Annotated in this window: 48 protein-coding genes, 5 tRNA genes and 1 pseudogene (2 of these 54 cut by a window edge); 16 read left to right on the plus strand and 38 right to left on the minus strand. The window is 60.3% G+C overall.

Annotated elements, in window-relative coordinates; all coding sequences use genetic code 11:
* From purF to leuC, 14 genes are all read right to left on the minus strand, one after another.
* Positions 1 to 1370 carry the 5' portion of an amidophosphoribosyltransferase gene (gene purF / locus ACS4NR_RS11645; protein ID WP_003226416.1) on the minus strand. 136 nt of this gene lie to the left of the window's left edge, so only the first 1370 of its 1506 coding nucleotides appear in the window; it begins with the start codon at positions 1368 to 1370; its stop codon lies beyond the left edge, outside the window.
* Positions 1371 to 1411: 41 nt separating this feature from the next.
* Entirely contained in the window at positions 1412 to 1972 is a 561-nt protein-coding gene (locus ACS4NR_RS11650; RefSeq protein WP_045122548.1) for a CvpA family protein, read from the minus strand.
* Positions 1973 to 2070: 98 nt separating this feature from the next.
* Complete coding sequence (locus tag ACS4NR_RS11655) at positions 2071 to 2724, minus strand: SPOR domain-containing protein (RefSeq protein ID WP_456020166.1); 654 nt, start codon at positions 2722 to 2724, stop codon at positions 2071 to 2073.
* Positions 2708 to 4015, minus strand: a complete 1308-nt coding sequence (folC, locus tag ACS4NR_RS11660) for a bifunctional tetrahydrofolate synthase/dihydrofolate synthase (protein ID WP_456020167.1) — start codon at positions 4013 to 4015, stop codon at positions 2708 to 2710. Before folC ends, ACS4NR_RS11655 begins: the two co-directional genes overlap by 17 nt.
* Complete coding sequence (gene accD / locus ACS4NR_RS11665; protein WP_027611535.1) at positions 4012 to 4932, minus strand: acetyl-CoA carboxylase, carboxyltransferase subunit beta; 921 nt, start codon at positions 4930 to 4932, stop codon at positions 4012 to 4014. The genes folC and accD overlap by 4 nt, the downstream gene beginning before the upstream one ends.
* A 200-nt stretch (positions 4933 to 5132) precedes the next feature.
* Positions 5133 to 5777, minus strand: a complete 645-nt coding sequence (locus ACS4NR_RS11670) for a phosphoribosylanthranilate isomerase (protein ID WP_456020168.1) — start codon at positions 5775 to 5777, stop codon at positions 5133 to 5135.
* A 64-nt stretch (positions 5778 to 5841) separates the two neighbouring features.
* Complete coding sequence (truA, locus tag ACS4NR_RS11675) at positions 5842 to 6666, minus strand: tRNA pseudouridine(38-40) synthase TruA (protein WP_177439981.1); 825 nt, start codon at positions 6664 to 6666, stop codon at positions 5842 to 5844.
* 264 nt (positions 6667 to 6930) lie between these two features.
* Positions 6931 to 9573, minus strand: a complete 2643-nt coding sequence (locus tag ACS4NR_RS11680) for a FimV/HubP family polar landmark protein (protein ID WP_456020169.1) — start codon at positions 9571 to 9573, stop codon at positions 6931 to 6933.
* Positions 9574 to 9782: 209 nt separating this feature from the next.
* Positions 9783 to 10793, minus strand: a complete 1011-nt coding sequence (locus tag ACS4NR_RS11685; RefSeq protein WP_115986976.1) for an aspartate-semialdehyde dehydrogenase — start codon at positions 10791 to 10793, stop codon at positions 9783 to 9785.
* A gap of 247 nt (positions 10794 to 11040) precedes the next feature.
* A complete protein-coding gene (gene asd / locus ACS4NR_RS11690) occupies positions 11041 to 12153 on the minus strand; it encodes an aspartate-semialdehyde dehydrogenase (protein WP_003226428.1) in 1113 nt (370 codons plus the stop codon).
* A 66-nt stretch (positions 12154 to 12219) separates the two neighbouring features.
* A complete protein-coding gene (gene leuB, locus ACS4NR_RS11695) occupies positions 12220 to 13302 on the minus strand; it encodes a 3-isopropylmalate dehydrogenase (protein WP_003226430.1) in 1083 nt (360 codons plus the stop codon).
* A gap of 54 nt (positions 13303 to 13356) precedes the next feature.
* Complete coding sequence (locus ACS4NR_RS11700; protein WP_456020170.1) at positions 13357 to 14124, minus strand: class I SAM-dependent methyltransferase; 768 nt, start codon at positions 14122 to 14124, stop codon at positions 13357 to 13359.
* Between the two features lie 139 nt (positions 14125 to 14263).
* Positions 14264 to 14908 (minus strand): 3-isopropylmalate dehydratase small subunit, encoded by a 645-nt coding sequence (gene leuD / locus ACS4NR_RS11705; RefSeq protein ID WP_127650408.1) that lies wholly within the window; start codon positions 14906 to 14908, stop codon positions 14264 to 14266.
* Positions 14909 to 14919: 11 nt separating this feature from the next.
* Positions 14920 to 16338, minus strand: a complete 1419-nt coding sequence (leuC, locus tag ACS4NR_RS11710) for a 3-isopropylmalate dehydratase large subunit (protein ID WP_095136733.1) — start codon at positions 16336 to 16338, stop codon at positions 14920 to 14922.
* Between the two features lie 141 nt (positions 16339 to 16479).
* On the opposite strand from leuC, the gene ACS4NR_RS11715 reads away from it, so the two are divergent.
* From ACS4NR_RS11715 to ACS4NR_RS11725, 3 genes are all read left to right on the plus strand, one after another.
* The gene (locus ACS4NR_RS11715) at positions 16480 to 17370 is read left to right on the plus strand and encodes a LysR family transcriptional regulator (protein WP_007969232.1); all 891 of its coding nucleotides are present in this window, start codon (positions 16480 to 16482) and stop codon (positions 17368 to 17370) included.
* Between the two features lie 68 nt (positions 17371 to 17438).
* Positions 17439 to 20717 (plus strand): sensor domain-containing protein, encoded by a 3279-nt coding sequence (locus tag ACS4NR_RS11720; protein ID WP_456020171.1) that lies wholly within the window; start codon positions 17439 to 17441, stop codon positions 20715 to 20717.
* An 86-nt stretch (positions 20718 to 20803) separates the two neighbouring features.
* On the plus strand, positions 20804 to 22495 hold the full coding sequence (locus tag ACS4NR_RS11725; protein ID WP_456020172.1) for an Hsp70 family protein: 1692 nt from the start codon (positions 20804 to 20806) through the stop codon (positions 22493 to 22495).
* On the opposite strand, the gene ACS4NR_RS11730 is transcribed toward ACS4NR_RS11725, so the two are convergent.
* From ACS4NR_RS11730 to gltX, 12 genes are all read right to left on the minus strand, one after another.
* Positions 22492 to 25188 (minus strand): DUF805 domain-containing protein, encoded by a 2697-nt coding sequence (locus tag ACS4NR_RS11730; protein ID WP_456020173.1) that lies wholly within the window; start codon positions 25186 to 25188, stop codon positions 22492 to 22494. The two genes, ACS4NR_RS11725 and ACS4NR_RS11730, sit on opposite strands and share 4 nt — an antisense overlap.
* Complete coding sequence (locus ACS4NR_RS11735; RefSeq protein WP_456020174.1) at positions 25185 to 25880, minus strand: DUF1266 domain-containing protein; 696 nt, start codon at positions 25878 to 25880, stop codon at positions 25185 to 25187. Before ACS4NR_RS11735 ends, ACS4NR_RS11730 begins: the two co-directional genes overlap by 4 nt.
* Positions 25881 to 26065: 185 nt before the next feature.
* The gene (locus ACS4NR_RS11740) at positions 26066 to 26512 is read right to left on the minus strand and encodes an Hsp20 family protein (protein ID WP_108183245.1); all 447 of its coding nucleotides are present in this window, start codon (positions 26510 to 26512) and stop codon (positions 26066 to 26068) included.
* A gap of 121 nt (positions 26513 to 26633) precedes the next feature.
* Positions 26634 to 27593, minus strand: coding sequence for a tRNA dihydrouridine synthase (locus ACS4NR_RS11745; protein ID WP_456020175.1), 960 nt, complete (start codon positions 27591 to 27593; stop codon positions 26634 to 26636).
* Positions 27594 to 27822: 229 nt separating this feature from the next.
* A complete protein-coding gene (locus ACS4NR_RS11750) occupies positions 27823 to 28272 on the minus strand; it encodes an acyl-CoA thioesterase (protein WP_103484401.1) in 450 nt (149 codons plus the stop codon).
* 46 nt (positions 28273 to 28318) lie between these two features.
* Positions 28319 to 29152: an alpha/beta fold hydrolase gene (locus tag ACS4NR_RS11755; protein WP_456020176.1), complete on the minus strand. Its 834-nt coding sequence runs from the start codon at positions 29150 to 29152 to the stop codon at positions 28319 to 28321.
* A 30-nt stretch (positions 29153 to 29182) separates the two neighbouring features.
* Entirely contained in the window at positions 29183 to 29722 is a 540-nt protein-coding gene (locus ACS4NR_RS11760) for a TetR/AcrR family transcriptional regulator (RefSeq protein ID WP_007969225.1), read from the minus strand.
* A 181-nt stretch (positions 29723 to 29903) separates the two neighbouring features.
* A tRNA-Glu gene (locus ACS4NR_RS11765) sits at positions 29904 to 29979 on the minus strand.
* A gap of 81 nt (positions 29980 to 30060) precedes the next feature.
* Positions 30061 to 30136: transfer RNA gene (locus ACS4NR_RS11770), tRNA-Ala, on the minus strand.
* A gap of 53 nt (positions 30137 to 30189) precedes the next feature.
* A tRNA-Glu gene (locus ACS4NR_RS11775) sits at positions 30190 to 30265 on the minus strand.
* 79 nt (positions 30266 to 30344) lie between these two features.
* Positions 30345 to 30420, minus strand: a tRNA-Ala gene (locus tag ACS4NR_RS11780).
* 258 nt (positions 30421 to 30678) lie between these two features.
* Positions 30679 to 32160 carry a glutamate--tRNA ligase gene (gene gltX, locus ACS4NR_RS11785; protein ID WP_003226448.1) on the minus strand — a complete coding sequence of 494 codons (1482 nt, stop codon included), beginning with the start codon at positions 32158 to 32160 and terminating at the stop codon, positions 30679 to 30681.
* 228 nt (positions 32161 to 32388) lie between these two features.
* Between gltX and ACS4NR_RS11790 the strand changes: the two genes are divergently transcribed.
* Together ACS4NR_RS11790 and ACS4NR_RS11795 are read left to right on the plus strand one after the other, a co-directional pair.
* Entirely contained in the window at positions 32389 to 33438 is a 1050-nt protein-coding gene (locus ACS4NR_RS11790; RefSeq protein ID WP_456020177.1) for an HlyD family secretion protein, read from the plus strand.
* Complete coding sequence (locus ACS4NR_RS11795) at positions 33428 to 34978, plus strand: MDR family MFS transporter (protein ID WP_456020178.1); 1551 nt, start codon at positions 33428 to 33430, stop codon at positions 34976 to 34978. The genes ACS4NR_RS11790 and ACS4NR_RS11795 overlap by 11 nt, the downstream gene beginning before the upstream one ends.
* A 123-nt stretch (positions 34979 to 35101) precedes the next feature.
* Here ACS4NR_RS11795 and uvrB read toward each other — a convergent pair whose 3' ends face one another.
* The gene (gene uvrB / locus ACS4NR_RS11800; protein ID WP_007969222.1) at positions 35102 to 37117 is read right to left on the minus strand and encodes an excinuclease ABC subunit UvrB; all 2016 of its coding nucleotides are present in this window, start codon (positions 37115 to 37117) and stop codon (positions 35102 to 35104) included.
* Between the two features lie 337 nt (positions 37118 to 37454).
* Between uvrB and ACS4NR_RS11805 the strand changes: the two genes are divergently transcribed.
* Positions 37455 to 38651, plus strand: a complete 1197-nt coding sequence (locus tag ACS4NR_RS11805; protein ID WP_456020179.1) for an amino acid aminotransferase — start codon at positions 37455 to 37457, stop codon at positions 38649 to 38651.
* A 225-nt stretch (positions 38652 to 38876) separates the two neighbouring features.
* Positions 38877 to 39077 (plus strand): hypothetical protein, encoded by a 201-nt coding sequence (locus ACS4NR_RS11810; RefSeq protein WP_247269305.1) that lies wholly within the window; start codon positions 38877 to 38879, stop codon positions 39075 to 39077.
* On the opposite strand, the gene ACS4NR_RS11815 is transcribed toward ACS4NR_RS11810, so the two are convergent.
* Positions 39074 to 39304, minus strand: a complete 231-nt coding sequence (locus ACS4NR_RS11815; protein WP_456020180.1) for a hypothetical protein — start codon at positions 39302 to 39304, stop codon at positions 39074 to 39076. The two genes, ACS4NR_RS11810 and ACS4NR_RS11815, sit on opposite strands and share 4 nt — an antisense overlap.
* A gap of 228 nt (positions 39305 to 39532) precedes the next feature.
* Between ACS4NR_RS11815 and ACS4NR_RS11820 the strand changes: the two genes are divergently transcribed.
* A tRNA-Asn gene (locus ACS4NR_RS11820) sits at positions 39533 to 39608 on the plus strand.
* 131 nt (positions 39609 to 39739) lie between these two features.
* The gene (locus ACS4NR_RS11825) at positions 39740 to 40099 is read left to right on the plus strand and encodes a DUF6124 family protein (protein ID WP_456020181.1); all 360 of its coding nucleotides are present in this window, start codon (positions 39740 to 39742) and stop codon (positions 40097 to 40099) included.
* 194 nt (positions 40100 to 40293) lie between these two features.
* Here ACS4NR_RS11825 and ACS4NR_RS11830 read toward each other — a convergent pair whose 3' ends face one another.
* The 3 genes from ACS4NR_RS11830 to ACS4NR_RS11840 form a co-directional block, all read right to left on the minus strand.
* Entirely contained in the window at positions 40294 to 43425 is a 3132-nt protein-coding gene (locus tag ACS4NR_RS11830) for a hypothetical protein (RefSeq protein ID WP_456020182.1), read from the minus strand.
* A 353-nt stretch (positions 43426 to 43778) separates the two neighbouring features.
* Complete coding sequence (locus tag ACS4NR_RS11835) at positions 43779 to 44297, minus strand: hypothetical protein (RefSeq protein ID WP_456020183.1); 519 nt, start codon at positions 44295 to 44297, stop codon at positions 43779 to 43781.
* Positions 44298 to 44590: 293 nt separating this feature from the next.
* Entirely contained in the window at positions 44591 to 46114 is a 1524-nt protein-coding gene (locus tag ACS4NR_RS11840; RefSeq protein WP_456020184.1) for a nucleobase:cation symporter-2 family protein, read from the minus strand.
* Positions 46115 to 46367: 253 nt separating this feature from the next.
* On the opposite strand from ACS4NR_RS11840, the pseudogene ACS4NR_RS11845 reads away from it, so the two are divergent.
* Positions 46368 to 46651 (plus strand): annotated as a pseudogene (locus tag ACS4NR_RS11845) (BrnT family toxin).
* A gap of 3 nt (positions 46652 to 46654) precedes the next feature.
* A complete protein-coding gene (locus ACS4NR_RS11850) occupies positions 46655 to 46987 on the plus strand; it encodes a BrnA antitoxin family protein (RefSeq protein ID WP_253149710.1) in 333 nt (110 codons plus the stop codon).
* Positions 46988 to 46989: 2 nt separating this feature from the next.
* Here ACS4NR_RS11850 and ACS4NR_RS11855 read toward each other — a convergent pair whose 3' ends face one another.
* Together ACS4NR_RS11855 and xth are read right to left on the minus strand one after the other, a co-directional pair.
* Positions 46990 to 47817, minus strand: a complete 828-nt coding sequence (locus ACS4NR_RS11855; protein WP_456020185.1) for an arylamine N-acetyltransferase family protein — start codon at positions 47815 to 47817, stop codon at positions 46990 to 46992.
* Between the two features lie 100 nt (positions 47818 to 47917).
* Positions 47918 to 48712 carry an exodeoxyribonuclease III gene (xth, locus tag ACS4NR_RS11860; protein WP_456020186.1) on the minus strand — a complete coding sequence of 265 codons (795 nt, stop codon included), beginning with the start codon at positions 48710 to 48712 and terminating at the stop codon, positions 47918 to 47920.
* Between the two features lie 127 nt (positions 48713 to 48839).
* On the opposite strand from xth, the gene ACS4NR_RS11865 reads away from it, so the two are divergent.
* Both ACS4NR_RS11865 and ACS4NR_RS11870 read left to right on the plus strand, forming a co-directional pair.
* Positions 48840 to 49424: a GNAT family N-acetyltransferase gene (locus tag ACS4NR_RS11865; protein WP_166497876.1), complete on the plus strand. Its 585-nt coding sequence runs from the start codon at positions 48840 to 48842 to the stop codon at positions 49422 to 49424.
* Positions 49425 to 49513: 89 nt separating this feature from the next.
* Positions 49514 to 49813, plus strand: coding sequence for a hypothetical protein (locus ACS4NR_RS11870; protein WP_103369568.1), 300 nt, complete (start codon positions 49514 to 49516; stop codon positions 49811 to 49813).
* A 93-nt stretch (positions 49814 to 49906) separates the two neighbouring features.
* On the opposite strand, the gene ACS4NR_RS11875 is transcribed toward ACS4NR_RS11870, so the two are convergent.
* The 5 genes from ACS4NR_RS11875 to ACS4NR_RS11895 form a co-directional block, all read right to left on the minus strand.
* Entirely contained in the window at positions 49907 to 51475 is a 1569-nt protein-coding gene (locus ACS4NR_RS11875; RefSeq protein ID WP_456020187.1) for a sensor domain-containing diguanylate cyclase, read from the minus strand.
* A gap of 236 nt (positions 51476 to 51711) precedes the next feature.
* Positions 51712 to 52236: a hypothetical protein gene (locus tag ACS4NR_RS11880; RefSeq protein ID WP_095139954.1), complete on the minus strand. Its 525-nt coding sequence runs from the start codon at positions 52234 to 52236 to the stop codon at positions 51712 to 51714.
* Positions 52233 to 52961 (minus strand): alpha/beta hydrolase, encoded by a 729-nt coding sequence (locus ACS4NR_RS11885; protein ID WP_095139953.1) that lies wholly within the window; start codon positions 52959 to 52961, stop codon positions 52233 to 52235. Before ACS4NR_RS11885 ends, ACS4NR_RS11880 begins: the two co-directional genes overlap by 4 nt.
* A gap of 3 nt (positions 52962 to 52964) precedes the next feature.
* Positions 52965 to 53462 (minus strand): PAAR domain-containing protein, encoded by a 498-nt coding sequence (locus ACS4NR_RS11890; protein ID WP_456020188.1) that lies wholly within the window; start codon positions 53460 to 53462, stop codon positions 52965 to 52967.
* A gap of 136 nt (positions 53463 to 53598) precedes the next feature.
* The gene (locus ACS4NR_RS11895) at positions 53599 to 54264 is read right to left on the minus strand and encodes a ribonuclease T2 (RefSeq protein ID WP_456020189.1); all 666 of its coding nucleotides are present in this window, start codon (positions 54262 to 54264) and stop codon (positions 53599 to 53601) included.
* A 165-nt stretch (positions 54265 to 54429) separates the two neighbouring features.
* Here ACS4NR_RS11895 and ACS4NR_RS11900 point away from each other — a divergent pair, with 165 nt between their 5' ends.
* From ACS4NR_RS11900 to ACS4NR_RS11910, 3 genes are all read left to right on the plus strand, one after another.
* A complete protein-coding gene (locus tag ACS4NR_RS11900; protein ID WP_456020190.1) occupies positions 54430 to 54900 on the plus strand; it encodes a hypothetical protein in 471 nt (156 codons plus the stop codon).
* A 102-nt stretch (positions 54901 to 55002) separates the two neighbouring features.
* On the plus strand, positions 55003 to 56709 hold the full coding sequence (locus tag ACS4NR_RS11905; protein WP_456020191.1) for a copper resistance system multicopper oxidase: 1707 nt from the start codon (positions 55003 to 55005) through the stop codon (positions 56707 to 56709).
* 11 nt (positions 56710 to 56720) lie between these two features.
* Positions 56721 to 57488 carry the 5' portion of a copper resistance protein B gene (locus tag ACS4NR_RS11910; protein ID WP_456020192.1) on the plus strand. The gene runs 99 nt beyond the window's last position, so 768 of the gene's 867 nt are visible here — the first part of the coding sequence; its start codon is at positions 56721 to 56723; its stop codon lies beyond the right edge, outside the window.

Consider the following 57488-nt stretch of genomic DNA (forward strand, 5'->3'; position numbering starts at 1 on the left):
CAATCGAAGTTTTCGATCTTGATCTTGCCGCCACCGACCGCTTCGATCAAGTCAGGCAGGTCCTGATAGATCAGCCAGTCTGCGCCGATCAGATCCGCCACGTCCTGAGTCGAACGATTGTGTGCGATCAGTTCGTGAGCGCTCGGCATGTCGATGCCGTAAACGTTCGGGAAGCGTACGGCCGGGGCCGCCGAGCAGAAGTAGACGTTTTTCGCGCCGGCCTCACGGGCCATCTGGATGATCTGCTTGCAGGTGGTGCCGCGTACGATCGAGTCGTCGACCAGCATCACGTTCTTGCCGCGGAATTCCAGCTCGATGGCGTTGAGCTTCTGGCGAACCGACTTCTTGCGCGCCGCCTGGCCCGGCATGATGAAGGTCCGGCCGATGTAACGGTTCTTGACGAAGCCTTCGCGGAATTTCACACCCAGGTGGTTCGCCAGCTCCAGCGCGGCGGTGCGGCTGGTGTCCGGAATCGGGATGACCACGTCGATGTCGTGTTCCGGACGCTCGCGCAAGATCTTCTCGGCGAGTTTCTCGCCCATGCGCAGACGCGCCTTGTACACCGACACGCCGTCGATGATCGAATCCGGACGCGCCAGGTAAACGTGTTCGAAGATGCACGGGGTCAGGGACGGGTTGGTCGCGCACTGACGGGTGTGCAGCTTGCCGTCTTCAGTGATGTAGACCGCTTCGCCCGGGGCCAGGTCGCGGATCAGGGTGAAACCGAGCACGTCCAGCGAAACGCTTTCGGAAGCAATCATGTACTCGACGCCTTCGTCGGTGTGACGCTGGCCGAACACGATCGGACGGATGCCGTGCGGGTCACGGAAACCGACGATGCCGTAACCGGTGATCATCGCCACCACCGCGTAACCGCCGACGCAACGGTTGTGCACGTCGGTCACGGCGGCAAACACGTCTTCTTCGGTCGGCTGCAGCTTGCCGCGCTGGGCCAGCTCGTGGGCGAACACGTTAAGCAGCACTTCCGAGTCGGAACTGGTGTTGACGTGACGCAGGTCGGATTCGTAGATTTCCTTGGCCAACTGTTCAACGTTGGTCAGGTTGCCGTTGTGCGCCAGGGTGATGCCGTAAGGCGAGTTGACGTAAAACGGCTGCGCTTCGGCCGAGGTCGAGCTGCCGGCAGTCGGGTAACGGACGTGGCCGATACCCATGTGGCCGACCAGGCGCTGCATGTGACGCTGCTGAAACACGTCACGCACCAGACCATTGTCCTTGCGCAAGAACAACCGGCCATCATGGCTGGTCACGATACCGGCAGCGTCCTGGCCGCGGTGCTGGAGCACGGTTAGCGCGTCATACAGCGCCTGATTGACGTTCGACTTACCGACGATACCGACGATGCCACACATGCGACGCAACCCCTACTTAATGGATCTGAACTGAACAACACTCACTGAGGCGTTTTGGCCGACGGCAAGAGTTGCTCCTTGAACGGAATATCAGCGGGTACGCTGATTCCGCTGGCAAGCCACTGACTGCTCCACCCGAGAATCAGGTTTTTGGACCAGTCGGCGACCAATAGAAACTTTGGCACGAGCTGTGATTCTTTCCACCACCCGTCCTGCTGTACCGGCCCCAGGCTCAACAGCCCGACTGCCACGACCACCAGCAACACTCCACGCGCCGCGCCGAAGGCCATGCCCAGGAATCGGTCGGTGCCGGACAACCCGGTCACGCGCACCAACTCGCCGATAAGATAATTGATCATTGCGCCCACGATCAGTGTGGCGACGAACATGATGGCACAGCCCGCGATCACGCGAGCCGATGGGGTTTCGATGTATCCGGCGAGGTACTCGGACAGTGAGCCACCGAACATCCAGGCAACCGCTCCTGCGATGATCCAGGTCACCAGCGATAATGCTTCCTTGACGAAGCCGCGGCTCAAACTGATCAAAGCGGAGATGGCGATGATTGCAACGATCGCCCAGTCAACCATGGTAAATGGCACAGTGCAGCCTACAGACGGATAAGGCGGCGCATTTTAGCAGAGCGCACCGCTGTCGGTAAGCTGCGATTTTCAGTGCATTTCAATCGAATCGATAGATCCTAGCCGCGCTCGGGCTGGAAGCGCACGACAAAACCCTTGAGGTTCTGCTGGCGGCTCAATAGATCACGCAGACGATCGGCCTCGGCACGCTCGATCAGCGGCCCCACGAACACCCGGTTCTTGCCGTCGGCGGAACGGATATAAGCGTTATAGCCTTGGCTGCGCAGGGTTTTCTGCAGGCTTTCGGCGCTGGCGCGACTCGACAGGCTGGCCAGTTGCACTGACCAGCTGACCGACAGGCCATTGGCATCGACGCGACTTTGCGTGGTGTCAGGCTTCGACGCAGCAGCAATAGGCTGAGCAGGCGCCGGAATCGGCTTGGCCACCGCAGGCGGCGCAGTCGGCTTGGCGATTGCTATGGGTGTCGTTGGGGCCGGGGCCGCCGCGACTGGAGCAGCAGGCGCAGTGTCTTCTACGACTTCTTCATCCGCTGGCACCGGTTCTTGCGGCAAAGCCTGCGGCTCAGGCACGGCCACCGATTCCATTTGCACCTGCGGCATAGAAGAGGCTTGCGGCGCGGCGGGCGCCTCGACCGTCACTTGACGTTGCTCGTCCTGGCGGGAAAACAGCATCGGCAGGAAAATCACCGCCAGTGCCACCAGCACCAGGGCGCCAACCATGCGCTGCTTGTACGCTTTATCCAGCAAAGCCATTTGCCGCTTCCTCCGTGGAGCGCCGGGCCAGCCATTCAAGGGCCTCGGCGACACAATAAAATGATCCGAACAACAGAATCTCGTCGTCGCTGGTGGCCACTGCGCACTGCCCTTCCAGCGCCGCCGCGACACTGTCATAGGACGTGACGGACGCGCCAAGGTTCTGCAACCCGGCGTGCAATTCACTGGCCGGACGCGAACGCGGCGAATCCAGCGGCGCGACCGCCCAATGCTGGACACTAGCATTCAATTCACCGACAACACCATCCAGATCCTTGTCGGCAAGCAAGCCGAACACCGCCAGACGCTTGCCCACCGGTGGCCGGCCGGCCAGCCGCCGCGCCAGATACTCCGCCGCGTGCGGATTGTGCCCCACATCCAACAGCAGGTTCAGGCGTTTGCCATCGAATTCGAACGAGCGACGATCCAGCCGCCCGACCACGCGAGTGGCCTGCAAGGCCGCCACAATTTGCGACGGGTTCCACGGCAAGCCGAGCAGCAGATACGCCTGCAAGGCCAGCGCGGCGTTTTCCATCGGCAGATCGAGCAGCGGCAAGTCGCGCAGCTCGACCGGCTGGCCTTGCGCATCGGTGCCGCGCCACTGCCAGTGCTGGTCTGTGATGCCGAGGTCGAAATCACGCCCGCGCAGGAAAAACGGACACGCCAGTTCGCGCGCCTTGTCGAGCAGCGGTTGCGGAGGATTCAGATCGCCGCACAGGGCAGGTTTGCCCTGACGGAAAATCCCGGCCTTCTCGAAAGCCACGGATTCGCGGGTATTGCCCAGGTATTCAGCATGATCGACGCCAATGCTGGTGACCAGCGCGATATCGGCATCCACCACGTTGACCGTATCCAGACGCCCGCCCAAACCGACTTCCAGCACCACAGCGTCAAGTTTTGCCTGTTGAAACAGCCAGAACGCCGCCAGGGTGCCCATTTCGAAGTACGTCAGGGAAGTGTCGCCACGCCCGGCCTCGACCGCAGCGAAGGCTTCGCACAGCTGCGCGTCAGTAGCTTCGACGCCATTGAGCTGCACCCGCTCGTTGTAACGCAGCAAGTGCGGAGAATTGTAGACACCAACACTCAGGCCCTGCGCCCGTAGCAAGGAAGCCACGAATGCGCAGGTCGAACCCTTGCCGTTGGTGCCGGTGACCGTAATCACCCGAGGCGCCGGCTGACCCAGTCCCATGCGGGACGCTACCTGTTGCGAACGCTCCAGCCCCATGTCGATGGCCGATGGATGCAACTGCTCAAGGTAGGCGAGCCACTCGCCAAGGGTACGCTCGGTCATACGTTGGCAGGCACCGGTGGAACGACGATTGGCTCGACAGGAGCGGCGACGTAAGTCGGTGTCGGCTGGCCGGTCAGTTGCGCCAGCAGGTTGCCCAGGCGTGGACGCAGTTCACGGCGATCAATGATCAGGTCAATCGCGCCATGCTCCAGCAGGAACTCGCTGCGCTGGAAGCCTTCCGGCAGTTTTTCACGCACGGTCTGCTCGATCACGCGCGGGCCGGCGAAGCCGATCAGGGCTTTCGGTTCTCCGACGATCACGTCGCCGAGCATTGCCAGACTGGCGGAAACACCGCCGTAGACCGGGTCGGTCAGCACCGAGATGAACGGAATGCCTTCTTCACGCAAACGCGCCAGTACGGCCGACGTCTTGGCCATCTGCATCAGCGAGATCAGCGCTTCCTGCATGCGCGCACCACCGGAGGCGGCGAAGCAGATCATCGGGCAACGGTTTTCCAGGGCGTAGTTGGCGGCGCGCACGAAGCGCTCACCGACGATGGCGCCCATGGAACCGCCCATGAAGCTGAATTCGAACGCCGAAACCACCACCGGCATACCCAGCAGGGTGCCGCTGACGGAGATCAGCGCGTCTTTTTCGCCGGTCTGCTTCTGTGCAGCGACCAGACGGTCCTTGTACTTCTTGCCGTCGCGGAATTTCAGACGGTCAACCGGCTCCAGGTCTGCACCCAGCTCGTTGCGGCCTTCGGCATCGAGGAAGATGTCGATACGCGCCCGTGCGCCGATGCGCATGTGATGGTTGCACTTGGGGCAAACGTCCAGGGTCTTTTCCAGCTCAGGGCGATACAGCACAGCCTCGCAGGACGGGCATTTGTGCCACAGACCTTCAGGCACCGAGCTCTTCTTGACCTCCGAACGCATGATCGAAGGGATCAGTTTGTCTACCAACCAGTTGCTCATGCTTTCTTTCTCCAGTACCGGCGGCCCGAACGCTCTGGTTCGCAGCCCCGCGTATGCCCTTCAGCTAAATTCATGTGTGTGGCGATGATTGATGGAACGCCGCGGTCAGCGCGAAACATGACCTGCGTGCAACTCCAGAAACCCTCAGCCTCGCCTGCTTTGTGCAAGTGCATTGATGGACGGCGGCAGTTCGCCAGCCGTCACATCGAAGTAGACGCTCCCTGCGAGCGGCTACGTACGGCATTGATGAACGCGCGGATCTTCGCATGATCCTTGATGCCCTTGCTCGCCTCTACCCCACCGCTGACATCGACCGCGTACGGTTTGACTCGCGCCACGGCGTCGGCGACGTTTTCCGGGGTGAGACCACCGGCCAGGATCAGTGGCTTGCTCAACGCTTGCGGAATCAATGACCAGTCGAACGCCTCGCCGGTTCCGCCCGGCACGCCTTCGACGTAAGTGTCGAGCAGCACGCCGCTGGCGCTCGGATAAGCATCGACAGCAGCCGCGATGTCGTCACCAGCCTTGACCCGCAGCGCCTTGATGTATGGACGATGCCAGCCTTCGCACTCTTCAGCGGTCTCGTCGCCATGAAACTGCAACAGATCCAGCGGCACGGCATCGAGGATTTCCCCCAACTCGCAGCGGCTGGCGTTGACGAACAGGCCCACCGTCGTCACGAACGGCGGCAAAGCCTGGATGATCGCCCTCGCCTGCTGCACGCTCACTGCACGCGGGCTCTTGGCGTAAAACACGAAACCGATCGCATCCGCCCCGGCCTCGACGGCGGCCAACGCATCTTCCATGCGGGTAATCCCGCAGATCTTGCTGCGAACGGCTGACATATCGAGAAAAACTCCGCGTCAAATTCGGGAAAGTCCCGGATGGTAACAAAAGCGTTCGAGGGCGTCAGCCGTCAAGTTCCGAGAAACCCGTAAGGAAATGTGGCCCGATAAAACGCTCGGGCAACGGGAATTCGTCGTGGTACTCGACCTGCACCAGATACAGCCCGTACGGATGCGCTGTTACGCCACCGGAACGGCGCTCGCGGCTTTCCAGCACTTCCTTCATCCACTCGACCGGACGCTCGCCGGCACCGATGGTCATCAGCACGCCGGCAATGTTGCGCACCATGTGGTGCAAAAAGGCGTTGGCGCGGATATCGAGCACGATCATCTTGCCGTGACGGGTCACGCGCAGATGATGCATCTTTTTGATCGGTGACTTGGCCTGGCACTGGCCCGCGCGGAATGCACTGAAATCGTGGGTGCCGATCAAGTATTGCGCCGCTTCAGCCATACGCTCGACGTCGAGTGGGCGGTGGTTCCAGGTGATCTCTTCGTTGAGATGCGCCGGACGAATCTGATCGTTGTAGATCACATAGCGATAACGCCGGGCGATGGCTTTGAACCGCGCATGGAAATGCGCCGGCATCACCCGCGCCCAGCTGACACTGATATCGTGGGGCAGATTGATATTGGCGCCCATCACCCAGGCTTTCAGCGAACGATCGACTGGCGTGTCGAAATGAACCACTTGTCCGCAAGCATGCACCCCGGCATCGGTACGCCCGGCGCACTGCAGCGAAATCGGCGAATTGGCGACTTTCGACAAGGCTTTTTCGAGCTCTTCCTGCACCGTGGCCACGCCGGTCAACTGGCGCTGCCAGCCGCTGTAGCGCGAGCCTTTGTACTCGACGCCCAGTGCCACACGGTAAAAGCCTTCGGGTGCCATTTCGGCGACCGGGTTATCTATGTTTGCCAAGGTGGGACAGCCTGCTGATGTACAAAGGCGGGCATTATAAGGCTGTGAGTCGGGGATGCCAGAATTCTCTATGGGTAGTTCCGGCCCAATCGCGAGCAGGCTCACTCCTACAGGAGAACGCATTCCAACTGTAGGAGTGAGCCTGCTCGCGATGGCGATAGCACAGCCACCACCAAACCCAGCCCAAACAAAAACGGCAGCCTCAATGGGCTGCCGTTTTTATTTACCGCTGACTCACGCCAGGTGCGAAAGCATTTCCTTGGCTTCGCCACGCTGCTTTTCGTCACCCTCGGTCAGCACTTCGTTGAGGATGTCGCGCGCGCCGTCGTTGTCGCCCATGTCAATGTAGGCCTGGGCCAGATCGAGTTTGGTGGCCGCTTCGTCGGTGCCGGCGAGGAAGTCGAAATCGTCTTCGCCCAGATCATCGCCCATGGCCGCATCAGCTTCGGTGAAGGTCGGCTCGGCGATGCTCTGCGACAGGCGATCCAGCTCGGCGTTGACGTCATTCAGTTCCGCTGCGAATGCGTCAGGCTCGGCCGCCGGGTTGCTGTCCATTTCGTCAGCCAGCGACAGATCGAAATCCGCCGGCAGCTCCAGATCGTCCTGCGGCACTTCGTTGGCGACCACAGGCTCGGCTGGCGACAGATCTTTCACGCCTTCGTCCAGATCCAGCAGGAAGTCATCGTCCGCCAGATCCGCCGCCGGGGCTGGCGCAGGCTCGGCACCCAGATCCAGATCGAGGTCGAAATCCGACAGGTCGTCGAGGTTCTCTTTGATCTCGGTCTGCTGTTGCAGCACCGATTCAAAGCTCAGATCGTCGTCTGCCGGGAATTCGTCCAGCTCCACCGCAGCTTCAGGCTCAACAACAGGTGCAGGTTCAACCGGGGTGATGTTGTCGAGATCGTCCAGGCTCAGGTCGAACGCGCTGTCCAGGTCGTCTGCCGCAGGAGCAGGCTCAGGTGCAGGCGCCTCAGGCTCGTCAAGCAGCAGCTCCTTGACGTATTGCGCATCGAGTTCGGCGGCGGCCGCCGCTGCAGCCAGACCGGCGACAGCGACCACCGCCATGGCCGGGAAGCGTTTTTTCAGCTCTTCGACCTTGGCGAAGTTGTCACCGTTGGCCACCAGCTGACGCTCCTGAGCAACGAACGCATCGCGGTCGCCTTGCTGACCGTAGACTTCCATCAGCTTCAGACGCAGATCACTGCGTTGCGGCTCGAGGCTGACACCCTCTTCCAGCAGCGCCGCAGCCTGATTCAAGCGGCCGGCATTGATGTGCGACTGGGCCTTGTCCAGCACGTCATCGGAACGCTCGGCGGACGGCGCAACCAATGGCGCGGCAATCGGCTCAGCCATCACCACCGGAGCCACGACCGCAGCAGGCGCTGGCGCAGGTGCCGGGGTGTTGAGCTTGACGCTGGCAGCAGGTGTTTCCAGACCTTCGAAGCTGCTTTCAGGCAGGTCCTGCTCGGCGGAGAACTCCTGCTCTTCGGCCAGAGCGCGGGCCATACGCAGGTGTTTCTCGGCTTCCTGCTGGGCTTTGCGGCGACGCGCCAGCAGCAACAGCAGGAGCAGCAGCACCACCGCACCGCCGCCGAGCAGACCCAGCAGGATCGGATTGGTCAGCAGTTCGTTGAAGGTTTTGTCTTCATCGACTACCGGTTTTGGTGCAACCACTGGCGTCTCGGCAGGCGTGTCGACCGGTGGCGCAATCGCCGATTCCGGGGTGGGTGCAGCTTCTGCCGGGGTCGCTGGCGGAGTGGCGGCCAGCTCAGCAGTGATCGCCGGCACGGCGGCGCTGGCCGCCGGCGCAGCGCCGGTACCGTCAGCCTGCATCTTCGCCAGTTGATTGTTCTTCAGCTCGATCAGGCGTTGCAGCTTGTCCAGCTGACTCTGCAGATCGGCCATGCGGCTTTTCAGTTCCTCGTTGTCACGACGGGTCGTGTCGAGGCTTTCCTGAGTCACCGCCAGTTTGTTGCTCAGGGCCTTGGCATCGCCGGCCGGGCCTTTGCCGCGAGCCTTGGCGCTTTCTGCGGAGACCAGACTCAGGTTGTCCTTGGCATTCTGGCCGGCACCGACATTGCTGCTGCCACGCTTGGTGGCATCGAGTTGCTGCTGACCGGTACCCGGCTTGGCCACATAACGACGGCCCTGACGCCAGGCTTCGTTCTGCGCGGCGACTTCAGCAATCGCTTTGGACTGTGGCAGCGCGGTGCTTTCCACCGAGTCCGGCAGACGCAGCACCTGACCGGTTTTCAGCCGGTTGATGTTGCCGTCGATGAACGCGTCCGGGTTCAACGCCTGAATCGCCAGCATGGTCTGCTGCACCGAACCGCCGGTGCGCGCCTTCGCGGCGATTTCCCACAGGGTGTCGCGCGGCGTGGTGGTGTATTGCGACGGGTGCGTGGCACCAGTGGTCGGCGCGGTGATGGTCTGCGCCGGCGCCGGTTGTGCGGCGGCATCAGCGGTCTGCGGCGAGAACTTCGACGGATCCAGCAGCACACTGTAATCGCGCAGCAGACGGCCGTTGGGCCACATCACCTGCACGAGGAATTTCACCATCGGTTCCGACAGCGGCTTGCTCGAAGTCACGCGCAGCACGCTTTTACCGCTGGCGTTGAGCACCGGGGTGAACGTCAGGTCGTTGAGGAAGGCCTGGCGATCGACGCCGGCCTTCGCGAAATCTTCGGGTGAAGCCAGGCTTGGCACCACTTCGGCAGCGGTGAGATCCTTGACGTCGAGCAACTCGATCTCGGCCACCAGCGGCTGGTTCAGGGTCGACTTCAGGGTCAGCTCCCCGAGCCCGAGGGCATGCGCCATACCGGAGGACAGCGCCGAGGCGGCCGCTATTGCTAACACCAGTTTGCGAACTTGAACCATAGCCTCATCCTTTGTTTGAACGTTCCTCGGCCAGCGAGAAGATGTTGATTGCCGCTGCCGTAAGGCATTGCGCGCGACGACGACAGACTGCCGCGCGCGATCATTTCTTTGATGCCCCGGAAAGTCCCGGAGGGTGACACGTTATCAAGTGCTCCGGGCAAGCATAGCGCTCACCTAGAATCAGTCGACAAATTGTTGCCAAGTATCTTTTACAGCAGGTCTTTTATCAACAATTCAGCGACCTGCACAGCATTCAGGGCGGCGCCTTTGCGTACGTTATCTGACGTCAGCCACAGATTAAGTTCCGCCGGGTCGTCGACACCGCTGCGTACACGGCCAACATAGACAACGTCCTGCCCTACCGCGTCACCCACCGCGGTCGGATAATCGCCGGCCTCAACAAGCTCGATGCCAGGCGCGTCCTCAAGCGCAGCGTTGACCTTTGCCAGGTCAACCGCATTCGCTGACTGCAAGGTCACGCTATAGCTATCGCCAAAAAACACCGGGGCTTGAACGCAAGTGGCGGAAATCTTTAATAAAGGCTGCTTCAGCACCTGACGCAACTCGCGCACCAGACGTTTTTCCAGCAGCGTGTGGCCTTGAGCGTCGGGCGTGCCGACCTGGGCCAGCAGGTTGAAGGCCATCTGCCGATCGAAGAAGGTCGGCTCCAGCGGACGCATGTTCAGCAACTCGGCGGTCTGCCGGGCCAGCTCGGTCACGGCTTCGCGACCTTGGGCGGACACGGCCAGATTGGCAGTCACGTTGACGTATTGCAGCTCGAGCAAATCGAGCAGCGGCGCCAGCACCACGGCCAGCGTCGTCGCCGAAGGGCTTGGGCTGCTGACCTGGAACGGCGCTTTCAGACCGGCAATCACCTCAGCGTTGGCCTCCGGCACCACTTGCGGCGCCTGCTCGGCCGGCAATGCGCCGGACAGGTCGATCAGCGAGCAACCGGCCGCGTGGGCACGCGCGGCGTAGCTCAGGGAAACGGCAGCGCCAGCGGCGAAGAACACCAGTTTGACCTTGCTGAAATCGAACTCGTCGACTTCACGCACGCGCACGTTCTTGTTGCGGAACAGCACCGAACTGCCAGCGGATTCGCTGCTGGCCAGCAGGTGCAGGTTGCCGACCGGGAAGTCGCGCTCTTCGAGAATCTGTACGAGGGTTTCGCCGACAGTACCGGTGGCGCCGACGACGGCAATATCAAGGGTCTGGGTCATGGTCCTACCTCTGGCGAAACGGGGGGAGCGGCACTTTACCGGGTGACTGCCATGCAGGCAATTTCTGCGGGACTTGCAGTGTCTGTTCTGACCTCTTCGCGAGCAAGCCCGCTCCCACAGGGGAAACGCATTTCAAGGGTGGGAGCGGGCTTGCTCGCGAAGGCGTCAGACCAGACAACGCGAAACCTCAGGCATAAAAAAACCCGCACCTCTCACAAGGCACGGGTTCTTTCATTGCATCAAGCGATCAACGCTCCAGCAAAATCCGCAGCATGCGGCGCAGCGGTTCGGCCGCACCCCACAGCAGTTGGTCGCCGACGGTGAACGCACCGACGAATTGCGAACCCATGTTCAGCTTGCGCAGACGACCCACCGGCACGTTCAGGGTGCCGGTGACCTTGGTCGGGCTCAGCTCCTGCATGCTGATGTCGCGGTTGTTCGGCACCAGTTTGACCCAAGGGTTGTGCTGGCTGATCAGCCCTTCGATATCAGCGATCGGCACGTCTTTGTTCAGCTTGATGGTCAGCGCCTGGCTGTGGCAACGCATGGCGCCGATGCGCACGCAAATGCCGTCGACCGGGATCGGGCTCTTGAAGCGGCCGAGGATCTTGTTGGTCTCGGCCTGGGCCTTCCACTCTTCACGGCTCTGGCCGTTCGGCAGTTCCTTGTCGATCCACGGGATCAGGCTGCCGGCCAGTGGTACACCGAAGTTCTCGGTCGGGTACGCGTCGCTGCGCATGGCTTCGGCCACGCGACGGTCGATGTCGAGGATCGCGCTGGCAGGGTCTGCCAGTTGATCGGCCACCGCAGCGTGGGTCGCGCCCATCTGCTTGATCAGTTCACGCATGTTCTGCGCGCCGGCACCGGAGGCCGCCTGATACGTCATGGCGCTCATCCACTCGACCAGACCAGCCTCGAACAGACCGCCCAGGCCCATCAGCATCAGGCTGACGGTGCAGTTGCCGCCGATGTAGTTCTTGGTGCCCGCGTCCAGTTGCTGGTCGATGACCTTGCGGTTGACCGGGTCGAGAATGATGACCGCGTCATCGTTCATGCGCAGGCTGGAAGCCGCGTCGATCCAGTAACCCTGCCAGCCGGCCTCGCGCAGCTTCGGGAACACTTCGCTGGTGTAGTCGCCGCCCTGGCAGGTCAGGATCACGTCGAGGGTTTTCAGCTCTTCAATGCTGTAAGCGTCCTTGAGCGGAGCAATATCCTTGCCCACGGACGGGCCTTGGCCACCGACATTGGAAGTGGTGAAAAACACCGGCTCGATAAGATCGAAATCCTGCTCTTCCAGCATCCGCTGCATGAGCACGGAACCGACCATGCCGCGCCAACCGATCAGACCTACACGTTTCATCGCAACTACACCTTCTTGAAAAGTGGGCCGCTGCTTTGTATTGAATTTCGCAGCGGGCCCGAGAGATTACAGATTCCGCAGCGCGGCGACTACTGCGTCACCCATTTCCTGCGTTCCGACTTTAGTGCAACCGGCCGAATAGATGTCACCGGTACGCAAGCCTTGATCCAGCACCACGCTGACGGCTTTCTCGATGGCATCGGCCGCATCGTGCAGATTGAAGCTGTAACGCAGCATCATCGACACCGACAAGATGGTCGCCAACGGGTTGGCAATGCCTTTGCCGGCGATGTCCGGCGCCGAACCGTGGCACGGCTCGTACATGCCCTTGTTGTTCGAATCCAGCGAAGCCGACGGCAGCATGCCGATCGAACCGGTGAGCATCGAGGCTTCGTCGGACAGGATGTCGCCGAACATGTTGTCGGTGACGATCACGTCGAACTGCTTCGGTGCGCGCACCAACTGCATGGCGGCGTTGTCGACGTACATGTGGCTCAGCTCGACTTCAGGGTAATCCTTGGCGACCTGCTCGACCACTTCACGCCACAGTTGGCTGGACGCCAGCACGTTGGCCTTGTCCACCGAGCACAGTTTCTTGCCGCGAACCATGGCCATGTCGAAACCGACGCGGGCGATGCGGCGGATTTCGCTTTCGCTGTACGGCAGGGTGTCGTAGGACTGACGCTCGCCGTTTTCCAGGGTGCGGGTGCCGCGTGGCGCGCCGAAGTAGATGCCGCCGGTCAGCTCACGGACGATCAGGATGTCCAGACCGGCAACGATTTCCGGCTTCAGGCTCGAAGCGTCGGCCAGTTGCGGGTAGAGGATCGCCGGACGCAGGTTGCCGAACAGGCCCAGTTGTGCACGGATTTTCAGCAGACCACGCTCAGGGCGGATGTCACGCTCGATGGTGTCCCATTTCGGGCCGCCCACGGCGCCCAGCAGGACGGCGTCGGCAGCACGGGCACGATCAAGGGTTTCGTCGGCCAGCGGCACGCCATGCTTGTCGATGGCGGCACCACCGATCACGTCATGGCTCAGCTCGAAGCCCAGGCTGTACTTGTCGTTGGCCAGTTCCAGCACCTTGACCGCCTCGGCCATGATTTCCGGACCAATACCGTCACCTGGGAGAATCAGAATCTGCTTGCTCATGCTTTCCTCGTGTCTTCAATCGGTGCGCCACTCAGGGCGCGCCCGGAAAAATTCTTATCGCTCAGCCATCAATACGATTACATCAGTACTGAACGAGCCGTCGGCATCAATCTCAAAATATTCGCGCACTTCGTTGCCCATCGACTGCTGCAACTGGCGGATCGCGGCGCGCATCACTTCGGGCGTGCGCATGCGCTCGACCCAACTGCTGTACTCCAGACGCAGGCGCTGACGGGTGGTGCTGCGGGTATGCAGCCCGGCCTCGCTGACCTGACGCAACCACTCAGCGGCGGAATAATTGCGCACGTGACTGGTGTCGCGCAGCACTTCGACGCTTTGCAGGTAAGTGTCGAACAACGGACTGCCCGGTGACAACACGTCGACGAACGCCGCCACGCCACCCGGTTTCAGCACCCGGCGCACTTCGCGCAGGGCCACCCCGAGGTCGCTCCAATGGTGCGCCGAATAACGGCTGAACACGAAATCGAATTCGCCATCGGCAAACGGCAGGCGCTCGGCGGCGCCGTTGACCGTGGCAATGTTGTTCATGCCGCGATCAACCGCCGCAGCGGCCACCACATCGAGCATCTGCTGCGACAGGTCGTAGGCCACCACTTCCTTGACCAGTGGCGCCACATGAAAACTCACATGACCGGCGCCGCACCCCAGGTCCAGCACCCGGGCTTCGCCCTGCCCGGCCAGTTCAGCCTGTAGCAGCGCGAATTCGGTGCCTTGAGCGTGAACGGCGCTGCTCAGGTAGGCGGCGGCCTGTTCACCGAATTGCTTTTGTACAACCTGACTGTGCTGGGCGGTGCTGGTCATAGTCACTTCCTGGTATTTGTGTTGTTTGGGCCGGCCTCTTCGCGAGCAAGCCCGCTCCCACAGGGGAATGCATTTCAAATGTGGGAGCGGGCTTGCTCGCGAAGAGGACAGCCCTGACGACATCAATCTCAAATCTGGCTTATGCGTCGCGGAACAACCACGGCTGGCTCACACGATGCTTGGCCTCGAACGCCGCAATCGCATCACCGTCCTGCAAGGTCAGGCCGATATCGTCCAGACCATTGAGCAGGCAATGCTTGCGGAACGCGTCGATCTCGAAGCTGTACACCTTGCCATCCGGGCGAGTCACGGTCTGCGCCTGCAGATCGATCTGCAATTGATAGCCCGGCTCGGCCTCGACCTGCTTGAACAATTCATCGACTTCAGCGTCGCTCAGGATGATCGGCAGCAAGCCGTTCTTGAAGCTGTTGTTGAAGAAGATGTCGGCGTAGCTCGGCGCGATGATGCTGCGGAAACCGTATTCTTCCAGTGCCCACGGGGCGTGTTCACGGCTGGAGCCGCAACCGAAGTTTTCACGGGCCAGCAACACACTGGCGCCCTGATAACGCTCGGCGTTGAGCACGAACTCCTTGTTCAACGGACGCTTGGAGTTGTCCTGATACGGCTGGCCGACATCCAGGTAACGCCACTCGTCGAACAGGTTCGGGCCGAAACCGGTGCGTTTGATCGACTTCAAGAACTGCTTGGGAATGATCTGGTCGGTGTCGACGTTGGCACGATCCAGAGGCGCGACAAGACCAGTGTGCTGGGTAAAAGCTTTCATGCTGCGCTCCTTTAGATCAATTCACGAACGTCAATGAAACGACCATTCACCGCCGCCGCAGCGGCCATGGCCGGGCTCACGAGGTGGGTACGACCACCGGCGCCCTGACGGCCTTCGAAGTTACGGTTGGAGGTCGAGGCGCAATGCTCGCCGGACTCCAAACGGTCCGGGTTCATCGCCAGGCACATCGAGCAACCCGGCTCACGCCATTCGAAACCGGCTTCGAGGAAGATCTTGTCGAGACCTTCGGCTTCCGCCTGCGCCTTCACCAGACCCGAACCCGGCACCACGATTGCCTGCTTGATCGTCGAAGCGACTTTGCGGCCCTTGGCGATCACGGCCGCAGCGCGCAAGTCTTCGATACGCGAGTTGGTGCAGGAGCCGATGAACACGCGATCCAGCTGAATGTCGGTAATCGCCTGATTGGCGGTCAAACCCATGTATTTCAGGGCGCGGACGATCGAATCGCGCTTGACCAGATCCATCTCTTTGGCCGGATCCGGCACGTTCTGATCAACGGCCAGGACCATTTCAGGCGAAGTGCCCCAACTGACTTGCGGCTTGATCTGCGCAGCATCGAGTTCAACTACGGTGTCGAACTTGGCATCCGCGTCGGAGACCAGGTCTTTCCAGGCTTCAACCGCCTGATCCCACTGCGCGCCTTTCGGCGCAAACGGACGGCCCTTGACGTACTCGACGGTCTTCTCGTCGGCAGCCACCAGGCCCACGCGGGCGCCGGCTTCGATGGACATGTTGCAGATGGTCATGCGGCCTTCGACGGACAAATCGCGGATCGCGCTGCCGGCGAATTCGATGGCGTGGCCGTTACCGCCGGCAGTGCCGATCTTGCCGATCACCGCAAGGACGATGTCCTTGGCGGTCACGCCGAACGGCAACTGGCCTTCGACGCGTACCAGCATGTTCTTCATTTTCTTCGCCACCAGGCACTGGGTGGCGAGCACGTGCTCGACCTCGGAAGTGCCGATCCCGTGTGCCAAGGCACCGAAAGCGCCGTGGGTCGAGGTGTGCGAGTCGCCGCAGACCACGGTCATGCCCGGCAAGGTTGCGCCCTGCTCCGGGCTGATCACGTGGACGATGCCCTGACGGATGTCGTTCATCTTGAACTCGACAATCCCGTACTCATCACAGTTGTCATCGAGGGTCTGAACCTGCAAACGCGAAACCTGATCGGCAATGGCTTCGATGCCGCCCTTGCGCTCCGGTGTGGTCGGTACGTTGTGGTCCGGGGTCGCGATGTTGGCATCGATGCGCCAAGGCTTGCGCCCGGCCAGACGCAGGCCTTCGAAGGCTTGCGGCGAGGTCACTTCGTGGATGATGTGACGATCGATATAGATCAGCGCCGAGCCATCGTCGCGCTGTTTGACCAAATGCGAATCCCAGAGCTTGTCGTAGAGCGTTTTGCCGGCCATCAGACGGTTCCTCATCAGCTTGTTTCTATGCCCTGGGCTTATCAATAACCCTTTGGCTTGTGAGGCCGATCCTATGGGGTTACATTAAATAACTCAAATTCATATTTTTTATGCTTTGGATAACCAACTGGAATACAAACCATGGATCTGGCCAACCTCAATGCTTTTATCGCCATCGCCGAGACCGGCAGCTTCTCCGGCGCCGGGGAACGCCTGCATCTGACGCAACCGGCGATCAGCAAACGCATCGCCGGGCTAGAGCAACAATTGAAGGTGCGGCTGTTCGACCGACTCGGTCGTGAAGTCGGCCTGACCGAGGCCGGCCGCGCCCTGCTGCCCCGGGCTTATCAGATTCTCAACGTGCTGGACGACACCCGCCGTGCCCTGACCAACCTGACCGGCGAAGTCAGCGGCCGGCTGACCCTGGCCACCAGTCACCACATCGGCCTGCACCGTTTGCCGCCCCTGTTAAGAGAGTTCACCCGCCGCTACCCACAGGTGGCGCTGGATATTCAGTTCCTCGATTCGGAAGTGGCCTACGAAGAAATTCTCCATGGCCGTGCAGAACTGGCCGTGATCACCCTGGCGCCGGAGCCGCACACGCTGGTCAAAGCCACGCCGGTGTGGGACGACCCGCTGGATTTCGTGGTGGCGCCGGAACATTCGCTGATCAGCAATGGCGCGGTGAGTCTGGCGGACATTGCCGGTCATCCGGCGGTTTTTCCCGGGGGCAACACCTTTACTCATCACATTGTCCAACGCTTGTTCGAAGCCCAAGGGCTGACGCCGAACATCGCCATGAGCACCAACTACCTGGAAACCATCAAGATGATGGTCTCCATTGGTCTGGCCTGGAGTGTTCTGCCACGCACCATGCTTGATGAACAGGTGGCGCGCATACCTTTGCCGGGCATACAGCTCAGTCGCCAGCTAGGCTATATCGTGCACACCGAACGGACGCTGTCGAATGCGGCAAGGGCTTTCATGGCCTTGCTGGATGCGCAAATCGATCTGCCAGGGACTCCAGGCTAACTTGTGCTACTCCTATAGAGCCGCTGTCCCTGTGCCTAACGCCACCATCAGCTCAAGGCCCGTTAACAATGCCGAAATCTGTTGACCGAATTCCGCCGATGCCGCGTATTCAGGCCATTGATCCGCGACGTTCCGAGCAGAGCTGGGAGAGTGCGCCGCAATTGCTCGCCGCGCTCAACGGTGCCCGGCTCGGCGCGTGGTATTGGGACATCGAGCGCGGGCAGATCAGTTGGTCACGGGGCACTCAGGCGCTGTTCGGCTTCGATCCACGGCAACCGCTGCCGCGGGATCTGGAATATCTGGACCTGCTGCCGCCTGAAGACCGGGCGAAAACCGTGCGCGCCTTCGACGCGGTGATTGCCGGCGCCCCGCTGGAGCAGGCGATGCACCACCGCATCCGCTGGCCCGACGGCAGCCTGCACTGGCTGGAGATCAGCGGCAGCCTGCTGCCGGATAAAAACGGCCGTCCCCGAATGATCGGGGTGATTCGCGAAATCACCCACCAACGGCAACGCGAACAGGCCCTCAGCAGCTCGGAGAAACGTTTCGCCACACTCTTTCACCTGTGCCCGAACATGGTGCTGCTGACGCGCCAGGAAGACGGCCTGATCACCGAAGCCAACCAGTATTTCGAAAGCCTGTTCGGCTGGCCGGTCCAGGACGCCATCGGTCGCACCACGCTGGAACTGGGCCTGTGGGTGCACCCGGAGCAACGCGCCGAACTGGTTAAAAAGACCAAGGCCAAAGGCGAATTGATCAGCATGGAAGTGCAGTTCCGCGCCAGCAACGGGCAGATTCATGACGGCATTCTCAGCGCGCAGAAGGTCGAACTCGAAGGCCAACCGTATCTGCTCAGCACTTTTCTCGACACCACCGAACGCAAGGCCGCCGAACACGCCTTGAAAGACAGCCAGGAACGTCTAGATCTGGCGCTGGACTCGGCGCAGCTCGGCACCTGGGATTGGCACATTCCCAGCGGCATGCTCTACGGCTCGGCGCGGGCCGCGCAATTGCACGGGCTGGAGCCGATCCCGTTTCACGAATCGTTCGAGGAGTTCTTCGAAGGCGTGCCCGGCGAGGAGCGCGACAGCATGCGCGACGCCTACCGCAGCCTGCGCGAAGGCCCGGCCGGCAATTATCAACTGACCTATCGCGTGCAACTGCCCGACGGCAGCTCGCGCTATCTGGAAAGCCGCGCCCGCCTGTATCGCGACGAAAACGGCGCGCCGCTGCGCATGGCCGGGACGCTGCTGGACATCACCGATCAGGTCGAGCGCGAGCAACGTCTGGTCGCTTCGGAAGAGAAATTCGCCACGCTGTTCCAGGTCAGCCCCGACCCGATCTGCGTCACCCGCCAGGACAGCGGCGAGTTCATCGAGATCAACAACAGCTTTACCCAGACCTTCGGCTGGAGCGCCGCCGACGTGATCGGGCGCACCGCCGAAGACATCGGCCTGTGGGACGCCTCGGCGAAAAGCCTGCAACGCATCGAGCGGGTGATCCGCGAACAGGGTCTGAGCAATGTCGCGATCATCGTCCAGCACAAGGACGGCCAGTCGCTGACGTGCGTGATTTCCAGCCGGCAGATCAGCGTCGGCAATCAGCCGTGCATCGTCACCACCCTGCGCGACATCACTCAACAGCAGCGCTCCGAGGCCGCACTCAAGGCCAGTGAAGAGAAATTCGCCAAGGCGTTCCACTCCAGCCCCGACGCAATCACCATCACCGAACGTGACACCGGGCGCTATCTGGAGGTCAACGACGGTTTCTGCCGCCTCACCGGTTATCGTGCCGACGAGGTGGTGGGCAAAACCGTGTACCAGATCGGCATCTGGGCCGAAGAGAAACAACGCTCGGCGCTGCTCGCCGAACTGCAGATCAAGGGCCGCGTACACCATCAGGAAATGCTCGGGCGCAACAAACGCGGTGAGTTGCTGACCGTTGAAGTGTCGATCGAACCGATCACCCTCAACGAAACGGCGTGCCTGCTGCTGACCGCCCGGGACGTCAGCCTGTTGAAAAACGCCGAAGCGCAGATCCGCCATCTGGCCTATCACGACCCGCTGACCAATCTGCCCAACCGCGCCCTGCTGATGGATCGCCTGAGCCAGCAGATCGCCCTGCTCAAGCGCCACAACCTACGCGGTGCGCTGCTGTTCCTCGACCTTGACCACTTCAAGCACATCAACGACTCGCTGGGTCATCCGGTCGGCGATACGGTGCTGAAAATCATCACCGCGCGACTCGAAGCCAGCGTGCGCATGGAGGACACGGTGGCGCGTCTCGGCGGCGATGAGTTCGTGGTGCTGCTCAGCGGCCTCGAAGGCACGCGCAACGAGGTCAGTGCACAAGTGCGGGAACTGGCCGACACCATTCGCGAGCTGCTGTCGGAGCCGATGTTCCTCGACGGCCAGCGCCTGCAAGTGACACCGAGCATCGGCGTGGCGCTGATTCCCGATCACGGCTCGACCCCGACCGACCTGCTCAAGCGCGCCGACATCGCCCTGTACCGGGCCAAGGACTCCGGGCGTAACACCACGCAGATGTACCACAACACCATGCAGAAGGCGGCCAGCGAACGGCTGCGCATGGAGACCGATCTGCGCCTGGCACTGTCGCGCGGCGAGTTCAACGTGCACTACCAGCCGCAGGTCGATGCGCAGGACAACCGCATCATCGGCGCCGAAGCGCTGGTGCGCTGGAACCACCCGGAACTCGGCGCGCAATCGCCCACCGAATTCATCAAGGTGCTGGAGGACAGCGGCCTGATTCTGGAAGTCGGCACCTGGATCCTCGACGAGGCGTGCGGGGCGTTCAAACAACTGATCGCGCTGAAACTGGTCGATCCACTCAACTTCAGCCTGTGCGTGAACATCAGCCCACGGCAGTTCCGCCAGAACGACTTCGTCGAACGCATCGAACACAGCATGAGCAGCCACGGCCTGCCCTGCTCGCTGCTGAAACTGGAGATCACCGAAGGCATCGTCATCCAGAATCTGGATGACACCATCATCAAGATGCGCCGCCTTAAAAAACTCGGCGTGAGCTTCGCCATGGACGATTTCGGCACCGGCTATTCATCGCTGACCTACCTCAAGCGCCTGCCGGTGGACACCCTGAAAATCGACCAGTCGTTCATCCGCGACGCAACCACCGACCCAAACGACGCCGAGATCATCCGCGCCATCGTCGCCATGGCCCGCAGCCTGGAACTGGAGGTGATTGCCGAAGGCGTGGAGACGCCGGAGCAACTGGCGTTCCTGCAAGGTCTCGGCTGCCATTTATATCAGGGCTATCTGCACAGTCGGCCAGTGGCGTTGGAGGCGTTGAAAAAGATGCTGTCGTGAGGCGGGCAGCTTGCAACAGATCAATAATTGTCAGGATTTGCGACAACCTGTAGGGTCGCGTTTTTTGCGCTGTTTCGAGATCGATCATGCAGGATGCAACCCTTCCCCGCCCAGCCCTGCTGGGCATTGACCTTGGCACCACCAACAGCCTGATCGCCGTCTGGCAGGACGGTCAGGCCCGATTGATCCCCAACGCCCTCGGCGAGGTACTCACCCCGTCAGTGGTCAGTCTCGATGAAGATGACACGATTCTGGTCGGCAAAGCCGCCCGCGCTCGCCTGACCACGCATCCCGATCGCACAGCCGCTGCCTTCAAGCGCTTCATGGGCAGCGACAAGCGGATCGAACTCGGGAATCGCCACTTCAGCCCGGAAGAATTGTCGGCGCTGGTGCTCGGCTCGCTCAAACAGGACGCCGAAGCATTTCTCGGCTACCCGGTCTCTGAAGCGGTGATTTCGGTGCCAGCGTATTTCAGTGACGAGCAACGCAAGCGCACCCTGTTCGCCGCCGAACTGGCCGGCCTGTCGGTCACACGCCTGATCAATGAACCGACCGCTGCCGCGATGGCCTATGGGCTGCACGAGCAAAAGTTCGAGCGCACATTGATCTTCGATCTGGGTGGCGGCACCTTCGACGTCACGGTGCTGGAATACGCACTGCCGCTGATCGAAGTGCACGCCTCTACCGGCGACAACTTCCTCGGTGGCGAAGACTTCACCGATGCGCTGTTGCAAGCCTGCCTGAAAAACTGGCAACTGACCCCGTCAACGATCGATGCTCAAGGCATGGCCAGCCTTGGCGACGCGTTGGAGCAGCTCAAGTGCAAACTCGGCGAAGGCACCCAGTCATTGCGCTGGCACCATGCCGACCGGTCATTTGAATGGTCGCTGGACGAAGCCGCCGCCGTGAAGATCTGGGAGCCATTGCTCGCACGATTGCGCGCACCGATCGAACAGGCTCTGCGCGATGCACGCCTGAAGCCTAGGGATCTCGACAGCCTAGTGCTGGTCGGTGGCGCCACGCGAATGCCAGCGGTGCAGCAAATGGTCGCCACGCTATTTGGACGCTTGCCGTATCGGCATCTCGACCCGGACACCATCGTTGCACTCGGCGCGGCCACGCAAGCTGCGTGCAAGGCGCGTGATGGTGCGGTGGAAGAATTGATCCTGACCGATGTCTGCCCTTACACGCTGGGAATTGCGACCATGCGCGGCAACGGCATCGACGGTGCCTTTTCGCCGATCATCGAACGTAACACCATCATCCCGACGTCACGGGTGGAGCGCTATCACACCACCCATCCCCGTCAGGCACAGATCCGCATTGCGGTCTATCAGGGCGAACGGCCGTGGGTACGCGACAACATCCTGATTGACGCTTTCGATGTCGACTTGACGCCCTGCGATCACATTCAGGAACTGGATGTGCGCTTCAGTTACGACATCAATGGATTGCTCGAAGTCGACGTCACGCTGCTCGAAACCGGTGATCGCCACAGCCACAGTATTGACCGCAGCCCCACGGGGCTAGATGAACAGGCGCGAAGGGAAAGCCACAACCGCCTGTCCACACTCAAGGTCCATCCACGTGATGCATTACCCAACCGCACATTGCTGGCCCGCCTGGAGCGCGCTTGGATGCAGAGCCTCGGCACGCAACGCGAAAGCATTGCCGAATGGCTGCACAGGTTCACTACGGTACTCGGCGGCCAGCAACCGTCAGAGATTGCCAGCCACCGCTCGGAGCTCAACAAGGCGCTGGATCAGCTGCGCCTTTAGCCGTTGAGCCGGCGTAATGCGGCCTGCAGGCCGCCGGACAGCATGTCGCTACCACCGCTGTCCGGCGGCACGCCGTAGCGGTTGGGTAATTTATCTCCCGGAAAACCGAACAGCACCAATGGCAAAAATGGCAGGACCGGTGACAGCGCCATGCATATCAGCAACGTGGGTATGCCCCGGCCCATGTCGTGCAACCGGCGCAGAATGGCGCCGAGCAACAGCAGGACACCGAGTAACAGGATCAGAATGCCAGAGGCCGTGGTGCCACTGATCAGACCTGCCACCGGTGTAATCACCACAACCCCCAGAACCTGAGCGATAAAAGCCTTGCGCCCCAGCCGAGTCCCCAGGCGCCAGATCGCACCCGCCGGTACCGGCTGAATATCACTGTTAGCCAGCAGTAACCGTTCCGACCAGGACAGCAAGGCACACAATGCCAGCCGCAACCCGATACTGTTCTGCACGTCATCTTTGCCCCGCTGCAGCTGGCGCAGCACTCGGGTCTTCGGCACACCCGCAGCGCCATAACGAATCAACCCCTTGAGTGCATCCAGTGCCTCATACGCCAGCAGTTTGTCGACACCAAAATCCGACAACACCTTGCGTGGCGGCCACACCGGCTCGCCCTTGATCAAGCCGTCGCGAAAACCTTCGAACCAGTCGTCCTCACAACTGACCGCCGCGATCGACTGCAACAAGGCACGATGCTGTTCGGCGCCCAGGCTCGGGTCGTGATAGAGCACGCCCCAGAACATCAACAAACCCAGCAGATCGCCACCGCAGGCTTCCCGGTCGCTTTCGACGCAGGTGTAAAGCAAGGTATTGGCAGGCAGTCTGGCGCTGTCGAGAGCCTGTTGCACGCTGAACAATTGCTGCACCAACAAACCATGAACCGGATCATCGCCTTGCAGCCAGCCCAGTAAACCGTCGCAACTGCCTTGCTCACGCCGCAAGCGCTGCAACAGTGGCTGCAACCGAGCCAAAGGATGAGCAGGATTGAATGACAGGCGCTCCAGGCACTGTGCATCAATCAACTGCAGCCAACGCTCGGGCTGCTCCAGCAACGCCAGTAAAAACAGGGTCTGGGCACTCCATTCCCATGTGGCCTGCCCCAAGCCAACCGGCGGCAATTCAATACCGCGACGGCTCAACTGCAGCAGCAGATCGAGTTCGGACAAGTCGCAGTCGTCTTTGACGACGCTCAGGCTGAACGCTTCGGCCATTCGCTCCAGCGCGGCGGCGCTGTAGGGCCGCAAGCGTCGCAGCCACAAACGACAGACCTTGTGCGTTTCGCCTTTTGTCAGCACCTCGGGCAAGTTCCGCGAAATCGCGTCCGCCTCGCAGAACGCGTCCATCGCCTGCGCAATCGGGGCACTGCTCAACCAGCGCAGATGCTGCCCGGCCTGATATTTGAAACCGCTCAGCACCAGGCTTTCGAGCGCATCGACCGGCAGCGGCGCATCCAGAATCTGCTGCAGCAACGCCGAATCCCCTCGATGCAGCGCCCAGGCATGCCGGTACAGCTGCAGCAATCGGCTGTCGGCATTTTCGCCCAACAGCTGTGCTAACAATGGGAGTTCATCGCCCGTCACGCGGCAGTCGACAAAGCTCTGCGCCAGACTATCAAGCTGCAACTGCTCGACATCCAGCCAACGATTCAGCGTCTCCGGGCGTTGTGACGGACTGCCATATACTTGGCGTTCATCCCCGAGATCCTCTGGCCAGTCAGCGCAGTCCTGCAGACGATCGAATGCCTGAATCAGCAGCGGTAGAAAGGTCGGCTGTCGCTTGGCACACAGTTCCAGCAGACGGCTTTCGGCCATCGGATGACGATGTTCGTTCCACAGCCGGATCCAGCAAGGCAATGCCTGATCGTCCCGGCCCAACAAGCTGTTCTGACACGCCAACAAATACAGCCAGTCCACATCATCCGGCGCTGCAAGTTGCTGTTCGACACAGCACTGCAAAAATGTCGACGTACCAATTCCCGCTTGAGTGAACTGCACCAGCAAGCGCTTGATGAACACAGCATCATCCGGCAACGGCAGGCAAGTGTGCTGACTGGCGAAGTCGGTGAACTCATGGAGGGGGCGCTGAGAGAAGATGAAGTCGAGGCTACGGGCGTACCACAGCGATTCAGTCTGCGCCGCCTCTGACCAGGCGCTCATCAGATCCGTGTCGAATGGGTCGGGCGTTTCGATTCGCTGCAGAAAGGCTTCCACCCGATGTGCATCATCGAACTCCAGATCCAGCAACAGTTGATCCCAGGCCATACGCTTGGCTAACAAGTTAGCGCAACGGTAGGACAACGGTCCGGCACCCGCCATCCGGTGGTAGAGCCCCCATCTGAGTTCATCGAGCTCATCCAGTGACAATTCATCCAGTGCCTGGACAAATGCCTGCCACGCCGCGAACTTGAACCGCCGCGCGGGATCGTCAAGCAGTTCGCAGAAATCCACGAACGCCTGCGGGACCTCGAGGACATTCTGCTCTGAGTCTTCGACCTCGGGTTCGAGTTGTTCCACCTCGTCTTCCCGGGCCAGTCGCAGGGCGTTTTCGTAAGCCATGCGCAACGCCTGAAAGCCCTCCGGATCGGTCTCTGGATGATGCGCCGGCAGGCGTGCGCGGTAGGCATTGCGAATCAGGTTTTCGTCAGTAGTAGGCTCGATGCCCAGTCGGATCCAGCAACTCATGACCAGTCGAACTCCTTGAGCGATGCCGGCCGTGGCGGCAGATCGATTTCCATGTGCCAAGGCAAATCGGCCAGAAAGTGCGGAATGTTCTGCGCAAGGCCACGGGTAATCCGCAGGTTGTGGGCGCTGTTGCCCTGTCGGTCCAGCTCGCAAGCCAACTCGTCATCGCTGGTGCTCAGGCAGCTCCAAAAGGTCCGACCCACCACAAAACCATTGAAATAAGCCATCCAGCTGCCGTAGTGAAATTGTGCCCTGATGGCCAAGCGACTGTGCAGCCAATTGCTCTCGACAAGATCGATCCACTGATTGCGTACCGCACAACGCAGGAGAAACCCCATCCGCCCGTAATCCCAGGACAAAATCCCCCCGGGACCGCAGCTGCCGAACGTGCGGCTGGCGAATTCATGCAGGACACGCTCGCGGGGCTTCATTTCTTCGAGCAACGTCTGCCATTGACTCGGCAGACAACGCTGCCAAGCCAGATAGGCCCCACTGAGATGCTTGGCATGGCCGTCATCGGTCATCCATTCGAGCATGTCGAACAATTGCCGCCGATCATCGATCCCCCAGCTGTCTTTCAGATCGATGTATTGGTCATCGCAGAACGCGGGGTCGTCGTACCCAGCCCCGGTATTGAGCGCAGCCATTGGCGCAGAAAGGGCGCACAGCCAGCGCTGTTGAATCTCGTCCATGAAAAAGGCTCCAGGCCGACCGCCAAGGAGTGGGGCCGGCAAAACTGTGGCGGATTGTAGAGAAACCGCTGTCAGGGGCAAAGTCGAACAGCCCTTTTCTTGCGCCCACAAAAAAGGCCCCGACGGATCGGGGCCTTCATTCAGCGGCTCAGCGCCTGTTCAGGCATTTTGTGTCTGCACGTGAATCAGTGCTGCAGAACCGGCTTTTGCGCCCCGTTGATCGGGATGCGCTTGGCTTTCGCTTCTTCCGGGATCACCCGCAACAGGTCGATGCTCAGCAGACCGTTGCTCAGATCGGCGGCCTTGATCTCGATGTGATCGGCCAGGCGGAAGGACAGCTTGAAAGCACGCTGGGCAATGCCTTGATGCAGGAAGGTCACGCCTTCGTTGGCATCACGCTTGCCGCCACTGATGGTCAGCACACCCTTCTCGACTTGCAGTTCCAGGTCTTCTTCCTGGAAACCGGCGGCCGCTACGACGATGCGGTATTGATCGTCACCGTGTTTTTCCACGTTGTAGGGTGGGTAGGTGCTGCCTGGCTCGTTGCGCAGCGCGGTTTCGAACAGATCGTTGAAACGGTCGAAGCCCACCGAGGAACGGAACAGTGGTGCCAGGGAAAATGCAGTACTCATGGTTCAAATCTCCTGAAAACAATCAGCAAGTTTTTGTGTCTCCGCAACCCGAATTCGGCATCGCGTAACCCTTAGATAGGGACCGCCAAAATGATTTCAAGAGAGTATTTGCAGATTTTTTTCAGGCTGCGGCGGCGACCGGCAAACCGAGCAAACGCGAGACCTGGTCCGGCTCCGTCTCGCGACGCAGCACGGTAAACAGCTCGGTCGCCTCGGGATAATTGCGCGTCAGCATCGCCAGCCATTGCTTCAAGCGACCCGGCGATTGGCGTGCGGTCATCTGCGCCTTGGCTTGCAGCCAGAAGTCCTGGATCAGCGGCAGCAGCTCGGCCCAACTCATCTCGACCACTTCTTCACCGGCGCGCGCGGCAGCGATCTGTTTGGCCAGATCGGGGCGCGATACCAGACCGCGGCCGAGCATGATGTCTTCGACGCCGCTGATCTCGCGGCAGCGGCGCCAGTCCTCGACGCTCCAGATATCGCCATTGGCGAACACCGGCACCTTGACCACCTCCTGCACCCGCGGAATCCACTCCCAATGCGCTGGCGGCTTGTAGCCATCGACCTTGGTCCGGGCGTGCACCACGATGTGTTCGGCGCCGCCCTCGGCCAGCGCAGTGGCGCAGACCAGCGAACCGTCCGGGCTGTCGAAACCGAGGCGCATTTTCGCGGTGACCGGAATGTGTGCCGGCACGGCACGACGCACGTGCTCGACGATGGAGTTGAGCAGTTCCGGTTCCTTGAGCAGCACCGCTCCGCCCCGCGATTTGTTGACTGTCTTGGCCGGGCAGCCGAAGTTCAGGTCGATCACTTCCGAGCCGAGCTCGCAGGCCAGCGCCGCGTTTTCCGCCAGGCACACCGGGTCGGAACCCAGCAATTGCACGCGCAGCGGCACACCGGAACGGGTGCGGGCGCCGTTGAGCAGCTCCGGGCCGAACTTGTGGAAGTAGGCCGGGGTGAGCAACTGATCGTTGATCCGAATGAACTCGGTCACGCACCAGTCGATGCCGCCAACGCGGGTCAGCACGTCGCGCAGGATGTCGTCGACCAACCCCTCCATGGGCGCCAGGGCAATTTGCATGGGGAAAACACTACTCAGGAAGAAAAAACGTGCGGCAGTTTACTGGATATCGCAAGAAACCGCAGATCCCTTGTAGGAGTGAGCCTGCTCCCACAGGTATTGGGGTCTGCAGCAGGTTTTGTGGTTTATCGCGGGATCATTGTGGGAGCGGGCTTGCTCGCGAAGGCGGCGGACCAGTCAAATGAATGCTGACTGACACGACGCCTTCGCGAGCAAGCCCGCTCCCACATTAGAGCTGTACTGTCTCAAGTTTCTGGATCGCCGGGCCGTAACCCTCGATGAACTCCGCCGGCATGCGCTTGGGTTTGCCGCTGGACAGCTCGATGCAGACGAAAGTGGTCTGGGCACGCAGCAGGGTGGCGTTGTCGCTCGGGCGGATCAGCTGGAAGTGCCGGGTCATTTTCAGGCGCTGATCCCAATCGACGATCCAGGTCGCCAGTTGCAGTTCGTCGCCTTCGTAGGCGGCTGCCAGATAATCGATTTCGTGACGCACCACGGCCATCGCCCGATCCAGGCGCCGGTACTCGACCAGGTCCAGCCCCAGACGCTGCGAGTGACGCCAGGCGCAGCGTTCGAGCCAGGTCACATACACCGCGTTGTTCGCGTGGCCCAGCCCGTCGATGTCCTCGGCGCCTACTTGCAGATCAATGGTGAACGGCGTTGCCCGATCCCAGCCCATGCCCCACTCCCGGTCAGATTATTCAACCGGGACAGTGTAACGGATGTCAGGCCGATTGCCGCGCTTGAAGGCTGCGCCCCGCCAACAGTGATAACACGCCATCAACCACCCTAGGGTCGGCCAGCACCCGCTGGTGGCCGCCGCTTTCCAGGCGCAGCAGGCGACTGTCGAACCATGACTCGTGGATCAATTGCGATTCCTTGACCGAGACGAAGGTGTCGTCCTCGGCATGCACGATCAGGCCCGGCATATCCAGTTGATAGTGCGCGACATCGAGGGTAGCGGCGCGCATGCCGACCTCCTGCTCGACCTGGCGGATGAACGCCGAGCGTGCTCTGGGCGGCATGCCGACATAGCGAGCAAAACCGCGCAGCACGCCGAGGATTCGTGCGGGAGCTGCGATGCTGACCAGGGTTTCGGTGCGCAAGCCCAGTTGCACGGCAAGCATGGCACTGGCGCCGCCCATGGAGTGGCCGATGACGGCTTGAAGAGGAGGCAATTCGGCGGCCGCTTCGAGCATGGCGCGGGCGAACAGTACAACGTTGGCTGCACGCCCCGGCGAACGACCATGGGCCGGACCATCGAGGGCAACGACCGTGTAACCGGCCTCGACCAGCGCTGTAATCAACGCCGCAAACTGCGTGGGCCGCCCTTCCCAACCGTGCATCAACAGCACCGCCGGTCCCTGCCCCCAGCGCAGCGCCGACAGGCCGAAGCGCAGCGTGATGCGTTCGGAGCTCGCCAGCAGCGGCAATTCCCAATCGCGCAGTGGCAACGTGCGCGGCGTCATGAACGCCTGACGCATTTTGCTTGCTACTCGTTGCGGTGCAATCCAGCCCAAGGTGCCATTAACGCCACGAACCCACTTCAACGTGTTCATCGCTTTCTCCTCAGGCGTGCTGCCTTCAGGTCAACGCACCGCCGACTTGGCAGCGCGCAGCAATCGATCGGATAAATCGCCCGGGCCCAGCGCGCGTGCCAGCGCCAGACCACCCACCATCAACGCCACATCGGCCAATGCTTTGTCGGTGTCCTCGGGGCTGGACGCCAACTGCGCAATCATCAGTTCCAGGTGTTCGTTCAGCGCGATGCGGAACGACTCCGGCAGACGTCCCAGCTCACCGATGGAAGCCGGAATCGGACACGCGGCGTCGCTGGAATCCCGATGCTTGCGTGACAGGTAGAACGCTGCGACCAGGGCGCGACGCTCTTCGCCGGTCAGCTCGGAATCCATGTCGGCAATCAGGTCGCGTCGACGGCTGAGCAGTTGTTTGAACGCCTCGAGCATCATCGCGTCCTTGCTTTCGAAGTGCGCGTAGAAACCACCAACGGTCAGGCCGGCGGCGCCCATCACTTCGCCCACGCTGGGATCCGCCGGGCCACGCTGCATCAGTGCGGCGCTGGCAGCCTTGAGGATGCGTTCGCGGGTTTGAGCTTTTTTATCGTTCATCGTTGCCTCCGAATATTACGACTAGAATATTATTCGCATAATAATATTCCGCAAGTCGAGGATATGACCGCTGGTCTGAAGCACAGTGTAAGGAAAAAGGAGAATTGGCCAAACGCCAGACAAACAAAAGGGCCATTCAATAATTGAATGACCCTTATAAATCCCGCAGAGCGGGTAATCGTGGCGTCCCCTAGGGGACTCGAACCCCTGTTACCGCCGTGAAAGGGCGGTGTCCTAGGCCACTAGACGAAGGGGACACAAACCCTTCTATACAGCTGATCAGTGCTGAGATCTGATCTGATTCAAGGCCGGTGTGGCCAGACCTTGAACTGTAAAATTGGTGGAGCTAAGCGGGATCGAACCGCTGACCTCCTGCATGCCATGCAGGCGCTCTCCCAGCTGAGCTATAGCCCCGGATTTTTCGCCTCGCGGCGGAGCGACATCTTGCAACATCGCTTCTGTAAAACTGGCGTCCCCTAGGGGACTCGAACCCCTGTTACCGCCGTGAAAGGGCGGTGTCCTAGGCCACTAGACGAAGGGGACGCAAACCCTTCTATACAACTGATCAACGCTGAGTGTTGATCGCTTCGGAGCCGGCGTGGCCAGGCTTCGAAGTGTAAATTGGTGGAGCTAGACGGGATCGAACCGTCGACCTCTTGCATGCCATGCAAGCGCTCTCCCAGCTGAGCTATAGCCCCTCATCGTTGATGTCATCGCTGAGGACGGGGCGAATCTTAAGGGCGTATCGAAAGCCTGTCAAACTTATTTTTGAAAAATTTCAAAGTTTTTTGTCGGCATAACAATCACTTACCGCCCTCCCCCCGAAAATCCGGGAGGTTTACGCACACCGCCGACCTGTAGGGGCTGGCGCAGGCTGCAATCTTTTGCCGTTGGTCTTTAGAAGCAAGAGCAAAAGATCGCAGCCTTCGGCAGCTCCTACAGGGAATCACAACTGCTTAGGCTATGGCGCCCAGCAGCTTTTCCCACTCTTTGTTTTCTTTCTTCGACACGCCGCCCAGCAGGTCAATCGCTTGGCGCAGACGGAAACGGGTCAGGTCCGGGCCGAGGATTTCCATCGCATCGAGCACCGATACCGAACTGGCCTGCCCGGTAATCGCGGCAAACATCAGCGGCATCGCATCGCGCAGCTTCAACTCGAGGGATTCGACCACCGCCTGAATTGTTGCGGTGATGCTGTCCTTCTCCCACTGACGCAGGCTTTCGAGTTTCCACAGGATCAATTGCATCAGCTGACGCACCTGATCACCGGAAAGCTTTTTCGACTCGAACAGCTTGGCATCCGGGTTCACGCCACCAGCAAAGAAGAAGCCGCCCAGCGGTGCAACCTGGCTGAAGGTTTCCACGCGACCCTGAACCAGCGGCGCGATCTTCATCATGTACTCGGAATTAAACGCCCACTTCTGCACACGCGCGGCGAACTCCTCCACCGGCAGATCACGCAGCCACTGGCCGTTGAGCCACGACAGTTTCTCGATGTCGAAGATCGGCCCGCCAAGGGACACACGCTTGAGGTCGAAGTTGTCGACCATTTCCTGCAGCGAGAACTTCTCGCGCTCGTCGGGCATCGACCAGCCCATGCGACCGAGGTAGTTGAGCATCGCTTCCGGCATGAAGCCCATGCGCTCGTAGAAGGTCACCGAAGTCGGGTTCTTGCGCTTGGACAGCTTGCTCTTGTCCGGGTTACGCAGCAGCGGCATGTAGCACAACTCCGGCTGTTCCCAGCCGAAGTATTCGTACAGCAGAATCAGTTTCGGCGCCGACGGCAGCCATTCTTCGCCGCGCAGCACGTGGGTAATGCCCATCAGGTGGTCGTCGACCACGTTGGCGAGGAAGTACGTCGGCAGGCCGTCGGTCTTCATCAGCACTTGCATGTCCATGCGATCCCACGGGATCTCGACATCGCCGCGCAGCATGTCCGGCACCACGCAGACGCCTTCGGTCGGCACTTTCATGCGGATCACGTGCGGTTCGCCAGCGGCCAGACGGGCCGCGACTTCTTCCTTGGACAGCAGCAGCGCGCGGCCGTCGTAACGCGGGGTTTCGCCGCGCGCCATTTGCTCGGCGCGCATCTGGTCCAGTTCTTCTGCGGTGCAGAAGCATGGGAACGCGTGACCCATGTCTACCAGTTGCTGGCAATACTTCTGATAGATATCGCCACGCTCGCTCTGCCGGTACGGGCCGTGCGGGCCGCCAACGTCCGGGCCTTCGCTCCAGTCGATCCCCAGCCAGCGCAGGGCGTCGAAGATCTGCTGTTCGGACTCGCGGGTCGAGCGCAACTGGTCGGTGTCTTCGATGCGCAGGATGAACTCACCGCCATGCTGCTTGGCAAAGCAGTAGTTGAACAATGCGATGTAAGCGGTACCTACGTGGGGGTCCCCGGTAGGCGATGGCGCGATGCGAGTGCGGACGGTGGTCATGGCATGTCTCGAAAAGAATGAAAAGCAGAACAATCAAGCGGCGAATGGTAACAGGCGACACCCGCCCCGCTCCAGCGGGCAGGGCATTTAAGCCAAGTTTGCGGCTGGAACGCCCATAGATCGTGGTGAAGGGCCGAATCTCAGCCATCGGCATTTACCGTTTATCGGCGGTATGCCAGATTCAGCCCCTGATAACTTTCCTTACAATTCCTTGACTACAGTTTGCCCATGCCTGCCCAACTCAAGCGTCGTCTGTTGATTTACCTGCTGCTGGTTCTGTTGATTGCCGGGGGCTTCTTCGCCCACTGGTTTTTCAAGGGGCGCTTTTATGAAAGCACCGATAACGCCTATGTCCAGGGCGAAATCACCCGCGTCTCCAGCCAGTTGAGCGCACGCATCGATGAAGTGCTGGTGCAGGACAACCAGCACGTGGAAAAAGGCCAGTTGCTGGTGCGCCTCGAACCCAATGATTTCCGCCTCGCCGTCGACCGCGCCAATGCCGCCCTCGCCACCCGCGAAGCCGAACGTTTGCAGGCGCAGAGCAAACTGACTCAGCAATCGAGCCTGATCGCCGCCAGCGACGCGCAAGTGGCCACCACCCAAGCCACGCTGGGCCGCTCACAGATGGATTTATCGCGCGCTGAAACCCTGCGCAAACCCGGTTACGTTTCCGAGGAGCGGGTGACCACCCTCTCCGCTGACGCGCATATCGCCCGTTCGCAAGTAGCCAAGGCCCAGGCCGATGCGCAGAGCCAGCGCCAGCAGGTCAACGCACTGACTGCCGAGATCAAACGCCTCGACGCACAGATCGCCAACGCTCGCGCCGATCTGGCGCAAGCCGAGCTCAACCTGACCCGCAGCGAAATCCACGCGCCGATCAGCGGCATGGTCGGTCAGCGCGCCGCACGCAATGGCCAAGTGGTGCAGGCCGGTGCGTATCTGCTGTCAATCGTCCCGGACGAAGACATCTGGGTGCAGGCCAACTTCAAGGAAACCCAGATCGGCCACATGCAGCCCGGACAGAAAGCCGAGCTGACCTTCGATGCTTACAGCGACACGCCGATCGAAGCGCGGGTCGACAGTCTGTTCGCCGCCTCGGGTGCGCAGTTCAGCCTGCTGCCGCCGGACAACGCCACCGGCAACTTCACCAAAGTCGTGCAGCGGATTCCGGTGAAGCTGACCTTCAAGGCCGATAACCCGCTGCACGGCAAGATCCGCCCGGGCATGTCGGTCACCGTCACCGTGAATATCAAAGACGCCCCAGACAATGGCCGGTGATTCGCTGATCCGCCCGGTCGGCGAGCCGACCCGGCGGGACTGGATTGCGGTAATGAGCGTGATGCTCGGCGCCTTCATGGCGGTGCTCGATATTCAGATCACCAACTCTTCGCTCAAGGATATTCAGGGCGCGCTGTCGGCGACGCTGGAAGAAGGCTCGTGGATTTCCACCTCGTATCTGGTCGCGGAAATCATCATGATCCCGCTGACCGCGTGGCTGGTGCAGTTGCTCTCGGCGCGGCGCCTGGCGGTGTGGGTGTCGCTGGGTTTTCTGGTGTCATCGCTGCTGTGCTCGATGGCCTGGAGCCTCGAAAGCATGATCGTCTTTCGCGCCATGCAGGGCTTCACCGGCGGCGCGCTGATCCCGCTGGCGTTCACCCTGACCCTGATCAAACTCCCCGAACACCACCGCGCCAAAGGCATGGCAATGTTCGCCATGACCGCCACCTTCGCCCCGTCCATCGGCCCGACCCTTGGCGGCTGGCTCACGGAAAACTGGGGCTGGGAATACATCTTCTACATCAACATCCCGCCGGGGCTGATCATGATCGCCGGGCTGATGTACGGGCTGGAGAAGAAGGAAGCGCACTGGGAACTGCTGAAAAGCACCGACTACACCGGAATTCTCACACTGGGTGTCGGCCTCGGTTGCCTGCAGGTGTTTCTTGAAGAGGGCCATCGCAAGGACTGGCTCGAATCGAACCTGATCGTGGCCCTGGGCAGCATTGCCCTGCTGAGCCTGATCACCTTCGTCATCGTGCAGGTCTCCAAACCCAATCCGCTGATCAACCTCGGCATCCTGCGCAATCGCAATTTCGGCCTGTCGAGTATTTCCAGCCTTGGCATGGGCGTCGGGCTCTATGGATCTATTTATTTGCTGCCCCTGTATCTGGCGCAGATCCAGAACTACAACGCCCTGCAGATCGGCGAAGTGATCATGTGGATGGGCGTGCCGCAGCTGTTTCTGATTCCGCTGGTGCCGAAGCTGATGAAGTTCGTTTCGCCGAAGTGGCTGTGCACCCTGGGCTTCGGGTTGTTCGGGCTGGCGAGTTTTTCGTCGGGGGTGCTCAACCCGGACTTCGCCGGGCCGCAGTTCAATCAGATCCAGATCATCCGGGCGCTGGGTCAGCCGCTGATCATGGTGACCATTTCGCTGATCGCCACCGCGTACATCCTGCCGCAGGACGCGGGGTCGGCGTCGAGCCTGTTCAACATCCTGCGTAACCTCGGCGGTGCGATCGGCATCGCCCTGCTCGCCACGCTATTGGATGCGCGCACCAAGACCTACTTCGATTATTTGCGTGAAGCGGTGGTGCCGACCAATCCGCAAGTGGCCGAGCGGCTGGCGTCGATGACCGACCGGTTTGGCAGTGATACGGCGGCGCTCGGCAAGTTGAGTGAGATCGTGCATCAGCAGGCGCTGATCATGGCTTACAACGATGCGTTTCACTTTGTCGGGATTGCGTTGGGGGTCAGCATGTTGGCGGTCTTGTTGACCAGGAAATTGCCGGCGGGGTTGAAGGCTGGGGAGTCTCACTGATTTTTGTGGTGACTGGGCCGGCCCTTTCGCGAGCAAGCCCGCTCCCACAGGGGACTTGTGTACGATACAAATCCAATGTGGGAGCGGGCTTGCTCGCGAAGAGGCCCGGTCAGGCGATGAAGCTCAGACAGCCAAAAGCCGCTCGCGCAGTTTGGCAATCTCATCGCGCATCTGCGCCGCCGCTTCGAACTCCAGATCCCGCGCCAGCTGATACATCTTCTCTTCCAGCGCGCGGATGCGTTTGGTGATTTCGCTCGGTGAGCGCAGTTCGGCTTCGTACTTGGCGTTTTCTTCGGCCGCCTTGGCCATGCCCTTGCGCTTCTTGCTGCGCGAGCCGGGCACGGTGGCGCCTTCCATGATGTCGGCGACGTCCTTGAACACGCCCTTCGGGGTGATGCCGTTTTCCAGGTTGAAGGCGATCTGCTTGTCGCGACGACGCTCGGTCTCGCCAATCGCCCGTTCCATCGAGCCGGTAATCCGGTCGGCGTAGAGAATCGCCCGGCCGTTGAGGTTCCGCGCGGCTCGGCCAATGGTCTGGATCAGCGAGCGCTCGGAACGCAGGAAACCTTCCTTGTCGGCGTCGAGAATCGCCACCAGCGACACTTCCGGCATGTCCAGACCTTCACGCAGCAGGTTGATCCCCACCAGCACATCGAAGGTGCCCAGACGCAAGTCACGGATGATCTCGACCCGTTCGACGGTGTCGATGTCCGAGTGCAAGTAACGTACGCGCACGCCGTGGTCGGCGAGGTAATCGGTGAGGTCTTCGGCCATGCGCTTGGTCAACGTGGTGACCAACACCCGCTCCTCGACCGCCACCCGTTTGGTGATTTCCGAGAGCAAGTCGTCAACCTGGGTCAGCGCCGGACGCACCTCGACTTGCGGATCGACCAGACCGGTCGGACGCACCACTTGCTCGACCACGCGACCAGCATGCTCGGCCTCGTAGTTGCCCGGCGTCGCCGAGACGAAAATGGTCTGCGGGCTGACCCCCTCCCACTCGTCAAAACGCATCGGTCGGTTGTCCAGCGCAGACGGCAGGCGGAAGCCGTATTCGACCAGAGTTTCTTTTCGAGAACGGTCACCCTTATACATCGCGCCGACTTGCGGCACGCTGACGTGAGACTCGTCGATCACCAGCAAGGCGTCGGCCGGCAGATAGTCATACAGCGTCGGCGGCGCGGCACCGGCCGGACGTCCGGACAGGTATCGCGAGTAGTTTTCGATGCCGTTGCAGTAACCCAGTTCGAGGATCATTTCCAGGTCGAAACGGGTGCGCTGTTCCAGACGCTGGGCCTCAACCAGTTTGTTGTTGCTGCGCAGGTATTCGAGGCGTTCCTGCAATTCGACTTTGATGTGCTCGATGGCGTCGAGCAGGGTTTCGCGCGGCGTCACGTAGTGACTCTTCGGGTAGAAGGTGAAGCGTGGCATCTTGCGGATGACTTCGCCGGTCAGCGGGTCGAACGCGGAGATGCTCTCGACCTCGTCATCGAACAGCTCGATGCGGATCGCTTCCAGATCGGATTCCGCCGGATAGATATCAATCACATCGCCGCGCACGCGGAACGTCGCCCGGGCAAAATCCATGTCGTTGCGGGTGTATTGCAGGTCAGCCAGACGCCGCAGCAAGGCACGCTGATCGAGTTTGTCGCCGCGATCGACGTGCAGCACCATCTTCAGATAGGTTTCCGGGCTACCGAGACCGTAAATGCACGACACCGTGGTGACGATGATTGCGTCCTTGCGCTCGAGCAACGCCTTGGTCGCGGACAGACGCATCTGTTCGATGTGATCGTTGATCGACGCATCCTTCTCGATGAAGGTGTCGGACGACGGCACATAGGCTTCGGGCTGGTAGTAGTCGTAGTAGGAAACGAAATACTCGACCGCGTTGTTCGGGAAGAACGCCTTGAACTCGCCATACAGCTGCGCGGCGAGGGTCTTGTTCGGCGCCAGCACCAGCGTCGGGCGCTGCACCTGCGAGATGACGTTGGCGATGCTGAAGGTCTTGCCCGAGCCGGTCACACCGAGCAGCGTCTGGTGCGCCAGCCCGGCTTCGATGCCCTCGACCAATTGGCGGATCGCTTCTGGCTGATCGCCGGCGGGCTCGAAGCGGGTGACTAGCTGGAATTCGGACATACACACCTCTGGGATCGCGGCTCGCGCAGAAAACAGCCGAGCCGCGGGGATGACCGCAAACGACCGTTGTCGCCCAAGGAAAAACGAAGATTGTGCTCAATGTGGAGCCGATTGCCTCGCCTTTCAAGGCAAACGTCCTACATCCGGTAAAGTCTCTGACAGAGTCAATCGACTAACGGTCAAGAAATAATCGGAAAAACTTGCCTGAAAAGCTGAATCGCCTGTCGCCATTGCTCAGTGATGGCCTCTATACTAGCTCCCCGTTTGTGCACCGCTCTAGTGCATTCGGCTGGAGCGCGACACGTCCCTCCACTCTCCATTCAGAGCCGCCGTAATAATGAGCCTGTTCTCCGCTGTCGAAATGGCACCCCGCGATCCAATCCTGGGCCTCAACGAAGCATTCAACGCCGATACCCGGACCACCAAGGTCAACTTGGGTGTAGGTGTTTACTGCAACGAAGAGGGGCGAATTCCCCTGCTGCGCGCGGTGATCGAAGCCGAAACCATTCGCGCTGCTCAGCACGCCTCCCGTGGCTACCTGCCGATCGACGGCATCGCGGCCTACGACCAGGCGGTGCAAAAGCTGCTGTTCGGTAACGACTCGCCGCTGATCGCTGCCGGTCGCATCGTCACCACTCAGGCCGTCGGCGGTACCGGCGCGCTGAAAATCGGTGCCGACTTCCTCAAGCAATTGCTGCCGAACGCCGTCGTGGCCATCAGCGACCCGAGCTGGGAAAACCACCGCGCGCTGTTCGAAACCGCTGGCTTCCCGGTGCAGAACTACCGTTACTACGACGCTGCCACCCACGACGTGAACCGTGCCGGCATGCTCGACGACCTCAACGCCCTGCCGAACGGCTCGATCGTTGTGCTGCACGCCTGCTGCCATAACCCGACCGGCGTCGACCTGACCCCGGCTGACTGGAAAAACGTGCTGGACGTGGTCAAGGCCAAAGGTCACGTACCGTTTCTCGACATGGCTTACCAGGGTTTCGGCGACGGCATCGACGAAGACGCCGCGGCTGTGCGTCTGTTCGCTGAATCGGGCCTGACTTTCTTCGTTTCGAGCTCGTTCTCCAAGTCGTTCTCGCTGTACGGCGAGCGCGTTGGCGCCCTGTCGATCGTCAGCGAATCGAAAGAAGAAAGCGCACGCGTGCTGTCGCAGGTCAAGCGTGTGATCCGCACCAACTACTCCAACCCGCCGACCCACGGTGCAAGCATCGTCGCCGCTGTGTTGAACAGCCCGGAACTGCGCGCCCAGTGGGAAGCCGAACTGGCAGAAATGCGCCTGCGCATTCGCGGTATGCGCGAGCAGATGGTCGCCCTGCTGGCCGAGAAAGCCTCGCAGCGTGACTTCAGCTTCGTCGGTCGTCAGCGCGGCATGTTCTCCTACTCCGGCCTGACCACTGAGCAAGTGCATCGCCTGCGCAACGAGTTCGGCATCTACGCCCTGGACACCGGCCGCATCTGCGTCGCGGCACTGAACCAGAGCAACATCAAAGCGGTAACGGATGCGATCGTTCAGGTCATCTGATTTCGCTTTGCCATGAAAAACGGGAAGCCTTGGGGCTTCCCGTTTTTTATTTGTCCCGGAAAACTATCCGAACCCTCTAGACTGCACACAGATTCCATTGTGGGAGCGGGCTTGCTCGCGAAAGCGGTGCATCAGGCGACAAAAATACTGGCTGGGCCGACGCCTTCGCGAGCAAGCCCGCTCCCACAGGTTTTGTGTACACCTCAGAGTTCTGCGAGAACACCTATGAAAAACGACAATCTGCGCGCTGACCGAGACGACCTGGATGACTTCATCCCCCGCCCCCCGGCCAAACGCGACAAAAGCCTGGTGCTGCAAGTCGCAGCGGGCGTCTTCCTAGGCGGCCTGGCCCTGTGGCTGGTGCAACTGGCCGCCACCGCTGCTTACGCCAAACTGATGCTCGGCACGATCACCTTCGGCGGTTAGGCCAGCTCTGTCGCCCGTTGACTGGCCGCATCGTCATACGCGACGTACAGCGATTCGGCAATCTGGCTTTTGATCGCCTTGGTGCTTTCCAGACCGAGCACGAAACCTTCGGCCTTGCCACCAGCGCGGTTCAGCTCTTCAGCGGTATTGGCCTGAGTGATCGCGTCGAAGAGTTTTTCGGCATGTGGGCCGACCCCTTTGGGCAGGCTGATTTGCGTGACGCTCATACGAGCACCTCGCGGGAAAGAGAAATCAGAGCGGTTTGAGTCATGGCGCGTACCTTTTCGGCGAATGGCCGGCAGCGCGTGTGACCACTTCCGGGCAGTCATGGTAGACCTGTGAGGCGATTCTGGTAATCGCTAATCACTGACAAATCGCCGTCTATCCTGCTGACAGCAGAAAATTTACACTCGATGCTTGACTTCTCTTTTTGAATCAGTAACATACGCACCAATTCCGCAATAGCTCAGTTGGTAGAGCAAATGACTGTTAATCATTGGGTCCCTGGTTCGAGTCCAGGTTGTGGAGCCAAATAGCAAAGCCCCTGAATCGAAAGATTCAGGGGCTTTTTTGTGGGTGCTCGAAAAGTCAAAAGATCGCAGCCTGCGGCAGCTCCTACAGGTCATCATTCTTCCAAAGTGCCTCGATCGGAGTTCCATCTGATGCCCGAAACCCCACCCAATCCGCCAGTCACAGACCCGCTATCACCCTACGAATCCCTCAACTCAAGAAAACTCCACGAAGCCGCCGAACGCGCCCTCGACCATTACCTCGCACCCGCGCAAATCATGGCAACGCCATACACCCCCAGCAGCATGTTCCTCGTCAATCCACAAACCGACACCGAATCCCTGCTGGCCAACGCCTGCGAATCACTGGCCTCGGCCACGGTGATGCTCGGCGATTTCGCCGGCACGCTGGAGGGGCCGAGTCGTAATACGGCGCTGGGCATTGCGCAGGTGGTGATGCTGGGGGAGTTGGCGGTGAATCAGGCGCTGGATAATGTTGTGCTAAAGGAATAGGCGCTGACAGTCCTGGCCTCTTCGCGAGCAGGCCCGCTCCCACAGTGGATCTGCATTGGTCACTGGTTAAGTGCCCGGCAAGATCCATTGCATGAGTGAGCCTGCTCGCGATTGCCATCAGATAAATCCCTACCCTTATCCGTTGTATTCAGATTGTCCTGAATAGGTGACGGTTACGGGGTATCAAGCCCGGATTACCTGATGCCGTACCCGTGCGCCGTGTCGCCTCCAAAACCCAGATCTCTTAAAACCTTCGCTTCTCCTGTGGCCGGATAAATCGCCCAGCGTTTGCCAAGGCCGGCCGAATCAGCCGCCCAGCACCATACATGGTCTGTCGCTAAGCCCGCATAGGTGCTGATATATGAACGCCACTCCGCCAAGGACGGAATTCGCCCACCCTGATTAGCCGCCGCATTGCTGCATTGGGTATAGGTATTGAACGCGCCGGTTCCAAAGATTCGATATACGTTCGAGACTGAAACAGGGTAGGACACCGTCTGGTTTGCACTATCGCGAACCGTAATGACAGCGGTACCGTTGCCTTTGGAAATCACCCGACCATTGGTGATATTCACTTCTGCGGCCGCTGAGTTGCTTGATGAGTATTGATAGGGTGGGACGCCCCCGCTTGCCTGCCTGTCGACAAAACTGCCACCCGGAGGATTCGTGGGAGTGTGATCGGAACGGAAAATCCAGCCGCCAAGCGATACAGGCTCGGTATTGATAACCAGAGCAAGAGCCGCTTTGATCGTGTAAGTGCGCACTGGAAACTCCACCGCCTCACTCTCCACCGTGCTCTGACCAAGCGCCGCTTTAAACACCAATTCCAGGCTGCTGCCATCCTGCAGAGCTTTGAGCTCATCGGCTGGAAGCGGAGCAGTGAAGAACCGGTCAGCAATCCAGTCGGGGTTGGTGAAGGCCGTCGGCGCGCTCCAGATCTCGCGCAGGTAGGCGCTGCCGTCGGCTTTGGTCCCGCGCAGGCGCAACCAGACGTATTGGTTGAGGGCGATCAGCGGCCAGTCACCCATGCGTACGGACGCTTGGGTCAGGTTGCCGGTATGCAGTTCCGGGCCGACGCCGTCGTTGTCGGCCTGCTCGATGGTGGGGCTGGCCAGCGCGCTCTGCGGCATTGCTTGCACCGTCAGGTCAAATACCCGGGACGGTGTTGGATGACCATCAATGATGACGACGTAGGAGATTTTTACCTGCTTACCCAGATTGAACGCCACCACGCTGTTGGGGATCGCAAACTCAAGCCCTTCGCTTACCGCGCGCGGCACTGAGGTGTGCGACCCGCCGGCCGGCGTGCCGTCAGCGCCAGTCCAGGTGACGCTGATTGCATGGTTTGGCAGCAACGCGGTGTTGTCCGGCACCACGATGGTCAAGGTGTCCCTGACCAGCAGCGGGTTGAGTGCGCTGTCGCCGTTGTTTTCCTTGATCGAAGGGGCGAGCAGTTCCAGCGCGACGCCCACGGTGAACACCAATGGGTTCGAAAGGCTGGTCTCATTTGTGGCATGGCGCCAGAGCTGGTAGCGGACGGTGATCTTGCTGCCGCGGTTGGGTTCGATGTGTTGGGCGACGAAGGCGGCGTCCAGGTTGATGACCCAGTCTTGCTGGGCGGTTACGGCATTGAATGTGCGGGACCCGGGCTCCTCGCCGGAGATGTCGCCCACCCACTTCCAGGTGGCCTCGTCGTTGGCTACCCATGGCTTCACCACAGGCCTGGGGATGGTCAGTTTACTGGTACCGCCGGGCAGTGTGGCCGGGTCGAGGAAGCCGTTCGCCACCCCGAGGACAATGGGGGCGTCCAGCTCGAATTTCGGTTCACCCACATTGAGCAATTTCGTGTGCAGCGACTCCCGTCTGAGGATCTCGTCGCCTTCGGCTATCAGCAGGTCGTACCACCCCTTCAGGGTTCCGCCGTCAAGGAGCTTGAGGTTGTAGTCATTGACGGTGATGACGAAACCTTCGGGATTCTCGACTTCATACTCCTCCGGAATGTGCCACTCCAACTCAGGCAGGAAGGTGCTGCCGTCCGGACTTTTACCCAACAGGAACAGCTCAATGCCCATGCCGTACTCGATGGCCGGATCGAACGGAATGCGGACGTTGATGGGGGTCTTCGTGGGATCGATGAAGTCACCCTCGGCTTCTTCGATGATCGGTGCGGCCAGGCGGTGGGCTGCGCCGGTGACTTGTACAAACTGCCCTTTTGAGCGTAACGGGTCACTGCTGCCGCTGCGTTCCAGCCGATAGAAGAAACTGACCTGGGTATTGACCAGTTTGCGCACGGCCGCAATGGACAGCTTGAACTCGTAGTTATGCGGAATATTGTCGACGGTCTGGGGCAGGGCGGTGACTTCGACTTTTTCGCCCTCCAGGGTGGTGCCGAGCATGGTCAAGTGAATGATGTCACCCATCTCGAAGTCTGGCTGGGTGGCCGTGACATGCACCGTAATGTCGTTATCGCCCTGTTTATCGGCGTCGAGTTCATTATTGACAGCCTCCTGAACAATCGGTGCGGCCAGCAGGTCGATGCCGGTGGTGACGACGATGCGGGTTGCCTTGCACCAGTCTTCCGATTCATTGCCAACGATGTCGCGCACTTTGAAGGTGACCGCCAGACCGAAGAGGTCGGTGTTACCAGCCCGTTCAATGGTGGCTTTGGAGACCGTGATTAATATCGGGTTTGCCGCTGGATCGTTGATCTGCTCCAGGGTCACCGGTGTGGAATACTCAAAAAAGCCCCCCCAACTGAGATGAATGACGTCGCCCTCCGCAATGTCGGGGTAAGGCAAGCCGCTGCCGGCCGCGGACCTGATGACAATCGGCACTCCCGCTTCGGCAACGTCTTTGTCCACACCGCCGTTGACGATTTCCGGGGGAATGTACATGTACAGGTTGGAGTGACCAGGGCCCGGGTCGATGTCCTGGCCAGCGGGGAGTTCCAGTTTGACGAAGAGGTTGAGGGGCTTGTCCGGACGCTCTTCTTTTTGATTGGGCTGTTTGATTTCGTAGGTGAGTTCGTAAGGACCTGTCTGCAGATGACGAGGAGCCACCCACAAGAGGGTCGGTTGCTTGAGCTCGGCCGCGTCAATGATGGGACGCCCGTCGACCTCACGGTCATTGAGCAGCAGCTTGACGGTATCTCCAACGGCCTTGCTGGCCCAGGCGGGGATCACGACTTGCAGACCGTCATCGGGAAAGTTGAGCAGCGCCGCCGCCCGGTTGATCCCCCACTGGCCGGAAGGCAGGAGGCGCCCGGGGACTAACGGGTCCAGCAGTGAATGGGGAGCAGAGATTTTCTTCTTGGGCTGAACGAGCATGGACGGAACTCCGTGCGAACTGTCGGAAGACAAAGGGCGTGGAGTTATTCAGCGCTGAAGATGACGGCTGTGGCTACTGTCAGAAATTACAGGTAAGGACGTATTTGCGATGAACGGTCGCACGATCCCATAGCCTCAATGCTGCGTCGCCACCATTGAAAGCAGCGAATCACTCGACAGGCCAGCTACTTGTCTTTTCGAACCCGTGGAGAATGCATGAGCAGTTGCTGGTGGCGGGAGAAATGCGTCAGTGATGAGCGCCATGCGTAGAATAAGGCGCCAGCTTGAGCAGCGCCTCCCCATCAAGAGGAGGCACTAGGGCATGGATTACCGGTTTTCACGTCAGTGATGCTTTATGAAGGGTGATTGTCTTTGAGTGTGAAGGCAATAGTACGTAACGTGAAACTGTAGGTCTTCACACCTGCAATCGTAGTCGTCATCTGTAATCTTACTTCATCAAAGTCTTTGCCGTTTTTTGGGGTGATACTTTCATTAAATTGAAAATTGCCTTCGCCTTCGAATAGTTTTAGAGATTCTCCTTCCAATTTCTTCCCTTCCAATAGTAAATCCCTATAGACAATCATTCTGGATGGGAACGACACGTGGCCGATGATTTTTGCACTCGTGGCACTCCCCTCTTTCAGTGTCAAGCCGTACCCAAAGTAGTCCTCACTCCCTTGGCCATACAGTTCGGCCTTCAGGCTCGGCTCAGGGGTTACTGTACAATTACTATCAGACAATCCCGCGGTAATAAAAACCGTCGCTTCGGTGTGTTTCCCCTCGAGTGATCCAACAAAGGGCTCTGATATTTTTCTGCCCACCGGATATGACTGAAAGTTTTCGTCGCGGGATTTTAGCGATGTAGATGACATAAGTGGAACTCCTATCGATTGGTTGGACGACGGAGTTATTAAGGGAGTAATAGAAGGCGCTGGCTACTGTCAGAACTATCAGGTCGGAGCGGATTTCCGATGAATGGTCACACGTCGCAACAGCCTCGATACACAGCTGTTATCGAGCCTGGCGCGCCAATTCGATTGCCCTGAGCTATCAGAGTGGAAGCCAGACAACGTCATGCTCGACCCGACTGAGCATATTCAGCAGCACTCAAACGAAAAGGCCGATCTGTCTCACAACAGATCGGCCTCTTTCATGCAGTCAGCGCTCAGACATGCTCGCCACTCTTCACCTGCACCTTCGGGACGCCATGCCCATGATCGTGTTCATCAGGCTCGATCACCGGCACTTCCTTGCCATCGCAATCGTGCAGCTTGCCGTCGCTGAAGTAATCGCCCTCACGCAGCGCCGCCAGGTCGCGATAACGCAGGGTGCGTTCTTCCGCTGCGGCAAACACCGACTGCTGATCCGAGTTGCCGGCAGTGAAGTGGTTGAAGGTCAGGTTGAGCACAATCGCCATGATCGCCGAGGAGCTGATGCCCGAGTGGAAAATGGTCGCGAACCAGCTCGGGAAATGATCGTAGAAGTTCGGTGCGGCAATCGGGATCATGCCGAAGCCGATCGAGGTGGCGACGATGATCAGGTTGACGTTGTTGCGGTAATCGACCTTCGACAGTGTGCGAATCCCGCTCGCCGCCACCGTACCGAACAGCACGATACCGGCGCCGCCCAGCACCGAAGTCGGCACTGCAGCGATCACCCGGCCCATGAACGGCAGCAGCCCGAGAATGACCAGGAAGATACCGCCGGTGGCCACCACAAAACGGCTCTTGATCCCGGTCACCGCCACCAGCCCGACGTTCTGCGCGAAGGCGCTCTGGGTGAAGGAACCGAAGATCGGCGCAAACATGCTCGACAACATGTCCGCGCGCAAACCGTTGCCCAGGCGTTTGGAGTCGACCTTGGTGCCGATGATCTCACCGACCGCGAGGATGTCCGCCGAGGTTTCCACCAGTGTCACCATGACCACGATGCACATCGACAGGATCGCGGCGAAGTGGAAGGTCGGCATGCCGAAGTGGAACGGCGTCGGAAAGCCGAACATCGGCCCTTGGGTGACACTGGAGAAATCGGCCATGCCGAGGAACACCGCCAGAATCGTGCCGATCACCATGGCCAACAGGATCGACAGGCGCGAGATGGTCGAACTGCCGACCTTGCTCAGCAGCAACACCAACACCAGCGTCACCGCCGCCAGACCGATGTTCTGCATGCTGCCGAAGTCCGGCGCGTGGCTATTGCCACCCATGGCCCAGCGTGCGGCCACCGGCATCAGCGTCAGGCCAATGGTGGTGATCACGATGCCGGTGACGAGCGGAGGAAAAAACTTGGTGATTCGCGAGAATACCGGGGTGATCAGCAAGCCGATCAACGACGCGGCAATCACCGCGCCCAGCACCGACTGGAAGCCGCCCTCCCCGCCACTGCTGACGATGGCGACCATGGTCGCCACACCGGAGAACGACACGCCCTGCACCAGCGGCAACTGACAGCCAAAAAACGGTAGACCCAGGGTTTGCAGCAGTGTCGCCAGCCCCCCCGCAAACAATGAAGCAGCAATCAACAGACCAATGTCCGCCGGCGACAGCCCGGCCGCCTGGCCGATGATCAGTGGCACCGCAACGATACCGCCGTACATGGTCAGAACATGTTGCAGGCCGTAAGCCATATTCGCGCCGACCCCGAGATTTTCGTCCTCGGGCCGTTGGTGTGAAACATGGGGCGTTTTCATGTGGGGGGTTCCCTGGTTTTTGTTATGCGCACACTGTATTCAATACTCGTGACAAATGTCCATAGAGTTGTATACAACTTGTCAGTCACATAATGGATAGGTAGCCACCCAAGCTTCTACCCCGGCGCTTCGATCCCCCACAAATCCGGCAACACATCCCCTCCTGCCCACGGTTTTTATCGCACTAGGCTGAAGTGTTCATGGCGACCAGCGGTGCACCGGCGCTCTTTTTTATACATATAAAGTATGCATAATAAAGTCATTCGAAATTCAGTACGACAAAACAAGAACGCAGCCAACAAACTCAAGCACAGGGCTGTAAGCCTTGCCGAGACCGAGTCGGTCTTTCATGACGAACGCGCGCTGACGATCGAGGACAACGACCATGACGAACAGCGCTGGATCACCCTCGGCCTCGACGGTAAAGGGCGCTTGCTAGTGGTTGCGTACAGTCATCGCGAAGCCAACGTCGTACGAATCATTTCTGCACGTGTCGCCACACCGAGCGAACGTCGCGCATATTTTCTGGAGGCTTGATCAATGAAAGACGAATACGATTTCTCGCAGGGCAAGCGCGGTGCCTTGGCGCCCGCCAAGGGCAAGACCCGCATCACCATCATGCTCGATGACGCCGTCATCGAAGCCGCCCGCAGCGTGGCGGAAAACGAAGGCTTCGGTTATCAGACGGTGATCAACAACACTCTGCGCCATGCCCTGCTGGAGGCTGGCAGCAAAACGCAGGACGTCGAGCCGCACCACTCCGGGCAATTCAAGAAAGGCATCACCGCCGCCGACCTCAAGAGTCTGGAAAAAAAGCTCTCGGCGGCGGTCGGGGAAATCCGCCGGGTATTGGAACCGGAGGCAAAGCCCTGAGATCAGGCCGGTACGAGCATCCGCGCCAGCGACTCGCGCACATGCGGCTGGTCAGGCAAGCTCAGGCCGAACTCCTGCTCCAGCACCTTGATCAACTCATCGACATCCGCCACCTCGCGTCGCTCGCTGTCGGCGCCCATGTGCTGAATCGCGAAACTGCCGTTGTTCAGTGTCCGTCGCCAGCCATCGCCAGTGCGCGCAACCATCAGCCGGTTGGCGAACGGGGACTCGGGATGGGTCGAGACGTACCAGTTGCCGAGCGTGTAATCGATGTCTTCCTGGCGTTGCAGATCAAACAGGTACATCGCGCGCCACTCCCCCGCAACACTGGCACGCAGCATGTAGCCGTCGGCCTGTTTATCGATGCGATAGGACTCGTGCGGCGTCGACTGTGCGGCCTCGGTATCGAGCAGCAGCGGCGCGGTCGGCACCATGCCGCCAAAACCGACGTCGGTGATGTAGCGCTCGTCATCGATGATCACCAGGCTCAAGCGATGGGTCCGCGCTGTCCACGTGCCCTCGGGTTGCGCCAATACCACGCGGCCGGAGATGCCGCGGGCCTCGAAGCCCAATTCCTGCAGCAACGCCAGAAACAGATTGTTCAGTTCGTAGCAGTAACCACCCCGGCCACCGTGGAGAACCTTTTGTTCGATCGACGCCAGATCGATCAGCACCGGCGCGCCAGTGATCGTCGACAGGTTCTCGAAGGGAAAGACGCCGGTATGGCGCATCTGCAGTTGCCGCAGGGTTGCCAGTGTAGGGGCCGGTGGGGTGTCAAACCCCAGGTGTTGCAGGTACAACGTCGGATTCGCCAGACGTGGCTCGCTCATTGCTCAGTCCTTTTGCATGTGGCCGCGGCTCGCTGCGCCGCTGGCCGACAGGTATACGGGATCGGGCCCCGACTCCGACAATTGATTTCGCCAATCAGCGCTACCGACGCTTGCGTGAACCGATGCGAATCCAGGTCGGCGCATGATCGCTGGCGTGCGGTTCGTTACGCACCCAGGCGTCTACCCCGGCCTCGTGCAGATACGGACTGAGTGCCGGGTTGAGCAGCAGATGATCGATGCGCAGACCGGAGTTGGTTTGCCAATGCTGGCGGAAGTAATCCCAGAAGGTGTAGAGGCGCTCGTCGGGATACAGATGGCGCAGCGAATCGGTCCAGCCCTGATCCAGCAGCCGCTGATAACACTCGCGACTTTCGGGTTGCAGCAGCGCATCCTTGAGCCAGGAACGGGTGTTGTAGATGTCCATATCGGTGGGCACCACGTTGTAATCGCCGGCCAGCACCACCGGATGATCACTGCTTTGCAGATCCTTTGCATAGCGGATCAGGCGTTCAAACCAGGCCAGTTTGTAGTCGAATTTCGGCCCCGGCTGCGGGTTGCCGTTGGGCAGGTACAGGCAGCCGACCAGTACACCGTGCACCGCCGCCTCCAGATAACGGCTGTGCTTGTCGTCGGGATCGCCCGGCAGACCGCGACGGCTCTCCAGCGGCTCCGCATCGCGAGCGAGGATCGCCACGCCGTTCCACGACGCCTGCCCGTGCCAGATCGCGCCGTAACCGGCGGCTTCCAGTTCAGCTACCGGGAACGCACTGTCGACCGACTTGAGCTCCTGCAGGCAGGCGATGTCCGGTTGCTCGCGCTTGAGCCACTCCAGCAGGTTCGGCAAGCGCGCGCGCAGGCCGTTGACGTTGAACGTGGCAATCCGCAGGTTTTTCATCGTCCAGGCTCCGGCGAACAAGGTGTGAAATTTGTGACCCTGTGCTGACGGCGGTGGTTGCATCGGATCAACCGGCTGCGGCGTAATAGGCGCTCGCCACTGCCCAGAACTGCCGAGACTCGATTCCATGCTCACCACGCTGCAAGGCCCGCGCATCCTCCTGCGTCCGCTTCAGTACAGCGACGCCGACGCCCTGCTCCGCGCTGCCGCCGACGGCGAACTGTGGAACCTCACCGTCACCGTGGTCCCTTCGGCGAGCACCATCGACAGCTATCTGAAAAAAGCCCTCGACGGCCGCGACGCCGGCACGGTCATGCCGTTTGTGATCGTGTTGAAGGATAGCGGCGAAGTGATCGGCTCGACCAGGTTCTGGAAGATCGACCCGCTCAATCGCAAGCTGGAAATCGGCAGTAGCTGGATCGCGGCACGCTGGCAGAAATCCTTCGTCAACACCGAAGCCAAATACCTGATGTTGCGCCATGCCTTCGAGGTGCTCGATTGCGTGCGAGTGCAGTTCACCACCGACGAGAACAACCAGAAGTCGCGCAACGCGATTCTGCGCCTCGGTGCGCAACAGGAAGGCATTGTGCGCCACGAGCGGATCATGCCGGACGGCCGCAAGCGTAACTCGGTGCGTTTCAGCATTATCGATGACGAATGGCCGCAGGTGCGGCAGGCGCTGGAGCAGAAGCTGGCTGAGGATCGAGGCTGAGGCTCGACAACCGCTCGTCAGCCAATCGGCACCAACGACTGCTGCCGTCAGACCAAAGTCAGGTAACCGAGCCTTTCTGGAGACATACCATGACAACGCGCAAACTGACTTCCCTGTTGCTCACCGGGCTGCTGGCCACCGCCTCGGTCGGCGCTTTTGCCGCCAATGACGGGGCAGATGCCTCAGGCACCAAATCCGGTGCTACAAGTGGCACCAACATGCCACCCAATACCAACCCCGGCGCACCGAAAAACGGTGACAGTACCGATGGCGCCGGCAAGGGTACCGGCACTAACAGCGGCACCATGGGTTCTGGATCGGGAGCGGGGGGCGGCACCGGTTCGGCCGGCGGCGGAACTGGCGGTGCCGGTGGTGGCACAGGCAGCTGAACGAACAAGCGTGACCGCTGGTGATCCGGCATAAAAGCATGAATCTGTGGCGCTGGAATCTGATTCCTCGCCACAGATCAAGCGCGGAGGCTTTTAGCGATCCGACCGCATCAGCTCGGCAACACCCTCCTCCAGCGACAACACTGCCGCGCGATTGCGCCCGGCATTTTTTGCCTGATACAGCGCCGCATCAGCACGCTGGATAAACACTTCGAGGCTGTCATTGCCGCTCGGAATAAATGAGTAGCAGCCCAGACTCACCGTCAGGTAACCGGTGGGCGAACCGCTGTGAGTAATGCGTTTATCCATCACGCTGCGACGGATCTGCCCGGCAATCGCCAGCGTGCCGTTGATGTCGTTGCCCGGCAGCAACACCGCGAACTCCTCGCCACCGTAGCGCACCGCCAGGTCAGACTTGCGTTGCGAGCAGTTCTTCAGCACCTGGGCCACCTGAGTCAGGCAGTGATCCCCTGCCACATGCCCGTAGGCATCATTGTAGCGTTTGAAGAAATCTATATCGAGCATGATCAGGCCGACCGGACTCGACTGCCGTGCACCGCGGGCAAATTCGACCTCCAGCGAGCGTTCGAACAGCCGCCGATTCGCCAGCCCCGTCAGGCTGTCATGGGTAGCGATCTGCTCCAGTGTGCGCTGTGCCTTACGCAGGTTTTTCTCGATTCGCTCGCCGTCGCGTACCTGATGAATGAACACCCAGCCGAACAGTCCGACGCCAAGAATCACCAGCGCCACAATCACGCTGGACTGAAAGGCTCGCTCGTACCAACCCTTGAGAATCGTGTCGCGCGATGATGCCGCCGCGACCACCAGCGGATACGAGCCCAACTGGCGGTAGCCATACAAACGCACCACGCCGTCGACCACCGACTTGATCATCGCGGTGCCGGCAGGGGCTTCGGGCAGCAGCTTCTGATAAATCCGGCCTTGCGCCAGCGACGAGCCGATCAGGCCTTCGTCGAACGGCCGCCGCGCGAGCAACGTGCCGTCCTTGAGTCCGAGAAACATGATGCCGCTGTCATCAAGGCTGAAGCTTTTGAAGAACCGGTCGAAGTACGCCATCTTGATCCCGGCCATCAGCACGCCCTGGAAATTGCCGGCGCGATCGTTGAGGCGTTTCGAGATCGGGATGACCCACTCGCCATTCTCGCGGCTGCGAATCGCCGGGCCGATATGCGCCACGCTGGAAGCATTCTGCTGGTGAAACTTGAAGTACTCGCGGTCGGCGACACCGTTGCCACGGGGCAGATCAGCGAACGAAGTGATCACCCACTGGCCCTCGCGATCGAACAGAAACATGCCGTGTAACTGCTCCAGTTGCTGCACTCGGCGCGCGAAGGTTTTTTGCAGGCGTGGTCGCTGCGCGGCGCCGTACCCATCGTCCTCGACCCAGTCGGCCAGACTGGTAAGCACCAAGTCCGCGGCCAGAAACGTGTCTTCGGCCTGCTGCGCCATGGCTCGGGTCAGGTTGGTGGAGGCGATTTGCGCATTTGCCAGATCCTGGCGTCGTGTCTGTTCCAGCTGCAGATAAAGCAATCCGCACAGACACAGGCACACCGCAACGATGAACAGCGCTGCCGCCTTGCGCAGTGGCAGGCGTTTAAGCGTGCCGGGAGTCTGATGCGGGTCGTGAATGGGGATTGGCAAAAACGTGTCCTGGGCAGGTACGACAGGGGCCGCAGCCCGAAACCCTTACTTTTCATGAGCGTAGCCCAGCGGGGTGCGCACAGCAAACCCGCCCCGCCAACACACGCCTGCCCCGCTGTATCGGCGCGCAAGGGATTTGGATGACCTCCGCACGTCGATTTATTTTCAGTGGTGGTTTTGCGGGCGATCGCCCTCGCGTATCTGCGCAGGGCAATCGCGCAGGGCACCGATGACGGCTATCGGGGTTTGTTGATTTCGCGCAGCAGATCCGCGACCGGTAGGTTCATGGTGTTTGAGTAGTAGGGTTTGTAGCCGTACGCGGTGACGACGACTTTGCAGGGGATTTGTTGTTTGTTGGCGAGGAGGTTGTTCAGTTCTGCCACCGAGAGATTTCTTTCAGAACTCCGGTTGCTTGAAGTTTCACTCAAGAATGCGCGGGTGAGATAGGAAAACTTGGCCTTGTTGTTTTCATTTTTTTCCGAGCGTATCAAACCGGTGGCGGAAAACTGTATGGCTTTGCCTACTGAGAAATCATGATCATCCGCCAATGCGCAATGAAGCATGCCCGAAATCATCCCAACTCGCTCCCCGCGATCAAAAAGATCCAACACATCAACGTCCGACTGATACCGGATGATGTATAGCAGCGACTTTTCTCTTTCCACAGATTCGAAGCTCAGGTTTGCGGGAGGCTTTGTGTGATCCTTCGCACAACCAGAGCAGAAAGCGAGCAAGCCGCAAAGTAGTAACCTGTACATCATGGAAAATCCTTCATGATTGAGTCAAAAAGCATATCGGCTGCCGATTTGCTCCCCGCGATACGGGCAGTAAACAACCCCCATGCATTTGCATGATTAGTGTCTACATTGACGTTCAATGAAGGGCCACATGAGATAAGCCACTTTTCACCAAAATCAGCGACTCCATCTGACGAATCTCTTTTAGTTGGCATTGCTTTGATATTGATCCAATCGGCAGCAATTGGATCAGGACGTTCGCGATAAATATCAGAACCCAACCAGACCAGGGCCCCTTCACCCACGGGATCAAGGGTAATCAGCATCTGAATCCGGTAACCCCATTCCGACATGATCTTTGTCAGATGCGCACCATTCCAACCGCCAAGGCTATGACCCACGATATAGACAGGACAGCTCTTGTAGGGAATCAGACTCAGGACATGACGCTGAATATCCTGTTTTCCTCTGACTTCGTTGTAGCCCAGCCACTCAGACTTGTATTTACCCTCCTTAGCCAAGCTTGTCGTGCGCTCATCAAAATCCTTCCGTGCCTCTTGGATGTTTCCATAAGGCCCCGAAAAATAATAACTTTCCTTATCCCCGGCGCCTCCGACAAAAACAACAATCGCCTTGGTACTCTCCACCGGCACAGGCTTGTCACTGACATCCTTCTTATCCGTCAGCGCATGTTCCTTGTGCAGCTTGTAATTGTTGCCTTTCGCGCACGTTACTGTTTCAGCCGCCATGCCTCACTCCTCCAAAAACAACTTGATGGTTTCAGGCAGGTGCGAGCTGACTTCGTGGGTGAACCCGTTAGCGTCAGACACCCCGTGCTCCAGACGTCCGTCTGCGCGCTGGATCACGTAGGGATGATTGATCATGGGCTCACCGGTCACGTCATTGACCAGCTTCAACTTGTCCGTGAAATGCACCGGCATTGGCAGCAAACCGCTGAAAGGCGCCGCTGTTACCGTGTCACCAATGATGACCGTGCCCGACCCGCCAATGACCACGTTGCCGTGCCCACCGGTGCTGTCCAGGGTCGCGGCATTTAAGCCATTGATAAACACCGTCGAGGAAACGCCGCCAGTAATCGGGCTACCGCACGCGGTTTTATCAGTCATTCGCGCAGCCGCCAAGCCGTCGAAATTCACATTCGGCGAGCCACTGGCAATTGGATTGGTGCCATGTCCCGGGAGTGGGCAGGCGGTCGGATCGGTGACGCGGGCGGCGGGTTTTCCGCTCATGAACAGCTCCTTGCAGTGTGGCGGGTCATCCTTTTGGGGGGCGCAAGCATGCGTGAATTTTCCGGGTGCTTCAAACCTCCAGGCAAAAAAAAGGCGCCCGCTCGGGCGCCCTTTCCTGTTCGTGGAACCGCTCATATCAACGCGACGGCGGCACCCGAATATCCCCCGCCCGGCACTGGGTCTTCACGCCCTTGCCGCACGCGCCGAACTGCAGATCCTTGCCCATGCACACCCGCACTTCCGAGAGTTCCGGGCCGCTGCAAATCACCGCGATGCCATTGGCCGGAATCCCCGGGTTGGCCTTGCGGAACAGGTCGGCGATTTCCTGGGCTTCGAAGTAGTAGGAGCTGCTGAACGGTTGCAGCTCCTGCGGGATTTTCACCGCGCCAACCGCTTTGTCCGCTTCATCCAGATAGCCCATCGCGCCCAGACCGCTGCAGGTGCCGTGTTTGGACCATTCGTGATCGAGCAGTTTCCTGGTCGGGAACAGCGTCAGGCCTTTGGTGGTTTCCGCCGCAGACAGCGTGGTCAGCGGTGGGCAAGATTCCGGCCAGCCGCCGTTGGCGTATTGCGGCCACAAGCCGTGCAACACGAAGCCGTAGCCCTTGCCGGAACATTGCGCGTCATCTTTGTGCGTCAGGCAAAACGTTGGCGACCAGGACAAGCTCAGCAGGTAGTAATCGAACTGCCCCGCCACCGCATCCGTTTGTACCTTGCTGGCGTTCGACTGACGCGCCGAACTCAGGCCGATGCTACCGGCCGTCAGCGCAATCAGCGCCAGAATTGTAAACAGCTTTTTCATGGACCCGCTCCTTGGGACGCCTGCGTCCGTGGTTTTTGATGCTGACCAGACTTGGCCAGCGCTGATTTCGCCATGCTTGTGTTGCAAGCGCATGACGCAAGGCAAGGCCGTACGCCGTTGAACGGTCTACGATTAACAGGCAGACATCAAACCAAGGGATCCGAAATGAGTAAAGCAGACGAACTCGCCGCCAAACTCCAGCAAACCCGGCACACCCGTGCGGATGCCGCGCTGGAGATCGATTGCTGGCCGGCGCAGGTCTACGATCTGTACCACCGCATCGAGGCCTGGTTGCAACCCGTCACCGAAGTCGGCCTGAAGATTCGCCGCAACCCGACCCACGTTTGCGAGAGCTCACCCGATGGCGAAAGCCACGATTACGCGATCGACCAACTGGTGATCGAAGCCAATCAACAAACCCTGACCTTTGATCCCATCGCACGGTTTACCGAGGACGGCGCCGGTCGCGTGCAGATCACCCTGCCCGAGCGCAACACCTATCTGCTGCGCACCGTCGATGAACATCATGAAAGCCATTGGTGGTTGCAAACGGTGGAAACCGGTCAGGAACTGGATGCGATTGCGCTGACCGAGAACAATCTGTTGCAGGTGGTGCAGGAAGGGCTCGGCCTGTAACGCGAGCGGCGAAGCTGTCAAAACTGTAATCCTCCTCTCAGCCAACTGAAAGCCAGCGCTGGTTAGCCTCTCCGTCATGTATCAAACGGGGACCTCCAGCGCATGCCTTCCAACACCTCAAGACGCACCTTCGTCAAAGGCCTGGCCGCCAGCGGCCTGCTCGGCAGCCTCGGTCTGTGGCGCGCGCCGGTCTGGGCGCTGAACCCGCCTGGGCAGATCAACGAACTGAGCGGCAGCGAATTCGAGCTGTTCATCGGCGAAACTCCGGTCAACTTTACCGGCAGCCCGCGCACCGCGCTGACCATCAACGGCAGTCTGCCCGGCCCGCTCTTGCGCTGGCGCGAGGGTGACACGGTGACGTTGCGCGTGCGCAACCGGCTCAAGGACAGCACTTCGATTCACTGGCACGGGATCCTGCTGCCGGCCAACATGGACGGCGTGCCGGGTCTGAGTTTTCACGGCATCGAACCGGGTGGCGTATACGTCTACCAGTTCAAGGTGCGGCAGCACGGCACTTACTGGTATCACAGCCATTCCGGCCTGCAGGAGCAGGCCGGGGTCTACGGGCCGCTGGTGATCGACGCGAAAGAGCCGGAGCCGTTCCAGTACGACCGCGACTACGTGGTGATGCTCAGCGACTGGACCGACAAAGACCCGGCCAGCCTGATGAAGACCCTGAAAAAGCAGTCCGACTACTACAACTACCACAAGCGCACCGTTGGCGATTTCATCGACGACGTCAGCGACAAAGGCTGGGGCGCCACCGTCGCCGACCGCACGATGTGGGCGCAAATGAAGATGAACCCCACCGACATCGCCGACGTCAGTGGCGCCACCTATACCTTCCTGATCAACGGCCATACGCCCGACAGCAACTGGACCGGGCTGTTTCGCCTAGGCGAAAAACTGCGCCTGCGGCTGATCAACGGCTCGGCCATGACTTACTTCGACGTGCGCATTCCCGGGCTGAAAATGACCGTGGTCGCGGCGGACGGTTTGCACGTCAAACCGGTCAGCGTCGACGAGCTGCGCATCGCCGTGGCGGAGACCTACGACGTGATCGTCGAGCCTGACAGCGAGGCCTGCACCCTGTTCGCCCAGGCCATGGATCGCAGCGGTTACGCCCGCGCCACCCTCGCCACCCGCGCCGGTCTGGCAGCACCGGTGCCTGCGCTGGACTCGCGCCCGTTGGTCACCATGGATGACATGGGCATGGCCGGCATGGATCACGGCTCGATGGACATGAGCGACATGGCGGGCATGGATCACTCGGCGATGGGCCCGATGCAATCGCACCCCGCCAGCGAACAGGACAATCCGCTGGTGGACATGCAAGCCATGAGCACCGCGCCGAAACTCGACGACCCCGGCCTCGGCCTGCGCAACAACGGCCGTCGCGTGCTGACCTACGCCGACCTGCGCAGCACCTTCGAAGACCCCGACGGCCGCGATCCCGGGCGCACGATCGAGCTGCACCTGACCGGGCACATGGAGAAGTTCGCCTGGTCGTTCAACGGCATCAAATTCTCCGACGCCAAGCCGCTGCGCCTCAAGTACGGCGAGCGCATCCGTCTGGTGCTGGTCAACGACACCATGATGACCCACCCCATCCACCTGCACGGCATGTGGAGCGATCTGGAAGACGAAAACGGCAACTTTCAGGTGCGCAAACACACCATCGACATGCCCCCCGGTACCCGTCGCAGCTATCGGGTGACGGCCGATGCATTGGGCCGCTGGGCCTATCACTGCCATCTGCTTTATCACATGGAAACCGGCATGTTCCGCGAAGTGCGGGTGGAAGAATGAAGGGGCCGAACATGACTCGATTCGCAGCGTTCTCCGTATTGCTCATCAGCACTTCCGCCTTGGCCGCCGACGACATGCAAGGCATGGATCACAGCCAGATGCCCGGCATGGATCACTCGATGCAAAGCATGGACGACGGCATGATGCAGCCCGCCGCGCCGACTGAAAGCCGCACGCCGATCCCGGTGCTGACCGACGCCGACCGCGCCGCCGTGTTTGTCAGCCCCGGCGGCCATCAGGTGCACGACAGCGCGATCAACAGCTACTTCCTCGCCGACAAACTCGAATGGCAAAACGCCGATGACGGCAGCGCTTTGTCCTGGGATCTGTCCGGCTGGATTGGCGGCGACATTGATCGCCTGTGGCTGCGCTCCGAAGGCGAACGCAGCAACGGCAAGACCGAGGACGCTGAGCTCCAGGCATTGTGGGGCCACGCGATTTCGCCGTGGTGGGACGTGGTCAGCGGCGTGCGTCAGGACTTCAAACCCGGCGCCCCACAAACCTGGGCCGCGTTCGGTGTGCAGGGCATGGCGCTGTACAACTTCGAAGCCGAGGCCACGGCGTTTCTCGGCGAAGGCGGACAAAGCGCACTGCGGCTGGAGGGCGATTACGACATTCTGCTGACCAATCGGCTGATCCTGCAGCCCACCGCCGAGCTCAACGTCTACGGCAAAAACGACCCGCAACGGGGCCTCGGCTCCGGCCTGTCGAACACTGAAGCCGGCCTGCGCCTGCGCTACGAAATCCGCCGCGAATTTGCGCCGTACCTCGGCGTGACG

The organism is Pseudomonas sp. JQ36, from assembly GCF_053851495.1.

What these genes read in the sequence shown, in the direction of transcription:
- ACS4NR_RS11795 (WP_456020178.1), top strand. Translation starts at nt 33,428, where the DNA reads ATGGCCGGTGATTCGCTGATCCGCCCGGTCGGCGAGCCGACCCGGCGG.
- ACS4NR_RS11870 (WP_103369568.1), top strand. Translation starts at nt 49,514, where the DNA reads ATGACAACGCGCAAACTGACTTCCCTGTTGCTCACCGGGCTGCTGGCC.
- leuC (WP_095136733.1), bottom strand. Translation starts at nt 16,338, where the DNA reads ATGGCCGGCAAAACGCTCTACGACAAGCTCTGGGATTCGCATTTGGTC.
- folC (WP_456020167.1), bottom strand. Translation starts at nt 4,015, where the DNA reads ATGACCGAGCGTACCCTTGGCGAGTGGCTCGCCTACCTTGAGCAGTTG.
- gltX (WP_003226448.1), bottom strand. Translation starts at nt 32,160, where the DNA reads ATGACCACCGTCCGCACTCGCATCGCGCCATCGCCTACCGGGGACCCC.
- ACS4NR_RS11760 (WP_007969225.1), bottom strand. Translation starts at nt 29,722, where the DNA reads ATGAACGATAAAAAAGCTCAAACCCGCGAACGCATCCTCAAGGCTGCC.
- uvrB (WP_007969222.1), bottom strand. Translation starts at nt 37,117, where the DNA reads ATGTCCGAATTCCAGCTAGTCACCCGCTTCGAGCCCGCCGGCGATCAG.
- ACS4NR_RS11680 (WP_456020169.1), bottom strand. Translation starts at nt 9,573, where the DNA reads ATGGTTCAAGTTCGCAAACTGGTGTTAGCAATAGCGGCCGCCTCGGCG.
- ACS4NR_RS11685 (WP_115986976.1), bottom strand. Translation starts at nt 10,793, where the DNA reads ATGACCCAGACCCTTGATATTGCCGTCGTCGGCGCCACCGGTACTGTC.
- ACS4NR_RS11715 (WP_007969232.1), top strand. Translation starts at nt 16,480, where the DNA reads ATGGATCTGGCCAACCTCAATGCTTTTATCGCCATCGCCGAGACCGGC.
- ACS4NR_RS11805 (WP_456020179.1), top strand. Translation starts at nt 37,455, where the DNA reads ATGAGCCTGTTCTCCGCTGTCGAAATGGCACCCCGCGATCCAATCCTG.
- ACS4NR_RS11890 (WP_456020188.1), bottom strand. Translation starts at nt 53,462, where the DNA reads ATGAGCGGAAAACCCGCCGCCCGCGTCACCGATCCGACCGCCTGCCCA.
- ACS4NR_RS11885 (WP_095139953.1), bottom strand. Translation starts at nt 52,961, where the DNA reads ATGGCGGCTGAAACAGTAACGTGCGCGAAAGGCAACAATTACAAGCTG.
- ACS4NR_RS11750 (WP_103484401.1), bottom strand. Translation starts at nt 28,272, where the DNA reads ATGGGCTGGGATCGGGCAACGCCGTTCACCATTGATCTGCAAGTAGGC.
- xth (WP_456020186.1), bottom strand. Translation starts at nt 48,712, where the DNA reads ATGAAAAACCTGCGGATTGCCACGTTCAACGTCAACGGCCTGCGCGCG.
- ACS4NR_RS11835 (WP_456020183.1), bottom strand. Translation starts at nt 44,297, where the DNA reads ATGTCATCTACATCGCTAAAATCCCGCGACGAAAACTTTCAGTCATAT.
- ACS4NR_RS11730 (WP_456020173.1), bottom strand. Translation starts at nt 25,188, where the DNA reads ATGAGTTGCTGGATCCGACTGGGCATCGAGCCTACTACTGACGAAAAC.
- ACS4NR_RS11905 (WP_456020191.1), top strand. Translation starts at nt 55,003, where the DNA reads ATGCCTTCCAACACCTCAAGACGCACCTTCGTCAAAGGCCTGGCCGCC.
- ACS4NR_RS11895 (WP_456020189.1), bottom strand. Translation starts at nt 54,264, where the DNA reads ATGAAAAAGCTGTTTACAATTCTGGCGCTGATTGCGCTGACGGCCGGT.
- ACS4NR_RS11755 (WP_456020176.1), bottom strand. Translation starts at nt 29,152, where the DNA reads ATGAACACGTTGAAGTGGGTTCGTGGCGTTAATGGCACCTTGGGCTGG.
- accD (WP_027611535.1), bottom strand. Translation starts at nt 4,932, where the DNA reads ATGAGCAACTGGTTGGTAGACAAACTGATCCCTTCGATCATGCGTTCG.
- ACS4NR_RS11825 (WP_456020181.1), top strand. Translation starts at nt 39,740, where the DNA reads ATGCCCGAAACCCCACCCAATCCGCCAGTCACAGACCCGCTATCACCC.
- ACS4NR_RS11815 (WP_456020180.1), bottom strand. Translation starts at nt 39,304, where the DNA reads ATGAGCGTCACGCAAATCAGCCTGCCCAAAGGGGTCGGCCCACATGCC.
- ACS4NR_RS11810 (WP_247269305.1), top strand. Translation starts at nt 38,877, where the DNA reads ATGAAAAACGACAATCTGCGCGCTGACCGAGACGACCTGGATGACTTC.
- leuB (WP_003226430.1), bottom strand. Translation starts at nt 13,302, where the DNA reads ATGAGCAAGCAGATTCTGATTCTCCCAGGTGACGGTATTGGTCCGGAA.
- leuD (WP_127650408.1), bottom strand. Translation starts at nt 14,908, where the DNA reads ATGAAAGCTTTTACCCAGCACACTGGTCTTGTCGCGCCTCTGGATCGT.
- asd (WP_003226428.1), bottom strand. Translation starts at nt 12,153, where the DNA reads ATGAAACGTGTAGGTCTGATCGGTTGGCGCGGCATGGTCGGTTCCGTG.
- ACS4NR_RS11700 (WP_456020170.1), bottom strand. Translation starts at nt 14,124, where the DNA reads ATGACCAGCACCGCCCAGCACAGTCAGGTTGTACAAAAGCAATTCGGT.
- truA (WP_177439981.1), bottom strand. Translation starts at nt 6,666, where the DNA reads ATGGCACCCGAAGGCTTTTACCGTGTGGCACTGGGCGTCGAGTACAAA.
- ACS4NR_RS11725 (WP_456020172.1), top strand. Translation starts at nt 20,804, where the DNA reads ATGCAGGATGCAACCCTTCCCCGCCCAGCCCTGCTGGGCATTGACCTT.
- ACS4NR_RS11850 (WP_253149710.1), top strand. Translation starts at nt 46,655, where the DNA reads ATGAAAGACGAATACGATTTCTCGCAGGGCAAGCGCGGTGCCTTGGCG.
- ACS4NR_RS11830 (WP_456020182.1), bottom strand. Translation starts at nt 43,425, where the DNA reads ATGCTCGTTCAGCCCAAGAAGAAAATCTCTGCTCCCCATTCACTGCTG.
- ACS4NR_RS11880 (WP_095139954.1), bottom strand. Translation starts at nt 52,236, where the DNA reads ATGATGTACAGGTTACTACTTTGCGGCTTGCTCGCTTTCTGCTCTGGT.
- ACS4NR_RS11900 (WP_456020190.1), top strand. Translation starts at nt 54,430, where the DNA reads ATGAGTAAAGCAGACGAACTCGCCGCCAAACTCCAGCAAACCCGGCAC.
- ACS4NR_RS11655 (WP_456020166.1), bottom strand. Translation starts at nt 2,724, where the DNA reads ATGGCTTTGCTGGATAAAGCGTACAAGCAGCGCATGGTTGGCGCCCTG.
- ACS4NR_RS11735 (WP_456020174.1), bottom strand. Translation starts at nt 25,880, where the DNA reads ATGGACGAGATTCAACAGCGCTGGCTGTGCGCCCTTTCTGCGCCAATG.
- ACS4NR_RS11855 (WP_456020185.1), bottom strand. Translation starts at nt 47,817, where the DNA reads ATGAGCGAGCCACGTCTGGCGAATCCGACGTTGTACCTGCAACACCTG.
- ACS4NR_RS11865 (WP_166497876.1), top strand. Translation starts at nt 48,840, where the DNA reads ATGCTCACCACGCTGCAAGGCCCGCGCATCCTCCTGCGTCCGCTTCAG.
- ACS4NR_RS11790 (WP_456020177.1), top strand. Translation starts at nt 32,389, where the DNA reads ATGCCTGCCCAACTCAAGCGTCGTCTGTTGATTTACCTGCTGCTGGTT.
- ACS4NR_RS11720 (WP_456020171.1), top strand. Translation starts at nt 17,439, where the DNA reads ATGCCGAAATCTGTTGACCGAATTCCGCCGATGCCGCGTATTCAGGCC.
- ACS4NR_RS11745 (WP_456020175.1), bottom strand. Translation starts at nt 27,593, where the DNA reads ATGCAAATTGCCCTGGCGCCCATGGAGGGGTTGGTCGACGACATCCTG.
- ACS4NR_RS11740 (WP_108183245.1), bottom strand. Translation starts at nt 26,512, where the DNA reads ATGAGTACTGCATTTTCCCTGGCACCACTGTTCCGTTCCTCGGTGGGC.
- ACS4NR_RS11840 (WP_456020184.1), bottom strand. Translation starts at nt 46,114, where the DNA reads ATGAAAACGCCCCATGTTTCACACCAACGGCCCGAGGACGAAAATCTC.
- ACS4NR_RS11670 (WP_456020168.1), bottom strand. Translation starts at nt 5,777, where the DNA reads ATGTCAGCCGTTCGCAGCAAGATCTGCGGGATTACCCGCATGGAAGAT.